This is a genomic window from Candidatus Woesearchaeota archaeon, from assembly GCA_018302225.1.
Classification (GTDB): domain Archaea; phylum Nanobdellota; class Nanobdellia; order SCGC-AAA011-G17; family JAGVZY01; genus JAGVZY01.
Genome location: JAGVZY010000010.1, coordinates 1 through 54,024, shown reverse-complemented (window position 1 = coordinate 54,024; position 54,024 = coordinate 1). Strand labels below are relative to the sequence as shown.

At 29.0% G+C, this 54,024-nt stretch carries 75 protein-coding genes and 4 tRNA genes (1 of these 79 only partly in view); 30 read left to right on the top strand and 49 right to left on the bottom strand.

Going from position 1 to position 54,024, the window contains the following annotated elements; all coding sequences use genetic code 11:
* Positions 1-1,286 carry the 5' portion of a methionine--tRNA ligase gene (gene metG / locus J4403_02390; protein ID MBS3167032.1) on the bottom strand. It extends 706 nt beyond the left edge of the window, so the window shows 1,286 of its 1,992 coding nt (coding positions 1-1,286); the start codon lies at positions 1,284-1,286; the stop codon falls past the left edge of the window.
* A gap of 78 nt (positions 1,287-1,364) precedes the next feature.
* Between metG and J4403_02385 the strand changes: the two genes are divergently transcribed.
* Both J4403_02385 and J4403_02380 read left to right on the top strand, forming a co-directional pair.
* Positions 1,365-1,436 (top strand) — tRNA-Gly (locus tag J4403_02385).
* Between the two features lie 32 nt (positions 1,437-1,468).
* Entirely contained in the window at positions 1,469-2,266 is a 798-nt protein-coding gene (locus J4403_02380; GenBank protein ID MBS3167031.1) for a rhomboid family intramembrane serine protease, read from the top strand.
* Here the strand turns inward: J4403_02380 and J4403_02375 are convergent.
* Together J4403_02375 and J4403_02370 are read right to left on the bottom strand one after the other, a co-directional pair.
* Complete coding sequence (locus J4403_02375) at positions 2,255-2,947, bottom strand: hypothetical protein (GenBank protein MBS3167030.1); 693 nt, start codon at positions 2,945-2,947, stop codon at positions 2,255-2,257. The two genes, J4403_02380 and J4403_02375, sit on opposite strands and share 12 nt — an antisense overlap.
* The gene (locus J4403_02370; GenBank protein MBS3167029.1) at positions 2,944-3,999 is read right to left on the bottom strand and encodes a radical SAM protein; all 1,056 of its coding nucleotides are present in this window, start codon (positions 3,997-3,999) and stop codon (positions 2,944-2,946) included. Before J4403_02370 ends, J4403_02375 begins: the two co-directional genes overlap by 4 nt.
* A 90-nt stretch (positions 4,000-4,089) precedes the next feature.
* On the opposite strand from J4403_02370, the gene J4403_02365 reads away from it, so the two are divergent.
* Positions 4,090-5,295, top strand: a complete 1,206-nt coding sequence (locus J4403_02365; protein ID MBS3167028.1) for an MFS transporter — start codon at positions 4,090-4,092, stop codon at positions 5,293-5,295.
* On the opposite strand, the gene J4403_02360 is transcribed toward J4403_02365, so the two are convergent.
* Entirely contained in the window at positions 5,272-5,544 is a 273-nt protein-coding gene (locus J4403_02360) for a GIY-YIG nuclease family protein (GenBank protein MBS3167027.1), read from the bottom strand. The two genes, J4403_02365 and J4403_02360, sit on opposite strands and share 24 nt — an antisense overlap.
* Positions 5,545-5,722: 178 nt before the next feature.
* Between J4403_02360 and J4403_02355 the strand changes: the two genes are divergently transcribed.
* Entirely contained in the window at positions 5,723-5,884 is a 162-nt protein-coding gene (locus J4403_02355; protein MBS3167026.1) for a hypothetical protein, read from the top strand.
* Positions 5,885-5,997: 113 nt separating this feature from the next.
* Here J4403_02355 and J4403_02350 read toward each other — a convergent pair whose 3' ends face one another.
* The 3 genes from J4403_02350 to J4403_02340 are packed head-to-tail and all read right to left on the bottom strand — an operon-like array spanning position 5,998 to position 6,815.
* Positions 5,998-6,210, bottom strand: coding sequence for a hypothetical protein (locus J4403_02350; protein ID MBS3167025.1), 213 nt, complete (start codon positions 6,208-6,210; stop codon positions 5,998-6,000).
* A 34-nt stretch (positions 6,211-6,244) separates the two neighbouring features.
* On the bottom strand, positions 6,245-6,634 hold the full coding sequence (locus tag J4403_02345; GenBank protein MBS3167024.1) for a hypothetical protein: 390 nt from the start codon (positions 6,632-6,634) through the stop codon (positions 6,245-6,247).
* Between the two features lies 1 nt (position 6,635).
* Complete coding sequence (locus tag J4403_02340; GenBank protein ID MBS3167023.1) at positions 6,636-6,815, bottom strand: hypothetical protein; 180 nt, start codon at positions 6,813-6,815, stop codon at positions 6,636-6,638.
* Between the two features lie 205 nt (positions 6,816-7,020).
* Here J4403_02340 and J4403_02335 point away from each other — a divergent pair, with 205 nt between their 5' ends.
* Positions 7,021-7,713 (top strand): hypothetical protein, encoded by a 693-nt coding sequence (locus J4403_02335; GenBank protein MBS3167022.1) that lies wholly within the window; start codon positions 7,021-7,023, stop codon positions 7,711-7,713.
* Positions 7,714-8,028: 315 nt separating this feature from the next.
* Here the strand turns inward: J4403_02335 and J4403_02330 are convergent, their stop codons facing one another.
* Together J4403_02330 and J4403_02325 are read right to left on the bottom strand one after the other, a co-directional pair.
* The gene (locus J4403_02330) at positions 8,029-8,502 is read right to left on the bottom strand and encodes a HEPN domain-containing protein (protein ID MBS3167021.1); all 474 of its coding nucleotides are present in this window, start codon (positions 8,500-8,502) and stop codon (positions 8,029-8,031) included.
* The gene (locus tag J4403_02325; protein MBS3167020.1) at positions 8,486-9,106 is read right to left on the bottom strand and encodes a nucleotidyltransferase domain-containing protein; all 621 of its coding nucleotides are present in this window, start codon (positions 9,104-9,106) and stop codon (positions 8,486-8,488) included. Before J4403_02325 ends, J4403_02330 begins: the two co-directional genes overlap by 17 nt.
* 138 nt (positions 9,107-9,244) lie before the next feature.
* Here J4403_02325 and J4403_02320 point away from each other — a divergent pair, with 138 nt between their 5' ends.
* From J4403_02320 to J4403_02270, 11 genes are all read left to right on the top strand, one after another.
* A complete protein-coding gene (locus J4403_02320) occupies positions 9,245-9,826 on the top strand; it encodes a hypothetical protein (GenBank protein ID MBS3167019.1) in 582 nt (193 codons plus the stop codon).
* Between the two features lie 344 nt (positions 9,827-10,170).
* A complete protein-coding gene (gene tnpA / locus J4403_02315) occupies positions 10,171-10,650 on the top strand; it encodes an IS200/IS605 family transposase (GenBank protein MBS3167018.1) in 480 nt (159 codons plus the stop codon).
* Between the two features lie 196 nt (positions 10,651-10,846).
* On the top strand, positions 10,847-11,074 hold the full coding sequence (locus J4403_02310; protein MBS3167017.1) for a DUF2683 family protein: 228 nt from the start codon (positions 10,847-10,849) through the stop codon (positions 11,072-11,074).
* The gene (locus tag J4403_02305; GenBank protein MBS3167016.1) at positions 11,074-11,340 is read left to right on the top strand and encodes a hypothetical protein; all 267 of its coding nucleotides are present in this window, start codon (positions 11,074-11,076) and stop codon (positions 11,338-11,340) included. Before J4403_02310 ends, J4403_02305 begins: the two co-directional genes overlap by 1 nt.
* Before the next feature lie 162 nt (positions 11,341-11,502).
* Positions 11,503-12,108 (top strand): nucleotidyltransferase domain-containing protein, encoded by a 606-nt coding sequence (locus tag J4403_02300; protein MBS3167015.1) that lies wholly within the window; start codon positions 11,503-11,505, stop codon positions 12,106-12,108.
* Entirely contained in the window at positions 12,101-12,622 is a 522-nt protein-coding gene (locus J4403_02295; GenBank protein MBS3167014.1) for a hypothetical protein, read from the top strand. Before J4403_02300 ends, J4403_02295 begins: the two co-directional genes overlap by 8 nt.
* 119 nt (positions 12,623-12,741) lie before the next feature.
* On the top strand, positions 12,742-12,993 hold the full coding sequence (locus J4403_02290) for an AbrB/MazE/SpoVT family DNA-binding domain-containing protein (GenBank protein ID MBS3167013.1): 252 nt from the start codon (positions 12,742-12,744) through the stop codon (positions 12,991-12,993).
* A complete protein-coding gene (locus tag J4403_02285) occupies positions 12,978-13,310 on the top strand; it encodes a type II toxin-antitoxin system PemK/MazF family toxin (protein MBS3167012.1) in 333 nt (110 codons plus the stop codon). The genes J4403_02290 and J4403_02285 overlap by 16 nt, the downstream gene beginning before the upstream one ends.
* Before the next feature lie 123 nt (positions 13,311-13,433).
* Positions 13,434-14,300: a hypothetical protein gene (locus tag J4403_02280; GenBank protein ID MBS3167011.1), complete on the top strand. Its 867-nt coding sequence runs from the start codon at positions 13,434-13,436 to the stop codon at positions 14,298-14,300.
* Positions 14,301-14,496: 196 nt separating this feature from the next.
* A complete protein-coding gene (locus J4403_02275; protein ID MBS3167010.1) occupies positions 14,497-14,757 on the top strand; it encodes an AbrB/MazE/SpoVT family DNA-binding domain-containing protein in 261 nt (86 codons plus the stop codon).
* Complete coding sequence (locus J4403_02270; GenBank protein ID MBS3167009.1) at positions 14,754-15,155, top strand: putative toxin-antitoxin system toxin component, PIN family; 402 nt, start codon at positions 14,754-14,756, stop codon at positions 15,153-15,155. The genes J4403_02275 and J4403_02270 overlap by 4 nt, the downstream gene beginning before the upstream one ends.
* Positions 15,156-15,338: 183 nt before the next feature.
* On the opposite strand, the gene J4403_02265 is transcribed toward J4403_02270, so the two are convergent.
* Both J4403_02265 and J4403_02260 read right to left on the bottom strand, forming a co-directional pair.
* Positions 15,339-15,878 carry a hypothetical protein gene (locus J4403_02265; GenBank protein MBS3167008.1) on the bottom strand — a complete coding sequence of 180 codons (540 nt, stop codon included), beginning with the start codon at positions 15,876-15,878 and terminating at the stop codon, positions 15,339-15,341.
* 209 nt (positions 15,879-16,087) lie between these two features.
* Positions 16,088-16,161: transfer RNA gene (locus tag J4403_02260), tRNA-Gln, on the bottom strand.
* 62 nt (positions 16,162-16,223) lie between these two features.
* Here J4403_02260 and J4403_02255 point away from each other — a divergent pair.
* Genes J4403_02255 through J4403_02230 form a run of 6 tightly spaced genes read left to right on the top strand, consistent with a single transcriptional unit; the run spans position 16,224 to position 20,152 of the window.
* Positions 16,224-17,024: a DegT/DnrJ/EryC1/StrS family aminotransferase gene (locus tag J4403_02255; protein ID MBS3167007.1), complete on the top strand. Its 801-nt coding sequence runs from the start codon at positions 16,224-16,226 to the stop codon at positions 17,022-17,024.
* A gap of 35 nt (positions 17,025-17,059) precedes the next feature.
* Complete coding sequence (locus J4403_02250) at positions 17,060-17,278, top strand: hypothetical protein (protein ID MBS3167006.1); 219 nt, start codon at positions 17,060-17,062, stop codon at positions 17,276-17,278.
* Between the two features lies 1 nt (position 17,279).
* The gene (locus J4403_02245; protein ID MBS3167005.1) at positions 17,280-17,960 is read left to right on the top strand and encodes a hypothetical protein; all 681 of its coding nucleotides are present in this window, start codon (positions 17,280-17,282) and stop codon (positions 17,958-17,960) included.
* Complete coding sequence (locus tag J4403_02240; protein MBS3167004.1) at positions 17,957-18,658, top strand: methyltransferase domain-containing protein; 702 nt, start codon at positions 17,957-17,959, stop codon at positions 18,656-18,658. Before J4403_02245 ends, J4403_02240 begins: the two co-directional genes overlap by 4 nt.
* Positions 18,659-18,699: 41 nt before the next feature.
* Positions 18,700-19,701: an AmmeMemoRadiSam system radical SAM enzyme gene (amrS, locus tag J4403_02235; protein ID MBS3167003.1), complete on the top strand. Its 1,002-nt coding sequence runs from the start codon at positions 18,700-18,702 to the stop codon at positions 19,699-19,701.
* 40 nt (positions 19,702-19,741) lie between these two features.
* On the top strand, positions 19,742-20,152 hold the full coding sequence (locus tag J4403_02230; GenBank protein ID MBS3167002.1) for a hypothetical protein: 411 nt from the start codon (positions 19,742-19,744) through the stop codon (positions 20,150-20,152).
* On the opposite strand, the gene J4403_02225 is transcribed toward J4403_02230, so the two are convergent.
* Both J4403_02225 and J4403_02220 read right to left on the bottom strand, forming a co-directional pair.
* Complete coding sequence (locus tag J4403_02225) at positions 20,153-22,294, bottom strand: hypothetical protein (protein ID MBS3167001.1); 2,142 nt, start codon at positions 22,292-22,294, stop codon at positions 20,153-20,155. It lies immediately after the preceding gene.
* On the bottom strand, positions 22,291-23,970 hold the full coding sequence (locus tag J4403_02220; protein ID MBS3167000.1) for a hypothetical protein: 1,680 nt from the start codon (positions 23,968-23,970) through the stop codon (positions 22,291-22,293). The genes J4403_02225 and J4403_02220 overlap by 4 nt, the downstream gene beginning before the upstream one ends.
* Positions 23,971-24,065: 95 nt before the next feature.
* Between J4403_02220 and J4403_02215 the strand changes: the two genes are divergently transcribed.
* The 4 genes from J4403_02215 to J4403_02200 all read left to right on the top strand — a co-directional run bounded on the left by J4403_02215 (position 24,066) and on the right by J4403_02200 (position 29,477).
* Complete coding sequence (locus tag J4403_02215; GenBank protein ID MBS3166999.1) at positions 24,066-24,620, top strand: hypothetical protein; 555 nt, start codon at positions 24,066-24,068, stop codon at positions 24,618-24,620.
* A 174-nt stretch (positions 24,621-24,794) separates the two neighbouring features.
* Entirely contained in the window at positions 24,795-26,546 is a 1,752-nt protein-coding gene (locus J4403_02210) for an alanine--tRNA ligase (protein MBS3166998.1), read from the top strand.
* Entirely contained in the window at positions 26,543-27,565 is a 1,023-nt protein-coding gene (locus J4403_02205) for a hypothetical protein (GenBank protein ID MBS3166997.1), read from the top strand. Before J4403_02210 ends, J4403_02205 begins: the two co-directional genes overlap by 4 nt.
* A 67-nt stretch (positions 27,566-27,632) precedes the next feature.
* Positions 27,633-29,477, top strand: coding sequence for a hypothetical protein (locus tag J4403_02200; GenBank protein MBS3166996.1), 1,845 nt, complete (start codon positions 27,633-27,635; stop codon positions 29,475-29,477).
* A gap of 23 nt (positions 29,478-29,500) precedes the next feature.
* Here J4403_02200 and J4403_02195 read toward each other — a convergent pair whose 3' ends face one another.
* From J4403_02195 to leuS, 5 genes are read right to left on the bottom strand one after another with little or no spacing between them, the layout of a single operon-like run.
* The gene (locus J4403_02195) at positions 29,501-29,830 is read right to left on the bottom strand and encodes a VanZ family protein (protein MBS3166995.1); all 330 of its coding nucleotides are present in this window, start codon (positions 29,828-29,830) and stop codon (positions 29,501-29,503) included.
* Positions 29,831-29,853: 23 nt separating this feature from the next.
* Complete coding sequence (locus tag J4403_02190; GenBank protein MBS3166994.1) at positions 29,854-30,873, bottom strand: ATP-binding cassette domain-containing protein; 1,020 nt, start codon at positions 30,871-30,873, stop codon at positions 29,854-29,856.
* A gap of 1 nt (position 30,874) precedes the next feature.
* Positions 30,875-31,675: an ABC-2 family transporter protein gene (locus tag J4403_02185; protein MBS3166993.1), complete on the bottom strand. Its 801-nt coding sequence runs from the start codon at positions 31,673-31,675 to the stop codon at positions 30,875-30,877.
* Entirely contained in the window at positions 31,672-32,499 is an 828-nt protein-coding gene (locus J4403_02180; GenBank protein ID MBS3166992.1) for an ABC-2 family transporter protein, read from the bottom strand. The genes J4403_02185 and J4403_02180 overlap by 4 nt, the downstream gene beginning before the upstream one ends.
* 39 nt (positions 32,500-32,538) lie before the next feature.
* Complete coding sequence (gene leuS, locus J4403_02175; protein ID MBS3166991.1) at positions 32,539-34,968, bottom strand: leucine--tRNA ligase; 2,430 nt, start codon at positions 34,966-34,968, stop codon at positions 32,539-32,541.
* A gap of 162 nt (positions 34,969-35,130) precedes the next feature.
* Between leuS and J4403_02170 the strand changes: the two genes are divergently transcribed.
* The 4 genes from J4403_02170 to J4403_02155 all read left to right on the top strand — a co-directional run bounded on the left by J4403_02170 (position 35,131) and on the right by J4403_02155 (position 36,085).
* Positions 35,131-35,254 (top strand) — tRNA-Arg (locus J4403_02170).
* A gap of 1 nt (position 35,255) precedes the next feature.
* Positions 35,256-35,330: transfer RNA gene (locus tag J4403_02165), tRNA-Cys, on the top strand.
* A 9-nt stretch (positions 35,331-35,339) separates the two neighbouring features.
* Entirely contained in the window at positions 35,340-35,744 is a 405-nt protein-coding gene (locus tag J4403_02160; GenBank protein ID MBS3166990.1) for an N-acetylmuramoyl-L-alanine amidase, read from the top strand.
* A 35-nt stretch (positions 35,745-35,779) separates the two neighbouring features.
* Positions 35,780-36,085, top strand: coding sequence for a hypothetical protein (locus J4403_02155; GenBank protein ID MBS3166989.1), 306 nt, complete (start codon positions 35,780-35,782; stop codon positions 36,083-36,085).
* Here the strand turns inward: J4403_02155 and J4403_02150 are convergent, their stop codons facing one another.
* The 31 genes from J4403_02150 to rplC all read right to left on the bottom strand — a co-directional run bounded on the left by J4403_02150 (position 36,086) and on the right by rplC (position 53,446).
* Complete coding sequence (locus tag J4403_02150) at positions 36,086-37,420, bottom strand: hypothetical protein (GenBank protein MBS3166988.1); 1,335 nt, start codon at positions 37,418-37,420, stop codon at positions 36,086-36,088.
* Positions 37,395-37,817, bottom strand: coding sequence for a prefoldin subunit alpha (pfdA, locus tag J4403_02145; protein ID MBS3166987.1), 423 nt, complete (start codon positions 37,815-37,817; stop codon positions 37,395-37,397). The genes J4403_02150 and pfdA overlap by 26 nt, the downstream gene beginning before the upstream one ends.
* A gap of 9 nt (positions 37,818-37,826) precedes the next feature.
* Positions 37,827-38,504, bottom strand: coding sequence for a translation initiation factor IF-6 (locus J4403_02140; GenBank protein MBS3166986.1), 678 nt, complete (start codon positions 38,502-38,504; stop codon positions 37,827-37,829).
* Positions 38,467-38,754: a 50S ribosomal protein L14e gene (locus J4403_02135; protein ID MBS3166985.1), complete on the bottom strand. Its 288-nt coding sequence runs from the start codon at positions 38,752-38,754 to the stop codon at positions 38,467-38,469. Before J4403_02135 ends, J4403_02140 begins: the two co-directional genes overlap by 38 nt.
* Positions 38,755-38,898: 144 nt before the next feature.
* Positions 38,899-39,144, bottom strand: a complete 246-nt coding sequence (locus J4403_02130) for a 50S ribosomal protein L34e (protein MBS3166984.1) — start codon at positions 39,142-39,144, stop codon at positions 38,899-38,901.
* Positions 39,145-39,246: 102 nt separating this feature from the next.
* Positions 39,247-39,687 carry a DUF106 domain-containing protein gene (locus J4403_02125; protein MBS3166983.1) on the bottom strand — a complete coding sequence of 147 codons (441 nt, stop codon included), beginning with the start codon at positions 39,685-39,687 and terminating at the stop codon, positions 39,247-39,249.
* A 51-nt stretch (positions 39,688-39,738) separates the two neighbouring features.
* Positions 39,739-41,196 carry a preprotein translocase subunit SecY gene (gene secY / locus J4403_02120; protein MBS3166982.1) on the bottom strand — a complete coding sequence of 486 codons (1,458 nt, stop codon included), beginning with the start codon at positions 41,194-41,196 and terminating at the stop codon, positions 39,739-39,741.
* On the bottom strand, positions 41,183-41,623 hold the full coding sequence (locus J4403_02115) for an uL15 family ribosomal protein (protein MBS3166981.1): 441 nt from the start codon (positions 41,621-41,623) through the stop codon (positions 41,183-41,185). Before J4403_02115 ends, secY begins: the two co-directional genes overlap by 14 nt.
* 10 nt (positions 41,624-41,633) lie before the next feature.
* Positions 41,634-42,107: a 50S ribosomal protein L30 gene (locus J4403_02110; GenBank protein ID MBS3166980.1), complete on the bottom strand. Its 474-nt coding sequence runs from the start codon at positions 42,105-42,107 to the stop codon at positions 41,634-41,636.
* Complete coding sequence (locus J4403_02105) at positions 42,108-42,821, bottom strand: 30S ribosomal protein S5 (GenBank protein ID MBS3166979.1); 714 nt, start codon at positions 42,819-42,821, stop codon at positions 42,108-42,110.
* A 50-nt stretch (positions 42,822-42,871) separates the two neighbouring features.
* Complete coding sequence (locus tag J4403_02100; GenBank protein MBS3166978.1) at positions 42,872-43,396, bottom strand: 50S ribosomal protein L18; 525 nt, start codon at positions 43,394-43,396, stop codon at positions 42,872-42,874.
* Positions 43,397-43,440: 44 nt separating this feature from the next.
* Positions 43,441-43,983: a 50S ribosomal protein L19e gene (locus J4403_02095; protein ID MBS3166977.1), complete on the bottom strand. Its 543-nt coding sequence runs from the start codon at positions 43,981-43,983 to the stop codon at positions 43,441-43,443.
* Positions 43,984-44,078: 95 nt separating this feature from the next.
* On the bottom strand, positions 44,079-44,681 hold the full coding sequence (locus J4403_02090) for a hypothetical protein (GenBank protein ID MBS3166976.1): 603 nt from the start codon (positions 44,679-44,681) through the stop codon (positions 44,079-44,081).
* Positions 44,678-45,226: a 50S ribosomal protein L6 gene (locus tag J4403_02085; GenBank protein ID MBS3166975.1), complete on the bottom strand. Its 549-nt coding sequence runs from the start codon at positions 45,224-45,226 to the stop codon at positions 44,678-44,680. Before J4403_02085 ends, J4403_02090 begins: the two co-directional genes overlap by 4 nt.
* A gap of 1 nt (position 45,227) precedes the next feature.
* Positions 45,228-45,620: a 30S ribosomal protein S8 gene (locus J4403_02080; GenBank protein MBS3166974.1), complete on the bottom strand. Its 393-nt coding sequence runs from the start codon at positions 45,618-45,620 to the stop codon at positions 45,228-45,230.
* A 16-nt stretch (positions 45,621-45,636) separates the two neighbouring features.
* Complete coding sequence (locus J4403_02075; GenBank protein MBS3166973.1) at positions 45,637-45,810, bottom strand: 30S ribosomal protein S14; 174 nt, start codon at positions 45,808-45,810, stop codon at positions 45,637-45,639.
* Between the two features lie 69 nt (positions 45,811-45,879).
* Positions 45,880-46,383 carry a 50S ribosomal protein L5 gene (locus J4403_02070; protein MBS3166972.1) on the bottom strand — a complete coding sequence of 168 codons (504 nt, stop codon included), beginning with the start codon at positions 46,381-46,383 and terminating at the stop codon, positions 45,880-45,882.
* A complete protein-coding gene (locus J4403_02065; GenBank protein ID MBS3166971.1) occupies positions 46,380-47,156 on the bottom strand; it encodes a 30S ribosomal protein S4e in 777 nt (258 codons plus the stop codon). The genes J4403_02070 and J4403_02065 overlap by 4 nt, the downstream gene beginning before the upstream one ends.
* A gap of 12 nt (positions 47,157-47,168) precedes the next feature.
* A complete protein-coding gene (gene rplX, locus J4403_02060) occupies positions 47,169-47,564 on the bottom strand; it encodes a 50S ribosomal protein L24 (protein MBS3166970.1) in 396 nt (131 codons plus the stop codon).
* A gap of 1 nt (position 47,565) precedes the next feature.
* Positions 47,566-47,967, bottom strand: coding sequence for a 50S ribosomal protein L14 (locus J4403_02055; protein MBS3166969.1), 402 nt, complete (start codon positions 47,965-47,967; stop codon positions 47,566-47,568).
* On the bottom strand, positions 47,964-48,296 hold the full coding sequence (locus tag J4403_02050; protein ID MBS3166968.1) for a 30S ribosomal protein S17: 333 nt from the start codon (positions 48,294-48,296) through the stop codon (positions 47,964-47,966). Before J4403_02050 ends, J4403_02055 begins: the two co-directional genes overlap by 4 nt.
* Complete coding sequence (locus J4403_02045; GenBank protein MBS3166967.1) at positions 48,293-48,547, bottom strand: ribonuclease P protein subunit; 255 nt, start codon at positions 48,545-48,547, stop codon at positions 48,293-48,295. The genes J4403_02050 and J4403_02045 overlap by 4 nt, the downstream gene beginning before the upstream one ends.
* Entirely contained in the window at positions 48,544-48,855 is a 312-nt protein-coding gene (locus J4403_02040; GenBank protein MBS3166966.1) for a translation initiation factor, read from the bottom strand. Before J4403_02040 ends, J4403_02045 begins: the two co-directional genes overlap by 4 nt.
* Positions 48,852-49,067, bottom strand: a complete 216-nt coding sequence (gene rpmC / locus J4403_02035) for a 50S ribosomal protein L29 (GenBank protein MBS3166965.1) — start codon at positions 49,065-49,067, stop codon at positions 48,852-48,854. The genes J4403_02040 and rpmC overlap by 4 nt, the downstream gene beginning before the upstream one ends.
* A complete protein-coding gene (locus J4403_02030) occupies positions 49,064-49,852 on the bottom strand; it encodes a 30S ribosomal protein S3 (GenBank protein MBS3166964.1) in 789 nt (262 codons plus the stop codon). Before J4403_02030 ends, rpmC begins: the two co-directional genes overlap by 4 nt.
* The gene (gene rplV, locus J4403_02025) at positions 49,849-50,289 is read right to left on the bottom strand and encodes a 50S ribosomal protein L22 (GenBank protein MBS3166963.1); all 441 of its coding nucleotides are present in this window, start codon (positions 50,287-50,289) and stop codon (positions 49,849-49,851) included. The genes J4403_02030 and rplV overlap by 4 nt, the downstream gene beginning before the upstream one ends.
* Positions 50,290-50,291: 2 nt before the next feature.
* Positions 50,292-50,693, bottom strand: a complete 402-nt coding sequence (locus J4403_02020) for a 30S ribosomal protein S19 (GenBank protein ID MBS3166962.1) — start codon at positions 50,691-50,693, stop codon at positions 50,292-50,294.
* Positions 50,694-50,695: 2 nt separating this feature from the next.
* Positions 50,696-51,412 carry a 50S ribosomal protein L2 gene (locus J4403_02015; protein ID MBS3166961.1) on the bottom strand — a complete coding sequence of 239 codons (717 nt, stop codon included), beginning with the start codon at positions 51,410-51,412 and terminating at the stop codon, positions 50,696-50,698.
* 1 nt (position 51,413) lies between these two features.
* Entirely contained in the window at positions 51,414-51,698 is a 285-nt protein-coding gene (locus tag J4403_02010) for a 50S ribosomal protein L23 (protein ID MBS3166960.1), read from the bottom strand.
* Between the two features lies 1 nt (position 51,699).
* A complete protein-coding gene (rpl4p, locus tag J4403_02005; protein MBS3166959.1) occupies positions 51,700-52,509 on the bottom strand; it encodes a 50S ribosomal protein L4 in 810 nt (269 codons plus the stop codon).
* 1 nt (position 52,510) lies between these two features.
* Positions 52,511-53,446 carry a 50S ribosomal protein L3 gene (gene rplC, locus J4403_02000; protein ID MBS3166958.1) on the bottom strand — a complete coding sequence of 312 codons (936 nt, stop codon included), beginning with the start codon at positions 53,444-53,446 and terminating at the stop codon, positions 52,511-52,513.
* Between the last annotated feature and the right edge of the window lie 578 nt (positions 53,447-54,024).

The window sequence follows — 54,024 nt, the reverse complement described above, 5'->3', positions numbered from 1 at the left end:
TCATAAAGTGAGATAATTTTATCAACTTGTTCTGAAACTTGTTTGTGAAATTTTTCATCTACTTTTCCTTTTATTTCGGAACCATAAGTTTTGTAAGTAAAACTTAAAGTTCTGTTTATATAATTTGAGAAGTTGCTAATTAAATCATTATTTATCCAATCTCTAAAATCATTCCAAATAAAATCTGTATCTCCAGTTTCTGGAATTACTAATGAATCATAGAATCTCCAGTAATCTGATGAAAGGCCAGTATTTTTTAAATTTTCACAGAATACTCCGTGAGATTTGCTTTTTGAGAATTTTGAACCTTCATAATTAAGATATTGTAAACCTACAACATTGTAAGGTAAATTGAATGAGCCTTCTGCAATTAATTCTCCTGGGAAAAGTAAGGTGTGGAAAGGAATATTATCTTTTCCTATAAAATGGTAGATTTTTGAATCCTTGTTTTTCCAGTATAATTCCCAATCTTTTGTGCATTCTTTCGTTGAGCTGATATAGCCTATTGCTGCTTCTGCCCAAACGTAGATTTTTAATGCTTCATACCCTTTTATAGGTACCGAGATGCCCCAGTTTAATTCTCTTGTTACATCTCTTGATTTTAATCCTTCTTTTATCCAAGAGAGGGCAATACTTGAGACTTGTTTTCTCCAGTGTGTTTGTTTTTTAATCCAGGATTCTAATTTAGGTGATAATTTTTCTAAGTCTAGGAAAAGATGTTTTACTTCTTTGAAAATTATTGTGTTTTGATTACAAACTGCACATTTTGGATTTATTAGTGAAGTTGGTTCTAGTAATGAACTACATTTTTCACATTGATCTCCACGTGCTGATTCATATCCGCAATTAGGACATTTTCCAACAATATATCTATCTGCTAGTGATCTTAAACAATGTTGACAAAAAGGAACTTTTATCGTTTTTTCTATTAAATATTTATTTTTATACATTTCTTTGAAAAATTCTTGAACTGTGTTGTGATGAACTTTTTTACTCGTTCTTGAAAAATTATCATAAGAAATATTAAACCAGTCGTAAATTTCTTTGTGAATCTTATAGAAAAAATCACATAGCTCTTGACAAGATACACCTAATTGTTGAGCTGCGATTTCTGAGGCAGTTCCGTGTTCATCTGTTCCACCAATTAGCAAAGTTTCATAACCTTGAAGCCTGCAATATCTAGCAAAAATGTCTGCTGGTAAGTGAGAGCCCACTATATTTCCTATATGTGGAACATTGTTTGTATATGGCAGAGCTGCAGTGATTAATCTTCTTTCTTTTGTCATAATTATAACTTATAAAGACAGATTTTTAAAGTTTTGGTTGGAAAGTTAAATAAATATAGCTTTTTTTAGAGATATTGTGCGGTTTTAGTCTAATGGTTATGATTCAGGCTTCCCAAGCCTGCTGTACGGGTTCAAATCCCGTAAACCGCATAGTTATTAAATAAGTTTGTTTTAATTGAATTATGCCTGAGATAAAATCAGAATCAAAATTATTATTAGATTTAGTATTGCATATTTTATTAACACCTATAGTTTTTTTTCAGATTATTTTTGGTAAAAAACAATTTAAAGATTTATTTAGACCCTTTCATGATATATATCTGTTTCTATTTGATGCTAAGTTTACAAGTTTTATTGTTATTTTAACTATTTTAATAAGTGTATTTGCTTGGTTGTTTTTGCCTGAGGAAATATTTAGTTTGCTTTTGAATTATCCTCAAGATTTGTTAGATTATACAAGATGGTTTTCTTTGATTTCTAGTGGTTTTATTCACGCAAATTTGATCCATTTGTTTGGAAATATGCTTGCACTTTTTATTTTTGGTAAGGTTTTAGAAAGAAGAATAGGGACTAAAAAGACAATTTGGATTTATTTGGGAGCAATGTTGATTAGTAGTATTGGAGATTCTTTAATTGGATTGTCTTTAAGTTCTACAGGTGGTAGTTCGGGTGCATCTGGTGCAATAATGGGTTTAGTTGCTGCCGCAATTTTATTTGAACCGTTATATATTACTTATCAGTTGTTGATACCTTTACCTATAATGGTTGTGGGCTGGCTGTCTATTTATGCTGATTTTTCAGGAATATTAAATCCGAGTGGAGATGGAGTAGCACGTTTTGCACATGCTTTTGGTTATTTATCAATTTTAATGATTATGTTTTTCTTTAGTGGAGAAGAAAAATCTAAATTAAAAAAAGGATTTTATATAAATTTAATTTCATTGGGTATTTTTGGTTTGATTTATTTTTTATTTTTGTAAGATAATTGTTCTAGAAAAACCGATTACTTGTAACCATTCTTCAAAGTTAAGTTCAAAACACTTTTTATTTAAGAATTTTAAATTAGGCATTTTTTCTTTTGCTTGTTTTTGAGTATATCCTTTTTTAGTTAGTGCATATTCAATTGCATTTTTTAACTTTTTAGTATTTTGTAGGTATATTAAACCAAATGCAGTTGGTTCTTTTGGAGTTATTTTGATCAAAACACTTTCTGTTTTTGGAAGGGGTAAAAAGTCCTCTTTGTTAATTTCTTTTAGAATTTCTATATTAAAGAAATCTTTGATTACATAATTTAGAACACCTTTTTCTATAAAATTTCTTGGAATCATAAAAATTCCTTGTTTAAATTTAGTCTTAATTAGTTTGTTAAATAAAGATTCGCAAATGTAATAAGGAAGATTTCCTAGGATTATATCAAAATTATTTAAATTATATTTTAGTGCATTTGTATTAATAAAATTAACATTTTTAATCTTAGCTTTTAAAAGTTTGAATAAATCTTGATCTATTTCTAAAGAAGTAATTTTTCCATTTAAGAATTGAGTAAGTTCTCCATGTCCTGCACCAATTTCTAAAACTTTATCTTTCTTTTTAGTTAGGTTTCCAATATATTTTAAAACTTCTTTGTTAATCATAAAATGTTGGTCATATTGTACTGTCATAGGTATGTAACCTCTATTTCTGTTTTTTCTGCTGTTGGATATTGTTCTATAATTGCAAGTTTATATTGTTTTAGTTTATCTTTTAATTCTAAAACAATCCAATCTCCAGTTAATATTCTTTTGTTTTTATTATCCATTTCTAGAAGTTTTTTAGGTACTTTAAATTTTTTAATAAGTAGATTATAGGTTGTTTTAGGGTTTTTAGTGTAAATTGCACCATGTTTAAGCATACCTTCTTTTGTTATTAAATCATAAGGTTTTGCAGTGCTTTGAGCGTATTTGATTATTCTATTTGTGAATTGAATTTTATCTTTTAATTTTGCAGTACATAGATGGATATTATAATGTTTATTTTTACAATACTTTAAAATTTTTAATCCCAATTTTTCACTTCCTTTTACTGCAAATGAATCTTTTGATTTTATTTTAAAGCCCATTTTAATCAAAGCATCAGAATTTGTATCTGAAACTTCAAGTTCATTTAAATTTAGAAAATCGACTTTATCATCTATAAAATCACATAATTGTTTGATTTCTTTTTCTTTATTTGGTAAAAGAGGAATTTCTACACCTATACCCCATTTGAATTTATTTGCTAAGGAAATTTTATTCCATAATCTATTTGAATCTAGAGATGGATGAAATCTAATTTCATCTAAGCCCACTTGATTTAGTTGTTTTAAATTGCTTTCATTTACTAATTCTAAAGGTGTGTATAAATGAATATGGAATTTATTTTTGAATGTTTTTTTTAAGAATTTTATTAATTTTGTCGTTCTTTTAATTTTCATTAAAGGATCCCCACCAGTAATACCACAACCTAAAGAATTTCCTTTTTTTGTTTCTTCTAAGATTTTTTTTAGATTATTAGTTTTAAGCTCATTGATGTAAAAAACATCTTTGTTAAATTTCTTTTCTGAGATTGGACAAAAATAACAATGTTTGTGGCATAAGCCTGTTATGAACAAAACCATTTTTTGACCTTTTATGCATAATTGACAGCCTTTGGCTAAATTCCCTTTTTTCCAGGAGTAATATTTAGTTTTTTGCATATTTAGTTTAAATTAAGAGAGATATATAAAGGTTTATAAATAAAAATGTTTTTAAAGACTGTATCTTTAATTTAATTAAAAGAGGTTGAAATGAGAGTACTAAAACATTATTATGCAAATTTCTATAAATATTTTAAGTCAGATTTGTCTAAATTAGAGTTTTCTATCTGGTTGTATACTATTGGAGTAAGTTTAGTAAGCATATTTATTCCGATTTTATTATTAAGTGCGGGATTTCCATTAAAGCAAGTCATTTTGTTTCTGATTATTTTTAATGCAACTGATGTTGCACTTAATTTTTTAGCAAGAAAATTTGTTATTTGGTATGGTGCAAAGAAAACAATTATTATCGCAATTATTGCGCATATAGGAAGTTTTTTGTTATTATATCCCACTAACTATGACTGGCCCTTGTTGGTTGCATTGGCAATTTGTCTAGCTATAGCAGATTCATTTTATTGGGTTGCACACTGGTTTGTATTTAATGAATGTGTTCATCCAAGGGCTGGAGTCGGAAAACAAGTTGGATTTTTAATGGTTGTAAGGCAGACAGGAGGTTTAGTTGCTCCTTTAGTGGGTGCTGGTTTTTTAATATTTTTAAATAAACAATATTTAGTTATTTTAAGTAGTTTAATGTTATTGACTTCTTTAATTCCTTTATCTAGAATAAAAATGGATCATTTGAAGCCTAAGGTGGTTGATGGGGTTTTTGATTTTTTAAAACAAACTAAAAATAGAATAAATTTGTTGACAATTTTCTTTTTAGGTATAGATTATACTGTTGAATATACGATTATTCCTATATTTGTTTTTATAACTTTTTTAAGTTTTGAAAGTGTAGGTATAATGCCTACAATAATTGCGATTGTAGCTATGTCTACGACTATTGTTATAGGTAAGTTAGCCGATAAATGGGGCAAATCTAAATTTATTATTTTAGGTGCATTTTGGATTGCAATAATTTGGTTATTAAGAATACAAAATATTTCAGAATTGACAAGAATCTTTTTGTATGTGACACTAGTCTTTGCTGAATTAGGTGTATTATTTATTATGGTGCCTTTGGATGCTAGGTTAGTTAAAGATAGACATCAAAAATCTCTTTTAGATACTTCAACTTATAGGAATTTTGGTTATATGTTTGCACATGCGGTTACTTTGACTGTTTTGTATTTTGCCGCAAATGTTTTCGAAATGGCTTTTGTTTTGGCTTTATTAGCTATAACTAGTTTAGGAATATTAAACTGGATATTTATAGATTATAATAACAAATCAAATAATGGGATTAAGACTTAGATTTTTTAAAAATTTTAATTTTTCATGTTTTGGAAGTTGTTTAATTAAATATTCTTTTTTGCATGCATCTGATTTGTCTTTGCATTTGGAGGAGGTGATTAAATGGTTAAATCCTTTTCTTTTTACATATTTACTTCCTTTTCCAGATTGATGGGTTTTCATTCTTTTTTCTAGGTTGTTTGTGACACCAGTGTAATAAGAACCATCAAGACATTCTAGAATGTAAATATACCAAGTTGTTTTAGTCATTTCAATTCAAAAGAAAAGGTTTTTAATAAACTTATCTTTTAATAATTTATGATTAAAATAGTTTTCATTAGAAGAGTTTCTGCTGTTGGAAAACTACTATTATTAAAGAAGCTGGTTCGATAGTTTAAAAGCTAATACTTATAAACTTGATTAATAATTTAATTTTTGGTGGTAAAATATGGCGGCAAGTCTTAAAGCACAGAAAAAAATGCAATTGGATTATAATGTAGATAGAGCAATTTATAATGGTTTTGTTAAAGTATGCGCACAGAAAGGATTTGCTCCTGCTGTGGTAGTTGAAAGATTGATTAAAAAATATACTGAAACTGGACAGATTTAATTTTTTCTTTTTATAAAATTCGTTTCGTCAGACAGTGAGCCTGTTGTGTGATGTAGGAGAGACCCCCGGATGCGTGACATTCGAGGGAAGGTTTTTTTCGATATCTGAATTAACTAAATTCCAATTGTTGGGAGCTCTTTCCAAATGTAGAGATAGGTAATTGTGCCCATAATAACAAAGTCTAGAACTAAAATAAAAATTATATTTTTGGTAGTTGGGGCGTTGGACATTGAAAAGATTAGACCCAAACCAATTATTAATCCTATTAAATAAAATAAGGTAAATACCCATAAGGTCTTTTTTAATTTTCTTTTATTTTGAATCATATTATTTACTTCTTTTTTTATTCAAATAACTTCACTATTTCTTCTGTAGAGTATATTTTATAATCTTTTTTTGCAATTTAAGCTTTTTATCTTGACTCCAAATGGGGCATTTAATTTTCAATGCCAAGGCAAAATAATCAATATCATCTGGATCTGGGCTTATTTTTTTAGCGGCCATAATAAATCTTTCAGTTTCTTCATTACTAATAGTATTTATTCTCTTTTTCAATATATTCGTCAAATTATTAAAATCTTCAGAATTTCTTTGTGTTTTTTCTATAATTTCTGATTTATGTTTTTCAAATTCTTCAAAAATATATTCTGGAGTAAAAAGATGAAATTCATTTTTAAAAATAAGTTCTTCGGTCTTTCCTTGTTTAATTAAAATAGAAAAAAGAATATTAGCATCTACGATTAAGTCCATTTTAGACGGAGTACCTTCTTTTTGCCAAACTTTTATTTAACTTTTTACCCCATTCTAAAGTATCTCTTTCTGTAACTATACTTTTTGCTTTAAACTTTTTGATGAATTCTAAATCGTTTATTTTTTCGTCAAATGCTTGCCTTGCAACAGCACTCCAATTAATTTCATTGAATAAATCCATCTTTTGTTTTAATTCTACGGGAATAGCTAATGTTACATTTACCATATTTATCGCCTTGTGTATTATGTGTTAATACGTGTATGTATGTGTAGATATTTAAAGGTTTCGGTTGGGTTGGTTGTTAGAGATACCTCGGAGTTCTATTCAAATCTCACGGATAGGGTTTTTAGATTAGTTTTATAAAGCTTGAATCATTTTTTAAATTATGAACTTACCCCTTACAGATTCAGAAGTGAATAATGCCTTGAATTTAAGAGGCTTTGAAGAACATCCAGTTATAACTCTTTTGAATAACTATCAAATAAAGATAATTGATATTGCTAAAAATTTAAAGGAAAAGAATAATTCTGAAGCTCAGGATTATATTTGTGCTAACTTAGGGGATTTTGCGGACGAAGTGGAAAGAATTAATGATTTTAACTTTGAATCTTTAGAAATTATTGCGATTTGGTCTAAGTTAGATAAAATTAATTTAAATTCGAGATATATTAATTATAATATAGCTAAAATTTTAAGTTCTTCTTATGGTATTGTTACCTTAGGATCTGAATGGAAAGGAACGCCGAGAAGTTTATTACAAAAAGGAGATTATCCTGTTGGGGCATTAAAATCTGAAAAGCAAGTTCAATTATATACTCAAAGATTAAGTAGGATAGATAGATCTTTAGAAGAAATAGATTTTTATAGAACTGGAAGCAAATTGAGCTTTGAAGAACTGTCTCAAAGAATTAAGAACAATGATCCATTAATAGAAGATGAGATTAATAAAATCTCGGCAAGAGAGAAGTTGCCACAAATGAAGGTTTTAGGTTATATTCATGAAAACTTTGGAAATGGTTATATTCCTCTTTATGTAATTCTTAATAGACAACTTGCAGAAATTAAATTAACTAAATAAAATTTATAAGCTTAATATCTACATTTAATTTCTCTTTTATTTTCAACTTTCTCCTGCCACGTTTTGAATGTGTGCGTAGATTCTAAAATTTAGGTAATAATTTACTTGCACTAAAAAAAGATGCGACACGTTGGCCTTGTGGCGGAATTCTCAGCTCAAAATCCACTTTTTGAGGTATTTTTTTATTTCGGCTTTCATATTTAGAATTTAAGGAGTTGTGAGGAAATGGTTCCTCGAATGTCACGCGAGTGTTTATAGTCCCGTCAGCTTATTTAGAAGAAATATGACTTGGGAGACTGTGGCAAAATAAGGCTATTATTTCTCACATAATCTAAATATATTCTTAAAAAATATTTGTGCATTTTTTATACTTTCTTGCGCAGGTTCTTGATTTGCTTGAGGTATTCTTCTATAAGTGAACTTTCCTCTTTTTCCTTTTTCTAGTTCAAATATATTTAGAAGCGTATCTGCTTTGATAAGCATACTTTGATAGATTCTGAGTAATTCTACATCAATTATACCTTTGTTTACGAGCTTTGAGAATTCTTCAAAGGTTTTTCTATGTTCTTCAGGCGCCAGAGTCTTTATATTCTTTAATAAAAGATAAGCTTTTGCAGCATAAAATATTGAATAGTAAGCATGAGAAATAGCTGCGCTATAATAAGTATCTTCTTTCATTTCAAACACTTCAATTTGTAGTTTCTTATTATCACTTATTTTTTGAACTATCATTGAAAGGTTTAATTCGTTCTGAGCTCGTGCAAGATAAATTTTATATCCTAAATCCATGATCCCTCCCTTCTTTGATTATTTCATAAAATATCCTATTATTATAATAAGCTAAATGTTTTCGTGCTATTTGTTTTCCTAAGTTTTCTTCTTTATTTGTAAGCATTTCAATCATCTCTGATTTTGGGATAATATGTGCATCTATTTCAATTGTACTTTTTAATTTTGCACTATTCACTAAAGCTTCTATTTGCTTTTTATTGTTTTCCTTTTCAATAAAAATTGCAATATCTAAATCCGAGTTATCCTTTTGTTGATTTATAGCATAAGAACCAAAGATAACTAAGGAATAAAATGGGGTGTTTTCAGTAATTTCTTTTTTTAAGGTTTCCAGAGAAAGTTTAGCTAAATGGGGAAGTTTGGATAAACTCCATAATTCGAGATAAGAAAAGGTTAAATCTTTGTTTAAATTAAGGGTTAGAAGACCAGATTTTCCAACTTTTTTTTCAATTAGGACTTCTTCTTTTTTTAATAGGTTGATAGTTAAAGCTAGAGCATTATTAGACTTTTCTTTTAGTTCTTTTTTTATTTCGTTTCGGGTATGTTCTACAAAAGGTTTACTTGCGAATATCCCAAATATTTTGAATTGTTTTTGAGTTATCATATTAACCACTTTATTGGGTTATATAAACCAAGATATTGGTTATTTATATATCTTTCGGTTTTAGTTGGTCAGAGATACCTTGGAGTGTTATTTATATATCTAGATTAGTTTTATAAGTTTAAATATTAATAATTAGATATGCAAGAGTTTGTATTTTTATATCCTATTCCAGAGATAATAAACTTTGAATTGGGGTGTAAGCGCTGGATGAATGTAAAAGAACCTGATTTGTTTAAACAAAAATATAAACTTCTTTTAAACCAATGTATAGATTTGAGATATAGGCAAAAAGGTTTTAATATAAATTATGCCCTTTTTAATGATACTACCCTTTCAGATATGATTGAACTTCATGAATCGGATAAGATTCTAAACGTAGGGATGGATTTTAAAACTCATACTACAAAAAAATCTGATGGAACTTATTCCTATCCTAATCAAGATTATATAATTAATCAATTAGGTATAGTTAAAGTAATTAGAATCGCTGGATTTCATATGTGGGATTGTGTTGAAAAATTAGCCAAAAGATCTTATGAACGGGGGTTAAATGTTTTAGTTGATGAAGACTTAACAGAATTTTTTACCTTTTTGATTAATAAACCGAATTTTGATGTAAATAAATTTCCTAATTATCTTCCTGATAAGAAAGACAAACTTAGCTTTGAATTATTTATGGAGGTAAGAAAAGAGAGACCTTGGTTGTGGCAGGACTATTAATTTTCTTGAAGATCTAGATTCAATAAATTCTTCTTTTATCTTAAAATTTATTCCGCCACGTTTTTAATGTGTGCGTAGATTCTAAAATTTAGGTAATAATTTACTTGCACTAAAAAAAGATGCGACACGTTGGCCTTGTGGCGGAACTTTTTGAGGTATTTTTTATTTCGGCTTTTATACCTTTTAGCACAAGAACACTCATACCTTTAGGTCTGAGATGAATTGCGTAAAGTATTTCTTCTAAAACATACTAAAATGTAACGTAGCGTTGACGCTACGCTACTTGAAAGAAACCAATTAGTGTAAGCTGTCTTTCTATAAAAACTTTGCGTCGGGAGAAAAAAATGAAAAACGAATTAGTTAAAACGGGCTCAACTGTAGGAGAAAGTAATCTACACTTGCAGATTACTCCTGCATACAGGAGAGACGTATTTGCGAATAAGAAGGTTTTTGAATTAACAAAGAAATATCTCCTTGAAAAATCAGAAAAGCTTGGTCTTGTAATTCCTGCTATAGACTTTGGACCAGACCATGGACATATTTTTATTAGTAATTGGAAGAAGCATAGTATAGAAAAAATAGTCAGAGAGCTAAAAGGTTTCTCATCTTATATGATAAGAAAATATCATAAAGATTTACTTAAAAATAAGTTATGGGGTAAAAAATTCTGGAGTGCGGGATATTTTTATAGAACTGTTGATGCAGTTACAAAAGATTCCGTAAGATTCTATGTTGAACATAGCCAAAAGAAACATTGGAAAGCAGTTGATTATCAGTATTATAAATATGGAAAAGAACAATTAAGATTAGCTCAATTTAACTAATGACGCTCAGCACTTTAGTGCTGAGTAGTTCACATTTAGAATTTAAGGGGCTGTGGACAAATGGTCCCTAGAATGTCACGCGAGTGTTTATAGCCCTGTCAGGTTATCTATGGGAAACATGACTTGAGAGGGACTGTGGCAAAAATTACAGAAAGATTTATATATAAGACATATATACTTATATACGTGATGTAATATGGTACAAGCTGTGATAAATATAGACGAAAATACTAACAGGGTGTTAAACATAGTAAAAGCAAAATTTGGTTTAAGAGATAAGTCTCAGGCAATAAACATAGTCGTAACTGAATATGAACAACTTTCTTTAGAACCTGAATTAAGGCCTGAATATAAAATCAAATTAGCTAAAATTATAAAAGGAAAGCATTTTTCTCGTGAGGAATTAGAAAAAGAGGTATCTTAATGTACAAAGATTGCTATAGTGAAGAGATTGTAAAAAAGTTAGCTAAGCTCAAAAAGAAAGATAATACGCATTATTTTCAAGTTAGAAAAAAGATTGATTCTATTTTAGAAAATCCTAATCATAGTTATAAATTTTTAACTTATGATATGAAAAGCTTGAATAGAGTCCACATAGGACATTTTGTTTTAGTTTTTAAAGTAGATCATCAAAATCAGACAATTTTTTTTGAAGATTACGATCATCACGATTTAATTTATAGGGATTAAATTTTTGTCCTCGATTTAATTAGGGTAAGGCTAATAAGTGTTTTTTTGGGTTGGTTCGTCAGGGGGTGAGCCTATGATGTGATGTAGGAGGGACCATCGAAATATACTCTAAAAAATAGAAAGATTTATATAGTACATTAAATGTACTAAGCTATACATAAAATGAACAATACATTATTCGGAAACGGAAAAGAAAAGATATTAGCCTGTTTTTATAGAAATTATACTAAAGAGCTTTATTTTAGTGAGATTTTAAGAGAAACAAAACTAACTCAGAATACTACTCTTAAACATCTGAAGAATCTTCAAACAAACAACCTTATAATTTGTACTAAAAAGATAGGAAATACTTTCTATAAGTTAAATCCTAAAAATAAACAACTTTATGCTATTCTAGCTTATTTTGATTATAAAAAGTTTAATGAACTTCCTTTAGATAGAAGAAGGGCAATAACCGACTTATTAGATAAACTTAAGATTAAACCTTTAATCACCCTCCTTTTCGGTTCGACTGCAAAAGGAACTTTTTCAAAAGAAAGTGATATAGACTTGCTTTTAGTTTATAATAAAAAAGAATCTGAAGATCAAAAACTTAAAAAAGATATAGAAGCAATAACAGGAGTTAAAATACAAACTTTTATAATTAATTTTGACTATTTTAAAGAACAGATATTAAGAGAAGAAGATAAAGTTATAACTCACGCAATAAAGACAGGATTTCCATTATCGGGAAATGATCAGTTTTACAAAGAGGTATTAAATGACTAAAGAGCTTTGGGAACTATGGCTGGAAAGTGAAGAAAGAAGAAATAGAGATTTCAATCAGTATCTTAAATCCAAGAAAATAACTAAAGAAACTGAAACTCCTGCTTTAGTTAAAGGTCACATAGAAAAAGCAGATCATAATCTTAAGTTTCTTCAAGCCACTCTAGGATTAAAGGAATTTAATGATTGGGCAATTGTTGTTTCTTATTATTCTATTTATCAGGCGTCTTTAGCATTGTGTGCGTTAAAAGGCTATTCAACAAAAAATCATTTAGCTACTTTATTAATATTAATTAAAGATTTTTACAAAATTAAACTAGATAGAGAAGATATAGCAATAGTTAGTAAGGTGGCTATAGAAAAGGAAGAAGTTTTAGATTATATTAAGAATAAAGCAAAGAGAAAAGAGGCAAATTATTCAACTAAAATCTTTTTTGATATAAAAGAAGCAGAGGGGTTACAGAGAAAAGCAATAAACTTCGTGAATAAGGTTAAAGAGATTATAGATACATATTAAACCTGTTTTTTAGGGTGGTTTGTCAGGGGGTGAGCCTGTTGTGTGATGTAGGAGAGACCATCGAAATATAATCTAAAAAATAGAAAGCTTTATAAGTAAGAATATTCTTACATTTGAATATGATGAAAACAATTAAAGTATCTGAAAAAGGACAAATTGCTCTTCCTCAAACTATGCGAGAAACTCTAGGAATAGAACAAGGAGATGAGTTAATAGTTATACAATTAGATAATAAGATTTTATTAGAAAAATCACAAAAAGTTGAACAATCTATGAAAGATGATTTTAGAGATATTCTTAAGTTTAGCGAAATGGTTTTAGCTAAAGATTGGAATAGCAAAGAGGATGAAAAAGCATGGAAGAATTTGTAAAAGGGGATGTAGTAGTATTACCTTTTCCATTTTCAGATTTGAGTAATTCAAAAAAGAGACCTGCTTTAGTAGTTGCTGAATTAGAAGGGGATGATATCATTCTCTGTCAAATAACTAGCGAAGCTAGAGTGGATAAATATTTTTTGATTCTAAACAATAAAGATTTTAAAAAGGGAAGTTTGCCTTTGACTAGTTCAATTAGACCTAATAGGTTATTTACAGCAGATAAGTCCATTATTCTTTATAAATCTGGTTCTCTTAAAGAATCTAAAATAAAAGAAGTTGAACAAGTAATAGTTAAGATGTTTACTAAGTAATTTGTTTTCTTTTTTTGGGTTGGTTTGTCAGAGATACCTCGGAGTTCTGTTTATATATTGTGGAGAGAAGAATGAGACGATTTTGAGATTAGTTTTATAAGTCTTAATTAGTTCTTTTAAACAATGGTTATACTAATAAATTTTAAGGAAGAATTGGAAAAGAAGCTTTCTGAACCAAAAGTAAAACGGATCCCTTCAATCAGTCTTAAAAAGAATGGAGTAATTGATAATTTTAGCTTTGATCAAAAGTTTATTTCAGAAATGGTTTCAATTTTAGGAGAACAATATTCTAAGGCTAATTCTATCGCCCAAGAGTTTCAAACTTTACTTTTTGAAAATCCCTTAAGGGCGGTTAAGAATTTAAGATCCTATATAGAAAGAATAAGAGATATCTCTTCTAATAGGGCATTTGGAGAATCTATGGCTGGTGGACCAAATCAAGATACTATTGTTCCAGTGTTTAATGTTTTAGGTTTCGTTTATCCTGCATTAGATAGAGAAGTAAGAAAAGAAGGATTAAGACAATGTTTGAATTATTTAGATGGATTAAGATATGATTATTCGCAAAATCATGTGGAATTAATTGATGAACCTTGGTTAGTTGGAGATATAGTTTCTAATCGCAGTCTTTATTGGTGCGGTTATCAACAACAAACAGACTTACTCAAAAAAAATCCTATTTGGAAAGATTTTATAAAAGTTATGACTAATACTCAAAGTGAGTTTTGGTTAGCAATAGCCGTTGCTCATCCCGAGTATTCTTCTTTAGAAATTAGGACCAATTTTTATAAACTATTTCCTCAATTGACGGATAGAACAACTGATGCTATGGCTGCAATCGTTTATAATTGGAGTTTAAATAGAAGTAAGGCGTACGGTATTCCTTTAGAACAGGAAATTCAAGAACAAATAAAAAAGATTGATAGATCTTTGTATTCTAAACTTATAAAGAAGATTGAAGAAAAAAAGTGGATAAGATTGGAAGATTAATGTTATCTCAAAATATGGGGCAATTTGGCTATCAGAATTCTAAGCATTCAGATCACACTCGATTGTCATGTCAACACGGATAGCCCCGTCAGGTTATCTATAGGAAACATGACTTGAGAGGGACTGTTAGTAAAATTACAGAAAGCTTTATAAATAAGATAATCTTACTGATAGTATAAATTTATTGGAGGTCAAAATGGAAAATTTAGAAATAACAAGTATGAGTTCAAGAGGACAAGTAGTTATACCTCAAAGTCTAAGAGATAAGCTTAGAATACATGAAGGAGAGAAGTTTGTTATTATTGGCGAAGATAATACTATTGTTTTAAAGAAATTAGAAATGCCTAATTTTAATGGAATAGATAAATTGCTTAAAAAAACTAGAGATTTTGCAAAACTTAAGAATTTAAAACAAGTAGATGTAACAGAAGCTATAAAAGAAGCTAGAAAAAAATGAGAGTCGTTTTAGACACAAATGTTTTTATTTCTGGAATATTTTGGGAAGGCAATTTTTGTTCTCAAATTATAAATAAATGGAAAGAAGGAAAATTTCAATTAATTAGTTCTGAAGAGATTATAGAAGAATTAGTAAAAACTCTTAAAACTTTTAAGATTTCTATGGACAAAGAGCTAATTGAGGAATGGAAGAATCTTATTTTAGAAAATTCAATCATGATTGATGTCCCTATATGTGCCAATATAGTTAAGGAAGATCCTGAAGATGATAAATTTATTTGGGCTGCAGTCTATGGACAAGTTGATTTCATAATTAGTCAGGATAAACATCTTTTGAAATTGAAAGAGTATGAGAATATTAAGATTTTAACGCCTGAAGAAGCAATAAGAGTTATTTAATTAGTTTAGTTACAGCAGATAAGTCCATTATTTTTTATAAATCTGGTTCTCTTAAAGAATCTAAAATCAAAGAAGTTGAACAAGTAATAGTTAAGATATTTACTAAGTGATTTGTTTTCTTTTTTTTAGGTTAGTTCGTCAGAAAGACCATTGGATGCGTGACATCGGAGGAACGGTTTTTTATCAATTAATCAAATTAGAACATTCGTTTGATAGTTTAATTGAGGGATTCATTTTTTTTAAATTTTTTATGAGCTCTATAATTTTAGTTTTATTAAATCGAATAAGTGTAAAACTTTTTTTACCTAAAACTTTAGAATTTATAGTTAATAAATTTCTTAAGGGGTCTTTTGCGGAACACATAACTACAGGTAAGTAATTATAATTATATCTTAGAAATGTAATATCCTGAATGGAGATTATAGGTTTCTTTTTTATAAAAGCAAAAATATTTAAATCTCCTATAAATCCATATTTTCCATCATACCTCGCTTGTCTTGGAAATATTATTTTGTCTTCTTGGATTATAATTTTATTATTTGTTAAAAGGAGAATAACTGCAGGTAGAAATAAAATAAAATTAAAACTTATTAATATTATTGCTCCGAATATTTTTTTATTTATTATTAAGTTAATTATAAGGCCTGTAATTATGATAAGAAGAAGAGAATAAACAATAAGGTGTAAGATACCTATAGTGCCCATAGAAAATCTTTTTTCCATAAATTGTAGTCCATTTGAGTTTATTTAAATCTTTCTGCAAATTATCTTCCCCTTATTTTTTTAACACAGCTAACGTGTCGCATCTTTTTTCAGTAAAGGTAATGTTTAGCCATTAAAATGGAATCTTCGCACACGTTCAAAATGTGGGGCAATTTTGCTATCAGAATTCTAAGCATTCAGATCACACTCGATTGTCATGTCAACACGGATAGCCCCGTCAGGATTTGAACCTGAGTCGCAAGGTCCAGAGCCTCGCATCCTTGGCCGGCTAGACTACAGGGCTGTTTAAATAGTATTTAAAGGAAACCAATAAACTTTATAAAATATACTTTTCTTGACTGAATAATGCATGATAAGGTGTTTGGAAGGTTAAGAGAATTCTTGAGATTAAATCATATTAAAGTTGTAGAAAGAGGAAATCTTGCTTTGTTGATGGCACTTGAAATGGTTTCAAAAGTTAATCCTACTAAAAATGTTATTCTCATTCCAGATCAAGGTGGATGGATTTCTTTTAAGAATTATCCTTTATTATTCAATTTTGAAATAAGGGAAGTTAAAACTGATTATGGAATAATAGATTTAGAATCTCTTTCAAAAAATGCAAAAGATGCTTCTGCATTATTAATTACTTCTTTAGCAGGATATTTTGCTGAACAACCCTTAAAAGAGATTTCAAAAATATGTAAAGAAAATAAATGTTTGTTAGTTGAAGATGCTACGGGTGCAATTGGAGATAATATTTTATGTAATGGTAATTTTTCAGATATAATTATAGGCTCTTTTGGCGTAAAAGATATAGTAAATTTAGGTTATGGGGGTTTTATTGCATTTAGAGAGTATGATTGGGTAAATTATATCAAAATTTCAAGTTCTTTATCTAAGGTTCATGAAAGAATTTATTTTGATATTTTAGTTAAGTTAAATCGAAATAGGTTAAATCAATTATTTGAAAAAGCTGAAAAAGTAAAAAATGAATTAGAAGATTTTGAAGTTATACATAGAAATAAACGGGGGTTGAATGTAGTGGTTAAATTCACTTCAGAAATTATAAAATATTGTGATAGAAATAATTATCCCTACATTTTATGCCCTGAATACACAAGAGTTAATGAAAGTGCTATTTCCATTGAGTTGAAGAATTTATAGAAAACTTTAATAAGTATTGAATTAAGTGAAATTATATGAAAAAAATAATTAGTTTTTTAGTTTTAACCTTATTGGTTGTTTCAGTATTTATTATAGTAAAAAAGGATCTTAATTTAAAAGAAAGTAGTGATAGAAAAGCTTTTTTAGGATCTTTAACCGGCTGGGCCGTAAAATCTACTAAAAATGTAGCAGATACTGCGACTTATGCTGTAAAAAAAGACTGGAAGCCAGAGAATGCAACAAGAGGTGCTTAAAATGAGTTTTATAAAAAATCTATTTGAAGGAAAAAATAGCCCAGAAATACATAGCCAATTTGTAAGATTCGGTAAGGGAGATTATGAAGATAGAATGGTTTATGTAGTAACTCTTGGGCCAAAATTAAAAATTGTTTCTGGCTTTGAATTGGCAAATGATTTTGTTAATTTTATAATTAATAATTCTAAAGAAAATGATAAAATTAATGTTAAGGGGACTATTTTTGCAAAGAAAGATTTAGGTTTAGATTATTCTAGTGAAACTAAAAAAGGTTTTACAATTTATACTCTTGATGAAGAAATGACTGTAGGGAGTCTAAAAAAAATTTACGAGGTTGCGAAATTAGAGTATATTTTATTAAGTATTTCTAATAGTAAATTTGAATTGAACTGTTCTGCAAAACCACATAATCCTAAGGGAAAATATAAAATTAATTTTTGTAGTTTTATAGTTAATAAAGATTTTGAGAAAAAATTAATGGATACTTTTGTACCTGATTGTCAATTTAAGAAAAAAATTGAAATTAAGCACAGAATTGTTGTAGAAGGCATAGAAATTCCTGATAAGTATAAAAATGATGCTTTACAGGCAAGGCTTAATGGTTTAAGATACGGAACTATAGAAAGAAAGATTATAATTGATGGGCAAGAAACTATTAAGAAAATTAACTTTAAAGCATGACTCTTGTTGAAAAAATAAAGGAAAAAAGAGAACTTTCTGATTTACCTAACGAGTTTGTGGAAAAGATACTTAGTGAAGTTGATCCAAAACTTAATGATCGGGCAAGATTAAAAAAAACAAGAGAGAAACTAAGAAAGATTTATGGTATGTTTAAAATTGGTGAAAATTTAGAGAAAAATATTTCTGCTAAAACTAGAGATTATAAAGATTTATATAAAAAAATATTTTCTTTAACTGGAAAACCTAAAAAAATAATCGAATTGGGCTGTGGATTAAATGGGTTGTCAATAAAAGATTTTGGTTTTAAGACAGGGTATTATGGTTATGATTTGTCTGGAAAGTACTGCGAACTTTCTAATAATTATTTTAAAACTAATAAATTGGATGCTGAGTGTATTCAGATGGATTTGAGTGAAATTAATAATTTTAAAAAGATTCCAATTTGTGATGTAGTTTTGTGCTTTAAGGTTTTAGAGTCATTAGAAGCTGTTAAAAGAGATATTTCTAAGGATATTTTAAAGGTTTTAAAATGTAAGTATTTTGTTGTTTCTTTTTCAACTAAAGGTTTGGGTGGCGGGGTTAATATTAAAAAGAAGCAGCGGGTTTGGTTTATAAGATTTTTAGAAGAGCTTAATCTCAAGTTTGAGAGGTTTGAAACAAGGGATGAACTATTTTATATAGTTAAAATCAACGGCTAGGTTTTGAAAAGAAATATAAATCTTTAGAATAAGTAGATATTATGAAAGAAGCAAGTTTTTATGATAAATTAGATAAGAAAAAAGTAAGATGTATTTTATGTCCTAATTATTGTATACTTTCTGATGATTCGGTTGGTTTGTGTGGTGTAAGAAAGAATGTAAAAGGGAAACTTTATTCTTTAGTTTATAATAGACCTTGTGCAATTCAGTTGGATCCTATAGAGAAAAAACCTTTGTTTCATTTTAAACCAGGTTCTAAAGTGCTGTCCATTGGTACTTTGGGATGCAATTTAAAATGTTTAAATTGCCAAAATTTTCAGATTTCACAGATAAAAGCAGAGGAATTAGATATACATGAAGTTAAATCTGAGAAGATAGTTGAAATGGCTAAACTGAATAAGGCTGGAATTGCATTTACATATACAGAGCCGACTATTTTTTATGAATATATGTATGATTGTGCAAAACTTGCAAAGAGAGAGGGAATATTTACGGTAATAATTAGTAATGGTTATATTAATGAAGCACCTTTAAAAAAATTATTAAAATATATAGATGCAGCAAATATAGATTTAAAATCATTTGAAGATATTTTTTATAAATCAAATTGTTCTGGAAGAATTGCTCCTGTGCTAAAAACTTTACAAATAATTAAAGAGAGTAATATTTGGTTAGAAATAACAAATTTATTAATACCTGGAAAAAATGATTCTATTACTGAAATAGAAAAAATGTGTTCTTGGATAAAAGAAAATTTGGGGGAAAATATTCCTTTGCATTTTTCAGCATTTCATCCGGATTATAAATTAATTACTCTAAGACCTACGCCTTTAAGGACTCTTGAGAGTGTAAAGAAAATTGCAGAAAAATATTTAAAATATGTTTATTTGGGAAATCTCTCTTTGAAAGGTGCAGAAGATACAATTTGTCCTAATTGCAAAGAAGTTCTTGTTGAAAGAGAAGGTTTTAATGTTAAGAAAAATAATATAAAAGAACTAAAGTGCGTTAAATGTGGTTTTAAGCTCGATGGCGTCTTTGTTTAAAATCACAAGCTTTAAATAGCTTTAGTTCAGCTTTTTGAATATGTCAGAAACCAAGATAATTGCAAGAATTATAGTAGAAATTATGGGTGCTCCTCAAGAGCATGTAGTGGATACTATGAATAAAGTAATAATTAAATTAAAGGAGTCTGATACTTTAGTTGTTAAAACTGTAGAAACTGCAGATTGTGTAAAAGTCGATGAAAAATTCTTTTCAACATTTTCAGAGATAGAAATTGAAGTTAAAAAATTAGAAACTTTGATGAGTTTAGGTTTTGATTTTATGCCTAGTTCAATTGAAATTTTAGAACCGCAGAGTTTGGAATTAAAATCTCAAGAATTAACTGATTTTCTTAATGACTTAATTACAAGATTGCATAATTATAATGTTATTGTTAATAATCTTCAAGCAGAAAACATTTTGATGAAACAACAGTTAGAAAAGAAAAAATAATTAATTTTGTTCTTTGGGTTTTTTATTTGAAAATTTGTACAAAATTAATCCTACTAATGCTACAAATATTAAAACTATAAAAAATAATAAAAATGCGGGCGTATTATTCGTTTTATTTTCTTTGTTTAATCCGGTGGTGGGAGTGTTATTTACAGAATTTTGATTTGTAGGGATTTTAACTGTTTGATTTATTTCTTCTTTTAAATCTTCTTCATCCTCTTCTTTAGGTGCTTCTATTATTTCTTTTTCTATCTCTTCTTTTATATTTTCTTTTAAGATTGTTATAGGTATATTTGTTATTTTGTTTCCTATAATAAGTAATGTTCCATCCTTCATTTCTTCTAGAGAATTAACTTTTATTGTTAAATCTAAAGATTCCCCTGATTTTAATTCATCTATATTCGGCGGAGATAATTCTATACTTTTACTAAGCTCTTCATTTAGTTTTAATGTTAAATTTTTTGCATCTCCCCCCGTGTTCTGTATTTTTAATTCTTTTATGTAGGATTCACCAATATCACTTAATTTTATAGAACTTATTTCAGAAGAGTCTTCTAAAATAATTAGTTTGGGCTCTATTATAGATATTTGTTCTTCTTTAGTTTCAACTACATTTTCAACCCAAATAGGGACTGTATAAGATTTGCTATCATAATTAACAATTATAGAACTATCTTGTTTTAGGTTATTTATATTAATATAAAATGAGTTTTTGCTTACTGTTTCTAAGTCTATTTTGTTAAAACCAATAGAAGGATTATTAGATTCTAAGCTTATTTTTAAGGGTTTTATTCCTTTGTTGTATAAGTTAATTTTGTATTGTATTTGTTCTTGTGTATATTGAATTATGGAAGGTGTTAGATATAATGAACTTGAAACTTTTTCGTTTGAATAAAGTGAATATAGCGCTAGGGCAGTATTTTTATAACTTTCAATCATTCCGTCGTCTGATTGTAGAGTTTTAATCTTTTTGTTTATAGCTTCATAATAAGTTTTATCATTTAAGAATAAATATGCAAAACTTGTAGCATAAATATTTGGAGTATTGTCTTGATATAAGGTGCTGGTAGACCAATATCCATTGTTATAATTTGAAATTAACCAATTTTTACTTGTTTCATCTCCTGAAATTTTGAAATTAAATGAATTGTCTAGTGTTGATTTTTTGTTATAATTGTTTTTAATATATTCATTTGAACTTTTTCCTAATGCCCAGAAAGCAAAAGCAGTTGATTCAAAATCACATTGTGTTTTGTAATTTTTTCCAAAACATTGATCATTATTTAGCGCAAAGTTTGCAGTCTTTGAACTTATTTCAGATAAATAAACTTTGTTTGAAATATAACCGTGTATTAATTTTATATTTGGTGTGTCTTGGAGTTGGGAGCAGTCTATAATTAAATTATTTTTTGGAGTAATATCAAAAGTATTATTTCCTATTAAAATTGATTTGCTTTGACCATCAATTATACAATTTCCTTGGTTTTTAGATTCTATCTCAATAATAAAATCTCCAACTGAAAAAGAATTAATGGCTCCTTCTAACCAAGTTTTAACATCGTTTTGAATGATTCCCGTAGTTTTATGAGCAAGATGAGCTAAGGAAGTTTCTTTGATATTACAATTACCTCTTGGAAAACAGCCTTTTTCATCTTTGAAAGAGTTTAGTTTTTGTAATTTGTTTGTTAGGTCATATTTTTTATTTAAAGCAAGAATTGCTAAAGAACATTCTTCTACATTTGTACAGTCATTGCTATTAATATAATCAAAACCCTTATTCATAGAATAAATTGTGAAATTCTTTTCTAAATTTAGAGAGTTAAAAGAGTTTTCTTGGTTTGTAATTAAATTAGAGATTTTTAGTGTATATTCTCCATTTTCTAGTGAAGTAGGTAATGGGGTGTGAAAATAAATTTCATTATTTCTTATATAGGTACTATAAGAAGTATAAATTCTTGTGCCTGAATAGTATATTTTAGGTAGAGGTGTGGAGATAATTTCAGAATCTGTTTTTATATTTATTTGTAATGTTTCTCCTGGAGAATATTCTGAATTAGCAATATTTAAGGTATTTGTAGCTTTTGCAATAAAAGAGAATAGTAAAATAAATACAAAGCAAAGTAATACCTTTAAAATTTTCATTTTCTTCCAGCAATTTTTCCAGCTTCTTTTACTGATTTTTCGAGTTCTTCTTCTAATTTTTTGAGTTCAGCAGATTTTTGAACTGGTCTTCTTTGCACTGGCTGTTGTATACTTTGTCTGCTTAAAGGGGCATAGTCATTTCTTTCAATTGGTTGTCTTAAATAATCTCCAAAGGGGTTTTCATCAGAAGATTTTTTCTTTATTTTTAAGAAACCTTTTTTGTAAGAGTAATATACTGCTCCACTTGCAGCAAGTAAAACTATTATTATTGTAAGGATTATTATCCATGAATTAGACTCATTATCAAAGGGTATATCTGGTTCATCAGGTTCATCTGGAGAATCGAAGTCCTCATCATCTTCAGATGTAGAATAACCATCCTTTTTTGTTGTTTTATCTTCAGATGAGCTTAATACACACTCATATAATTCTTTATCACATTTATAATTCTTTCCGAATTTTTTTGTACATTCTGAGTCTAAAATACACTCATAATTTACTTCTTCATCTTTTTGAATACTTTTTTTACTTCCATTTATTTCATTAGCACTTTCTACATAAGCTGGATTTATTTTTTGAGTTATTGCTCCAGAATATAGTGCCAATAAAGTGTCTTGAACATTGCAATTTCCTTTTGGCCAACAATAATTTGATTTGTCATATTGATTATTAATTGCGTCCAAAGTTAGATTAAGATTAATTATATAAGCATCTTTGTAAGTGCCATAGATTATTGCATCAGAATACATACTTCCAAATGTGCCCGCATTATCTTGTAAATTAAGTAATTGAGAATTATATTTTTCGTCTGTAGTTAAACTGTATAATACGGCTGATGAAAGGGGGGTTTGTGATTGTTGAGTTAGCCAGGCTAACATCGATTGATCTTTTAAAAATTTAGTTTGACTTAAGAGTATAAGTGCAATTGCAGTACTATCTACATCACAATTGGCATAGCCATATGCTTCTGGAAGACATTCACTACCTAATTTAATATCATAAGATTTAGTTGTTTCTTGTTTTATTAAATAATAAACATTATTTCCAGAATCAAGGATTGTAGAGATGATTGGTGTGGATTTTAATTCTGAGCAATCTGCTTTTAATTTTAATTGGTTTTGAGTAGTATATTCTTGAAGGTTTGTCCAAGGATCTTTTCCATCAGGAAATATTGGAATTGTTTTTTGTTTCTGAGAATCTAATAAAATATAACAATTTTTGTTATAATCATTTTGATTTAATTCTGATAGTTGAAGATTCCAATTGCCTGCGCTATAATCTGTGAGAACATTTGTTTTTAACCAATCAGCAGCTTTTTTGGTTTCGGTTCCTGAGGGATCAACACGTCTTAAAGCTTGCATTGCAAAAGCCGTGTCTTTTATTAAACATTGTCCTTTGGGCCAACATCCTGCTTCATCAATATTCTTTTTTAATAAGTTTGTTGTGATTTGAATTTTTGTAGGATTATGATTTAAACCAGTTAGAACTATGATTGCTAATGAATTATCAAAGTCATTTCCCCAGTCCATATCTGCTTTTTGTTTTGAAATAAGCCAGTCTATAATTTTATTTGAGTCTACTGCTTCATGTGTTATTAAGGGTATTTTTAATTCTGGGGTTTCAAGATCTTCATCTAAAGCACTAGCAAAATATATATTTAAAAACAGAAAAAACATAATTATTACTGGAAATTTTTTTAGCAAGCTTTAAACCACCTCTAAATATTAAAACTGGATACTATATTTATAAATATTTCCCTCTTTTTAGGTTTATGAAACTTTTAGCAAGGGGAAAAAGAGGTTTAATCTATTTAGATGGGAAAACTTTGATTAAAAAAACTAACCCTAAGACTTTTGCAATTAATACTATTAATACTGAGATTTTTTGGTTAAAGAGATTAAACAAATTTAATATTGGCCCCAATTTGTTAGAATCTGGTGATAATTGGTTTAGGATGGAATATATTAAAGGTATATTGTTAAAAGATTTTTTGAAAAATTATGATAAAAAAGAACTTAAAAAAGTTATTTTAGAGATTTTAAAACCGTGTAGAATTTTAGATAAATTAAAAGTGAATAAATTTGAAATGCATTCTCCTTTGAAACATGCGATTATTAAGTGGAAGTTATTTGGATATAAAGTAACTTTACTAGATTTTGAGAGATGTAGAGCAACTGAAAATCCTAAGAATGTTTCACAATTTTATCATTTTATACAAATACATTTGAATTGTGGTGGAAAAGTGTTGAATGCTTTGAAAGAATATCAAAAGAAACAGAATGATGAGAATTTTAAAGAGTTTTATAGTATTATTAAGCGGTTATAGGCTTTCTGGGCAACAAATTTATAAATAAAATAAGATTTTTATAGTTTAATGAAATTAGCAAAAGAGAGAGTTAAAGAAAAATCTAAGAAAACTAAAATTAAATTTAGAGATGCAGTTTTAGAAGATATAGAAACCTTTAAAAAATTATTACCTATAAGATTTAATATGCGTGAGATGCCTGCAAAAGAGCTTAAAAAAGAATATATAGAATTCTTTAATTCTAAGGCTCATAAAACTATAAGTTCTGCACCTATAATTCCTCAGAATGATCCTACTGTATTGTTTACAACTGCAGGTATGCATCCTTTAGTACCTTATTTATTAGGACAAGAACATCCGATGGGCAAAAGATTAGTTGATGTTCAAAAGTGTATAAGAACAGGGGATATAGATTTGGTTGGTGATAATTCTCACTTAACTTTCTTTGAGATGCTTGGAAATTGGTCTTTGAATGACTATTTTAAGAAAGAAGCAATAAAATATAGTTTTGAATTTTTAACAAAAGTTTTGGGATTTAGTAGAGATAAAATTTTTGTTACTGTGTTTGAAGGAGATTCAGATGCTCCAAGAGATGTAGAGACTGCTAAGGTTTGGGAAGAATTAGGAATTAAAAAAGAGAATATTTATTTCTTGTCTAAAGAAGATAATTGGTGGGGTCCTGCAGGTGAAACTGGTCCATGTGGTCCATGCACTGAAATGTTCATAGATACTGGAAAAGAAAAATGTTCTTCTGATTGTAAACCTGGATGTAGATGTGGAAAATACTTTGAAATCTGGAATGATGTATTTATGGAGTTTAATAAACAAAAAGCGGGTTCTTATAAAAAGATGAAAATTCATAATGTTGATACTGGGATGGGTGTTGAGAGAACTATTGCTATGTTGCAAGGTAAAAATTCAGTGTATGAAACTGAGGTATTTGTTCCAATAATTTTAAAATTAAAAGAACTTTCAAAATTAAAAGAAATTACAAAAGAAATGAGAATAATTGCAGATCATTTAAAAGCTGCGACTTTTATATTAGGTGATGAAATTGGGGCAGTACCTTCAAATGTTGGACAAGGTTACGTTGTTAGAAGATTAATAAGAAGAGCTATTGTAAATGCAAGAGAAATTAATGTGAAAAAGTTTACACCTTTGATTTCTGAGATTATAATTAAAATCTATAAAGATGATTATCCTTTGTTAAATACTAAAAGAGAACATATATTAAAAGAATTAAGATTAGAAGAAGAAAGGTTTAATTTAACTTTAGAGCAAGGTTTAAAGGAGTTTGAGAAAATAATTTCTAAGAAGAAAGATAATGTAATAACTGGAGAAGAAGCATTTTTATTATTCCAATCTTATGGTTTCCCAATTGAATTAACTTTAGATTTGGCTAAAGAGAAAAATTTAATTGTTAATAAACAAGAATATGAAGTTAAATTTAAAGAGCATCAAGAATTATCAAGACAGCATATTGGAACTTTTAAATCTGGTTTGGCAGATAATTCTGAAACAACAACTAAACTTCATACAGCAACACATATATTGGCGCAAGCTTTGCGTGAGATTTTAGATAAGAATATTCAACAGAAAGGTTCTAATATTACTCCTGAAAGATTAAGATTTGATTTTAATTTTGATAGGAAAATGACTAATAAAGAAATTAAGAAAGTTGAAGATAGAGTTAATGAAATAATCTCTGAGAATTTAGAAGTTAAACGTGAAGAAATGACTGTTGAGGATGCCAAAAAGAAGGGTGCACAAGATGTATTTGAGAATAAATATGGAGAAAAAGTTTCTGTTTATTTTGTTGGAGATTTTTCAAAAGAGATTTGTGCGGGGCCCCATGCTACTAATACTTCTGAGCTTGGAAAGTTTAAGATTCTAAAAGAAGAGTCTTCTTCAGCTGGAGTAAGAAGGATAAAAGCTGTGTTAGAATGAAAAATATAAAAAATCAAACATTTCTTATATGTATAATAATTATAGCTCTTTTTATTGGCGGATGTATTAGTAAACCTATTGAAAAACTTAATGTTAATGACTTAGGAACAAAAGGAGAAATTAAAGAAAATGTAACAAATAAAAATGGTATAATAAATGAAACTAATAATACCTCGCAAGTTAAAAATAAGTTCATAAATTGGACAAAAGAAAAAAAAGTAATTACTCAGGGAGTTAGTTCTTCTATAATAATTAAAGATAATAAATATTTAATGTATTATACTGGAAATGGAATTGAATTAGCCGTTTCTGAAGATGGTTTAAATTTTATAAAAAAAGGAAGAATAATTGAGAATGGACCTGTTGATTCTGAGCAGGAAATGGTTACAAATCCTACAGTTTTTCAGTTGTTAGATAAGAGCTATAGAATGATTTATGAAGGTAGTCTGTGGGCTGAGGACGAAAGGGACCATAGATATCAAATGGATAGAAAACTTTATAGCGCAATTTCATTTGATGGTGAGAAATGGTTTAAAGAGGAAGGAGTAAGATTTTGGGATTATGGGGATGGAAAGCCGGGGGAAGTATTTACTTCTGTTCCTGATATAATAAGGCTTCCAGATAATAGACTGAGAATGTATTATACAAGAGGAGCAACTTCTGCAATTGCTTTATCTAATGATGAAGGATTAACTTGGACAAAAGAAGTAGATTTGAAACTTAGAAAGGTTGCAATAGATTTAGATATTTTGCTATTAGACGACAATATGTATAAATTATTTTTTACAACTTTTGAAGATGAGTTTGGATTTGGCGAGCAATGGATGATGAGTGCAGATTCAATTGATGGAATTAATTTTGTAATTAATGAAAATAAAATAATTGAGTCAAGCACACTTGGTGGATTGATTACTGATCCCGATGTTATAAAAACAGATAAAGGATATAGAATGTATTATGGTGAATTTAAGAATGGTAAATTTGAGTCAGATATAATGAGTGCTTTTGCTTCTGAATAAAGGTAATTTTAGACAATCAAGATAAGTTTATAAGCTGCCAAATATTTTATCAAAAAAAGAGAATTATATGCTAAAAAACAAACTTTTTCTAATTATTGGAATATGCCTAGTTTTATCTAATTTCAGTTTTGCACAAGAAGAAACTCAACAACCAGTATTAGAAGAAGTAAAAGAGAGTGTCACTTGTATTTTTACAAATACAGATCTAGCACAAGCATGTTATCCTAATATTGGAACTCCTTGTAAGGGAACTAATAGTTGTACAACAACAATTTCGGGAGCAAGAGGAACACAAATAACTTGGAAAAGTTCCTGTGGTAGTTATGCTTCTACAACTTTAGATGGAAATAATGAAGAAATCAAATTCGAATGTCCTACACTTAACCCAATACTTATACAACAACCTCCCACTTTAACACAACCAACACCTATTCCACCATTAGAACCTTCAGAAACAAAAGCTGAAATTGTAAGATGTGTATTCACAAATTCAAATTTACCTCAAAAATGTTACTCTAGTCTTGGAAATAGTTGCGAAGGAATTGGAAGTTGTAAATTAGAAATTTCAGGAGCACAAGGTATGCAGGTGGCATGGAAAAGTTCTTGTAATGGCTATTCAACTACCCTAATTGATGGCGCATTTAAAGAAATAAAATTTGATTGTTTATTGCAGTCAACACCTGTGCCAATACAATCTTATTTAAAAGAACAAATTACTTGTATATTTAGCAATTCTAATTCATTACAAAAATGTTATACAACATCTGGACCTTTTTTTAGTTGTTATGGAATAAATAGTTGTACAATGGATATTTCAGGTACTCAAGAAGCACCAATAAGTTGGCAAAGTAGTTGTGGTGGTTATACAAAAACGGTTATTACTGGTTCAAATAAAGAAATCAAATTTGACTGTTCTACGCAACAAGCCCAACCTATTCAAGGTATACCTCAGCTTGCACAACCACCTTCTCAAACTTATCCTAGCCAACCTATTCAATCACCCCAAAAATTAATAACTGAACAAGTAAAATGCGGTTTTATAAATTCTAATGTGCTTATAAATCCCCATACTTCAACAGAATCTTGTTATACTACTGATGACAAAAAATATGCGTGTCAATGGACTGGAAATGTTATGTCCAAACAAATAAATGGAGAAACAGTAAAGCAAGGATATTGTATTGCGTTGATTACTGGAGAAAGGGGAACAAAACTTAATTGGAAAAGTAGTTGTGGTAATTACGCGTCTACAATAATAGATGGCAATAACGAAGATATAGATTTTATGTGTATTCCTTCTTCTGAAGTAACTGAAGATCAAATTAAAGGAAAAGGATTTAAATATGCTTCTTGGAAATGTTATGATAATACTGAAAGCTCAGCAGCTATTTCTGAGGCAGGAACAATTTTATCATGTAAAACTTCTGAAGAATGGCAAAAAATTGCGTCAGTAAGTTGCAATGCTCATTGTTATACAGATGAAAATTCTCAAATAACTAAATGTGGCGTAAATTCATTTAGTGTTTCAAAAGAATGTTACTTAGATGAAAATTCGAACATTTATGAAAACAATCCACAACCCCCACAACCAACTATACAACCTATTCAAACAATGCCTTTTCAAGAACCCCAATATGAAACACCAATAGAAGAAAAAATGCCTCTTCAGCAACCAGAAAATATCTTGATGTGTAAAGATAGTTGTCCTTTAGATGAAAAATGTTATCCTTTTGGTTATAGGAAAAATGAAAAGTTTTGTTCTGATGAAGGAAATTTCAAAGAGCAAAAAGTAGAAGAGATTACATGTGAAAATAATTTTGAATGTAAAACAAATGTTTGTGTAGATGAGAAATGTATTGGTTCAAGTTTGATTAAACAGATGATAAATTTTTTCAAAAAATTGTTTGGATAGCTTAAAAATAAATAATCCAGTACTTATTTAAAATAGAAAATAATTAAACCTGAAAAACTATCAATTGCTAAATCTATTATTTGAAATGTTCTTCCAGGTGTGAATAATTGGTGCGTTTCATCAAATAAGGCATAACCTATTAATAATATTAAAGCCAGGAAATACTCTCTTTTAACCTGGGCTTCTTTTAAACTTAAGTAATACAATACCCCCAATATTCCGAATAAATAGAAATGTGCAATATAACCAAATAAAGAATCTCCTTGTCCAATTGAGCTTGCTGGAGCAGTTTTGGATGATAAATAAAATATAAATCCGGTCCAAATTAAGGCTAAGAGCCAGTATTTTTTCATATTTAAAAAAAGAATAAAAAGGTTTAAGTTTGTTTCCTTATTTTATCTTGGTGCTTATAGATTTCACGCATTACTGCTTCTAATTTAGGTTCTGTAATATTTAAATCAATAACTTCACAAGAGTCCATGATTTGTTTAACAATTTTTGGAACATCAAATTTGGTTAGATCTATTTTTAATTTGTAATAATTTCCTGTTTTTTCAATAATTTCAAATTGTTTTATTAATTTATCAAATTCCTGTTTCTTTTTAAGTTTTGTAAACTCAAATTTTATTTCTTTAGATTTTACATATTTTGCTTTTAGTTTATCTAAATCGCCATCATAAACTATTTTTCCTTCATCAATTAAAATTACTCTTTTACATAATTCTTCTATATCGCCCATATCATGGGTTGTTAAAATAATGGTTGTTTTTTCTTTTTTATTTATTGTTCTTAAGAAATTCCTAATTTCTTCTTTGGCAACAACGTCTAAGCCGATAGTTGGTTCATCTAGGAATACAATTTTTGGATTATGTAATAAAGATGCCGCAATTTCACATCTCATTCTTTCACCCAAACTTAGCTTTCTAACTGGAATATGAAGATATTTATCTAATTTTAATTTATCAATAAAGAAATTTAATCTTTCATTAAATTCTTTTTCATTAAGTTCGTAAACATCTTTGTATAATTTAAAAGATTCTATAACTGGTATATCATACCATAATAATGATTTGTGCCCAAAAACTGCACCAATATTAAAAGTGTATTTATACCTTTGTTTAGAAGGGTTAAATCCTAAAATATCTATTTTTCCAGAATCTGGAATTAAAATACCTGTCATTATTTTAATTGTAGTTGATTTTCCTGCACCATTTGGTCCAAGATAACCTATAAATTCACCTCGATTAACTTCAAAATTTATTCCATGTAATATTTCTTTAGTTTCATATTTTTTATAAAATATTTCAATTATTTTATGGATAAAATTAGATTTGGTCTTAATCGGTACTTTAAATTTTTTCTTAAGATTTTTCACGCTTATTACTCTTTTGTCCATGTCAACCACCTTGAGAATCGTATCTTTTTAAACCTTTGTTCCAAATTATACTTAAGATTAAAAATAGGATTATAATCCAAATAAACTGTAATCCTACTTGTTGCAAACTCTCTAATATTGGATATTTGTTTAAATAAATATAAATCGGTGTAGCAATCATATATTTGAAAGGCAGATAATTGTTAATTGTAGCAAACCAGAGTGGAAGCATACTTAATGGAACTAATTCACCACCACAAAATCTTAATATTCCGCCAAATAACCATGTAAATGGATTGTCTGATTTAAACCAGAATGTTAAAATACTCATAATCTCTGCAAATACATAACTTAGTAAAAACATAAGCATAATACTAATTAAAAATAATATTAAACTAAATATATTTGTTTGTACTTTCCAACCAAATATTAAACTAATTATAAAAAAGAAAAATAAGGCCGCCGCAAATTGAACTAAACTTTTTACAAATTCACGTAAGCAAGATTTTATAAAATAATAAGTGGGTCTTATTAGTTCATAGTCTAATCTTCCACGTATAATAACCCTGGAGGTTTTTGTTTTTCCTATTCTTATGTAAATTAAGGCTCTTACTAATCCAAAATAAATTAAGGTTTCAGTTAGAGTTAAACCACCAATTAAATTATCCCCTCTTAAAGTATAAACTATATTCCAAAGCATTGCAAATAAACCTAACATGATTGGATACCATAATAGTGAAGCTAAGAGCTGAATTTTATAGGCTGTAGTTTCATTAAAGTAACATCTTGCATGGCTTAAATATTTTTTAAATGTTCTTTTCATCCAGATCCACCCTCATATCTTTTAAGTCCTTTATTCCATACTTTATATGCTATAAATCCCCAGATTATAAATAATATAATTATTATTCCTAAATAACTACTTAGTTGAGTAAAACTTAATTTCCCTAATAGAACTTTTGTAGGTATTACAGACACAAATATTAAAGGATAAATAAATGTGAATAATATTTTTATTACATTCGGGAATAAATCTAGAGGCTTGTTTATATAGTTCTCAAAAGCACTATGAATACTATAAATAAATTCATTTCTACCTAACCAGAAGGCACTCATAAAAAATATGCTTAATATTAAAATTACTAAAATCGAAGAGATAGTTAAGAAAAATATAAATCCTAAAATATTTAACCAATTCAGATTTAGTTTAAAATAAATGGATATAAAAATTAACATAGGTATTTCTGCAAGAAACATTCTTAATAACAAAAACATGTTTATTCCTTTTAAAATGATGTGATAAAAAGAATTTATGGGTCTAACTAAGATTAAATCAAGTATTCCTTCTAAAATGTATTCTTCAAGATATAAAAAACCCAATAAACATTCTACAATAGATATATAGATTCCCGTTGCAAATGAAAGTATAAGCAGTTCTGGGAGAGTCCACCCTAAAAAATTTGTTTGATTTCCAAGCATAACTTTCCAAGTTAAAAAATTTGTTAGAGTACCAATGATTACAAAAAACATTGCTGAGAAAAAAGTGAACTTGTATTCAGTAATGTCTTTAAATGAGAGTATGGAGTATCTTAAAAGCAATTTTAGATTTCTCTGAATAGAATGAATCACCTCTTTAAAACTTAACATTAGACTTAAAATAATTAAGAAGTATAAAAATTTATGCTCTTACTCTAAGTAAATAGCAGGTTTGCCTAATTTGGCTTTATTTGCTTTGTTTTGAGGGTCATATTTATTTTTATCATTAACCGCAAAGAATTTGACTTCTAGGTTTAAACTTCTTTCAATTTGTTCTTTATGAGCTTCAAAAACTTCTTTTTCTTTTGGAATTAAATAGAAATAAACTTTTTTTGGTTGTATTTTAACTATTTTTAAGATATTTCTAACATCTTCTATTGTTTTTTCAATAATTTGTTCTTGTTGTTCAATATTATTATCTATTTTTTTAGCATCATATTTTGGCCAATCAGAGATTGAAATAAATCCTTTGTTACCTAATTTTTCCCAATATTCTTCAGTCAGGTGTGGACAAAATATACTTAATAATTTTAAATAATTATTTAGTTCTTGTTTTCCTATTTCTTTTTCAGATTCTAAAACCTCAAATAATTCTCTTAATTTGATTACTGCGAGGTTATATTTGAATTCTTCAATATCGGCAGTTATTTCTTTTATTGTTTTGTTTACTTTACTTTCAATCTTTTTACTAGATTTTCCAACTTTGATATTATCATAATATTCACAAACTTTGTTTAAAAATTTATATACGCTTTCTATGCCTGTTGTACTCCACGCAAAGTCTTTGTTAGGCATCGCAACTGAAACTAAGAATAATCTTAGCGAATCTGTTCCATATTTGGCGATAGTTATTGAAGGATCCACACCATTACCTGCAGATTTGCTCATAACAGAACCATCTTCTCCATGCAACATTCCTTGATTGAATAGTCTTGTAAAGGGCTCATCAAATTTAACATAACCCATATCTCTAAGTGCTTTTGTGAAAAATCTTGCATAGATTAAGTGCATACAAGCATGTTCTGCTCCACCTATATACTGATCAACAGTCATCCAGTAATTTACTTTGTTTTTATTAAAAGGTTCTTTTGTATTTAAAGTATCACAGAATCTTAAGAAATACCATGAAGAGTCAAAGAAAGTATCCATTGTGTCTGTTTCTCTTTTTGCAGAACCTTTACATTTAGGACATTTAGTATTAACAAAATCTTTGTTTGTTGCTAGAGGATTACCTTCGCCGAATTTAACTTTTTCAGGAAGTTTAATTGGAAGTTCATTGTATGGAATAGGGACTATCCCGCATTTTTTACAATATGTAACTGGAATTGGTGTTCCCCAGTATCTTTGTCTAGAAATTAACCAATCTCTAAATTTGTATTGTAAATCTTTTTTTCCTAATTTTTTGTTTTCTAAGTATTTAGTAATTTCTTGTTTAGCTTTTTCGTTATCTAAACCTGAGAATTTTTCAGAGTTGATTAAAATACCTTTTTCAGTATAAACTTGTTTTTTAATGTTTCCACCTTTGATTACTTCTTTAATTGGAATTTTATATTTTTTGGCAAAATCATAGTCTCTTGCATCATGTGCAGGAACAGCCATTACCATTCCAGAACCATAGTCTGCAATTACAAAGTTTCCTGCCCAAACTGGAACTTTTTCATTAGTTAAGGGATTAATAGCATAACTTCCAGTGAATGCCCCTTCTTTTTCTAATTCTTCTTCATTTAGAGTTTTTATTTTTTTTAAGAATGATTCAACTTCTTTTTTTTGTTTTTCAATAACTAATTCATTTAATCTAGGATGTTGTGCTGAAACAACCATAAAAGTTACACCGTAAATAGTGTCTGGACGTGTTGTAAAAATTGGCCAAGATTTATCATTTATTTTAAAATTTATTTCAGTACCATAGCTTTTTCCAATCCAATTCTTTTGCATTATTTTAATTCTATCTGGCCAGGCTAAGGAATCTACTTTATCTAATAATTCATCAGAATACTTTGTGGTTTTAATGAACCATTGTTCTAGATGTTTTTCTTGAACTAAAGTTTTTTGATGTCTCCAGCATTTTCCATCTTTAACTTGCTCGTTTGCTAGAACAGTATTACATTCAGGACACCAATTAACAGGAGCATTTTTTCTATAAACTAAACCTTTTTCCATAAATTTTAAGAAAAAATATTGATTCCACTTATAATAATCTTCATCACAAGTTTTTAACATTCTATCCCAATCATAACTTAATCCAAGTTCTTTTTGTTGTTTTGTGAAAGTATTTATTGAATCTTCAGTGAATTTTCTTGGATGTATTCCAACTTTAATTGCTGCATTTTCTGCAGGCAATCCAAATGCATCATAACCCATTGGATAAAGAACATTAAAATTGTTCATTCTTTTAAATCTAGAATAAATATCCCCAATAATATAATTAAATGCATGGCCCACGTGAAGACCACTGGCACTTGGATAAGGGAACATTTCTAAACAATAATATTTTTGTTTTTTAGAATCTTCTTTAATTTTGAAGATTTTAGATTCTTCCCATTTCTTTTGCCATTTTTTGTGAATTTTAATAATATCCATAGAATCTAAAAATAAGGTGAATTTATATAAATATATTGTTTTTTAATAAAAAACAATCTTAAATCAAGATTTAAGTATCGTTTAATCAAAGATTAAACGTATGTTTGCTGTGCAAACATTTCGGAAAACCTTATAAACTTATAACTTTAAAAACTAACTTATGGGCCTGTAGCGCAGCCTGGATAGCGCAACTGCCTTCTAAATAAACCTTTAGAAAAGGTTTATCATCCCAAATAAATGGGAGGAAGTAAGCAGTAGGTCGCAGGTTCAAATCCTGCCAGGCCCGTGGGCAGATAGCCGAATCCGGTTAAGGCATTCGCCTGCAGAGCGAAAGATTGGGGGTTCAAATCCCTCTCTGCCCTTTTTCTTATATGAGACAAATAAATAAGCTAATTATTCATCATTCTGGACATAAAGAATATACATTAGAAACTATAAGGCAACTTCATGTTCAAGAGTATAAATGGGAGGATATAGGTTATCATTATTTAATTGATCAAAAAGGAACTGTTTTTAGGGGTAGAGATGTTAAAAGTGTTGGTGCACATGCTTTGGGTTATAATCAAGATTCTATAGGTATTTGTCTGATTGCAAATTTGGATAAAGATAAATTGACTAAAGAGCAAGAAGATGCTCTAATTAAATTGTGTAAAGAGCTTGTCGAGAAGTATGATTTTGATAGTGAGAGTATTTTAACACATTCACAAATTTCTGAGAAATATTGTCCAGGAAAGAATTTTGACTTAGAAAGAATTAAAAGTTTAATTTTTAATTAAGAAAATTTATAAATTACCCTTAATTTAATAGATATATGATTGGAATAAGTGGTGCAGAAGTAGCAACAAATGCAACTGAATTGTTACAACAAGCTAACTTAGGCGATGCTGCAACAATTCTTGTACCCATAGCAGATAAATTACAAATGATTACAGACATCTTACAATTATTTTTGGGGGGTGTTTTTGGTGCTTATTTGTTATTTTTAATTTTGAAATGGCTTTCAGGAAAAAAACTAAACAAAAATATTAAAAATATTAAATTAGATATTGAAGAAATAAAAAAGGATCTTGAAATTATAAAGAAAAATACTCAGAAATCAAATAAAAAGAAAAAATAACTATTTTTTATTTTTTGCTTTTTTTTCAGTTTTCTTTTCTGGTTTGTTTTTGAAAGTTCTTAATTTTCTTGTAACATTACTCATTGGGTTTTTTATATTTTTACAGAAATTATTGGGAATGCATAATCCTAGATCTTTGTAAATAGAATTTGTACAATTTGGTGGAAGTATATTTTTCTTTTGATGCTTGTGCCAATTTATTTGTCCGAGTAAGTAAGTTTCTCTTAGGGGTTCTGGATTTTTTGTATTCCATTCTTTTAATTCTTTTTCTATATCTTCATAGTTCCAACCTGCGCTTCTTATAAAATTAAGCAAAATGAATAAAAACCTCTTTTTACCGTCTTTTAAACCCCTTTCTAAGGGTATTTTTATACAATTGGGGAATAGCTCTTTTGGAATTGCTCTTTCAAATTTCTCAAAAGTTAATTCCTTAGTTTTTTCAGAAATATTTAGTAAGGGTAAAGTATGTTTGCTGTGCCAATCATAAGCTGTAATAATAAATGCTTTAGCTTCATTTTTAATTGTGTCTTTGTCATCTAAAAAAGGAATTATTTCTTTTATATTTTCGGGTTTGGCATCACTTAATTTAAAATCTTTTAAACAACCTTTTTTTATTGGAATACTAACTAAACCCGATTTTTCATTAAAAGAATAAACTCCTCTAAACAAATGCCTTGAAGAAATTAAAACAGTATCTAATTCTATAATTGAGAATGGATTAAATTCACCTTTTTCATCAAGAAGCTGTTTTATTTCAATGTTTAAAGATTTTGCAATTTCTTCTTTTGTACTCATTTTTAGAATTTCCTTACTTAGATAAGGTTTTATTAAATGTTTTAAATATGCTGCAATTACCCTTGGTCCATCAGGAAATAATAATTTTGTATTTAGGCCATTAACTTCATTTGGAAATGCTTTGTAAGGTACAGCGAGATGAAAACCTTTGTTTCCAGAGAATTTAACAGAATAATTTTCTATTCCATAAGATTCAAATGCTTGGACTATTAATTCTGCAGTTTTTCGAGCATATTCAATGAATTTAGTATCTATATCAATTAGTAAATCCCAACCTAGTCTGTTTTTATCTAGCTCATTTTTAGTCATTCCTGCTTTTAATTGTTCAGGATCATTCCAATGTTCTTCAGAAAAATGAAAAGAAGTTGCACCTTTTTTTGCTAGTTGAAGAACATCTCCTTTAAATTGGATTGTATCTGGTCTTTTTCCAGGTTGATCATTAAACCAAACTTGAATTTCTCTATCTTTAGCTAATCTTGTAATCTCCTCTTGTATATCTTTTCTAGAGTAAAATTCAAGAATCTTTTTTTGATTTAGCACTATGAGAGATTATATAATTTTCGAGTTCTGTAAATCTTTTTATTTTTTCAAGGAAAGTATTGTTTAGTTGTTTTTTTATTAGTTCCAATTCAGATTTTTGTTCTTGAAGCATTTTTCTGACTTCAAGGGTAGACATTTCTTTTGTGATATTTGAACCAATATTAACTATAAATTTTTCTGAGTCTTTTAAATTTGCTTTGATAAAGATTCCTCCTGCTAGAGGAACTAATATTTCTTCATTTTTTGAATTTTTAATTTCATTTAAACTATTAAGAATTGTTTCTATTTCAAGGCCTTGTTCATTAAAGAAAGCAATTTGTTGCTGTAGTTGCTGAACTTCTTGAGTTAGGACTTGATATTCATAATACATTTCTTGTTCATTCGATTTATTTTCCATTTTATTTCTTTAGTTGTTTTCAAAACCCAGAGCACTCGTTAAACGCATTATTTCATAACCTGTAGTGTGGGTTCCAACAACTGCCCCATTTGAATTTACTAATGTTCCTGAGCGTACATAAGGACTACCGAAATTAATACTTCCTATTTCTACTTTTAGATTGAAGAAGCTTGAGATTTTTTTAAGATCTTTTTCATCAGCATTATTATATAATAAGATTCCATGTTTGTTTATTGCTGCACATGAACCTATAGACAAATGTTCGTTGAATTTTGTTTCTTCTATTTTAAAACCACATTTTTTTATTTCATCTGCAATATCTTTCATGAGTGGACTGTATAAACATTTTTTTCCATAAATAATTAAATTATTTCCTAATGCGTTGTATTTTGTCTTTAAAATAATTACTTGGACATTAAGCTTTTTCATTTGAGTTTTAAGAAATTCTATTTCTGTTTTTCTTGCAACTTCTGGGATGAATAATACTTCTTCATTACCATTACAAAAAACTCCGATGAGAGAAGAATTGTATATATCTGCTTGAACAATAGGTACATTAAGAGTCTTTTGAATTTCATCTATTTCTTTCTTATTAAAATCCTTGCCTAACAGACAGTACTTATCTGTTGCGAACCCATACAATCCAATATTAGGATTTCTTTCCAGACTTAGTTTTGCTATTTGCATTTTTTATTATTTTTTGTTTTTTAATTTTTATTAATTCTTGTTTTTCTAAAAGTTTTAGAATTTCTTCTTTAGAAGTATTCTTATCTGCTTTAATTTTTACATTTATCGGTTCTAGATGTTTTATATTACATTTTTTTCTTCTTGTTTCGCCATCTATAGTTACATAATTTTTGTCTATAACTTCAAGAATTACACAACAACCACCAGCATCTCTACCAGCTATTTTATAACAAACTTGTCCTGTCTCCATTTTATTTCCTCCTATTTGTAAAATCCCCTTGCTTGTCACCAAGCAAGATTCAGCTTTGTATATAAAGTGACATAATCTATTAGATGTCCCCTTATAACTAGTAAACAATTTTATTAAATCATTTACTATAACAGTAAGAGATTACTATTTATTCATTATTTTTTCTTTTAATGCATTTCTACTGCATTCTGAACATAACATTCCACCAAAGATTCTTTGAGGTCTTTTTTTAGTTTTTGAAGTAGTTTTCAACATTCTTGAGAATGTATGTGGGACTCCAATTAATACTTTTCCACAAGATGCACAATGTGGTTTATTTGGTTTTTTGTTTAATTTGTGTATTTTTGTATATTTTGCAGCTTTTTTTGTAATTTTTCTTATGCCTTTCATTTTTTCTCCAAAAAATGAATGTTAAACAAGTTTAACCCTTCATTTTAACCTATTTATTAACATAAACCTAAGGTTTATAAATTAAACCTTTGTTTTTTAATATTAATAAATTTTAAGTATTTTTCTAAATGCTGTGCTTGCTACGAATGAAATAATAATGTAAACCCAAATCCAATTGTCTATAAAACCTAAAAAGTTTAAGGGTGTGCCGGTATAATAATTTCTAAGCCAGCCATAAACAATTAACATAGGAATTAATGTTATTAAACTGCCTTTGAAAGAATGACCCATATACTTTAAATTTATTTCAGTCATTTTGGCTTGGACTTCCATCATCTTTTTTGGATTTCCTTTAAGCTCTTTCATTTCTTTTTGTAATGATTTTATTTCATCTTTCAAATCTTTCAACAATTTTTGTTTAGTTGTGTATTTGTAGATTATTGTAACCACAAATGTTAAGATTATTGAAAGAACAATTAAACCATAAAGTTTTCCAATTAACATAAATGGATAAAATATTGTATTAAAAAAATTATCTAGCATATTTACATACCTCTTTTTTTGAATTGTTTTTTTAACTAATTTATTTTTAATTTACTTACCCATCATTTTTCTTAATGCTGGATACATATCCATCATATGTTCTTTTGCAATGGATTCATATAAATTGTAAATAATCATAACTGTAAGTAAAATACCTGTACCTCTACTTAATGCACCCATTAAATCTGCGGCTGATGCTAAAAATCCTACAGTCAATGCACCCATAATTGTTAAAGGCAGAATATATCTTGAAAGTAAATGTTCTACAACTCTTTCATCTCTTCTAAATCCAGGAATTTGTAAACCTGATGAAAGAATGTTTGATGCTTGTGATTGTGCATCCATTCCAGATGTTTGAACCCAGAATAATGAGAAAACTACTGCACCTATCATCATAAATAATGTAAATATTATAACTTGTAAAATCATATTTCCAGTAATTCCACCTTGTTGAATTATTGCTCTTAATATATCTGGAGCACTTAACCAATAAACCAATCCTGATTGTGGTGTGCTTCCTGAGAATTGTCCTAAGACATGTTTAGATAAGAAAACTAAAAATCCTGTGCTTGCAGTTAGAGATTTTTGAAGCAAGTTTGCCATTAATTGAACATTTGCCATTAATGCTGCAGTAAGTATAACTGGGATGTTTGAAGTGTACATAAATCTTAGGGGCCATCTTACACCATGACCACGTACTCTTCCGAATGATAAAGGAATTTCAACTTTCATTGCCTGGGCATATACAGACATTAAGAATACTATAATTGTTGCGACAATCGCTGATAATGCTAAGATTGCTTCTTTTGAGTTTGGATTTATCAAAGAGCCTATTAAGACCCAAACTTTTCCTGTTGGTGCTAAACCACTTGAACTAAATATAGAACCAAATGTCGCTCCTGTTGCTCCAACTGCAAAAGGTGAGAATGCTCCTATAAATATTTGTGCAGAAACATTTGCTGCAATAAATAATGAGATACCACTTCCGAATCCCCACTTACTAATGATTTGATCTAGATAAAGTACAACTATACCACCAATTATTAATTGTAATACTAATAAGAATTGATAAAATCTATATTGGCCTATACTCAAAGTTGAAGCTGGTGCAAGTCCGCCCATTAATATGTAGATTAATGCTTCAAAGACTATAAAGAATAATGATAATAATTTTTGTAAACCTTCATATTTTTGTCTTCCTTCGGGTGTGTGAGTATCTAATTTTAATATTCCTGCACCTTTTAATAATTGTAAGACAATAGAACCTGTAACAATAGGTCCAATACCTAATGAAAGAACACTACCAAAACTTGCACCAAGTAAAAGGGATAACATCTCGAAATGTTCAAGATTGTTTTTTCCCATTCCGTAAAGTGGAAGTACTGATAAAATAAAGAATGCAACAAGAACTATTAGAGTCCATTTAAGTTTCTCATTAAACGGAAGTCTTTTCTGTGCAGGACCTTTGATTTCTGGTAAATTTTTGTTTACTATTTCAAGAAGCGACAACTTCTCCACCTATCTTTTTTATTTTTTCTAATGCGCTGTTTGAAGTTTCTTTTACTACTATTTTAAGTTTTGTTTTTAGTTCTCCCTTTGATAGCAATTTTCCATAACCTAGTTCTGTTAAATTAAGAGTATTATCTTTTATTTTATCTTCTTTGGTCCATTTTTCAAGGTGATTTTGTATTTGTGCTAAATTAATAACTTCAGGTTTTTTAATTCCGCCTCTTCTTCTAAAACCGTGCTTTCCAAAATAATTATTTAATCCCACTTCGACTATGATACTTTGTTTTTTATGGTCTGCTCTTTTTCCAGTTCCAGCCATTCCTCTTCCACCTCTATGGCCTGCTCCTCTATGCTTCTTTTTTGAGCCCCAACCATGAGAGTTTCTTCCACGTTGTCTTACGTTTTTCTTTCTTTTGTTGATTGTCATTTTTTTACCTTTATAACATTCTTTTTAGTAAATCATTAACTTTATTTGTTCTATAACCTAAAACTCCGCCTTGAGCAAATGGTTTTTTGATTCCGCCTTTTTCAAAACCTTTTACTGGTGGTTTTAGTCTGAAAAATAATCTCATTCCAGGTAAGTCTGATAATTTTGCTTTGTTTTCAAATATTTTGTCTGAAAATTCTTTAAGAGAAATTTTTAATTTTTCTTTAACATAAGAATCTGTAACTTGCTTGTTGCCTGGAAGTCTTGCTCTTTTTTCTAATAATAAATGAAGAGCTTCTTTGTCTAATTCTCCCCAAGTAATGTAATCTTTTGCATTGATAAGCATGTTAACAATACTAGGTGTTGAATCTAGAATTACTGCATAGTTTTTGTTATACAATCTTAGCATTTTCATAGTATCTACTACTGGTTTTCTTACACCAAGATCTCCTCTTATCCTTATAACGACTAATTTTGTATGCATTTATATTTCCTTTTCTTCAATTCCAAGTTTTGTTTTTTGTCCTGCTCTAAGTTTCATTTTTGAAAGATTTTTCAAAGCATCAAAGCAAGCATAAATAAAATTTATTTTTGTTGTTGTTTGTCCAAATGTTTGTGAATATATATCTTTAATTCCTGCATGAGTAAGTATTTTTTTAAGTTCTTTTTCAATACATAAACCAGTTCCTTTTGGAGCAGGTATTAATGCAACTTCAACTGAACCACATTTTCCTTCGACTCTATAAGGTACTGAGTGAGGTAGTTTACAACCACACTCCCATGAACCACAACCTTTGACTACTTTAATTAAATTTACTTTAGCATTTCTGATTGCTTTTTCTCTTGCAGGAACAGTTTCTTTTGCTTTTCCAAATCCTAAACCTATATGGCCCTCTTTATCTCCTACTAAAGCCATTGCAGCAAAACTAGGACGGTTTCCTTCTTTTGTTTTTTTCTGAGTTTGTCTCCAAATACTTCTTTTTCCACCACCGAATTTACCTTTGGATTGTCCAAATAATAATAAATCATGTTCTAAGTTTGGTAAAAGAGCGTCAACAATTTCAGCTTCCATAATATTGAGGCCATTGTTTAAAATATAATCAATATCTTTTATTTCTTTAGCTTTAACTTGTTTTCCCAAGGCAGTCTTAGGTTTCCAATTATCAAAATCAAATGGTTTTTTTGTTTCTATACCCATTCTGATATCTGTATCTTGCTTTTTCCTATACTTTTTGTCTCTTCCTACCATTAATAACCACCCTTTATTTTCTCTATTGAATTAGGCATATCGATTTTTCCGTGTTTTTTGTAATTTGAAAACATCTTTTCTGAAGCGAGGCTTGAATAGTGTTCTATTGTTTTTCCAAATAATTTGTTTTTATCTTCAAATGCAATTTCTACACCTTGAACTTTTACACCTGCGTCAATTACACCTTGTAGGGCTGCATAGATTTTTGAAAGTTTAGTTGGTTTTCTTAAACCTGCATCTAATATTACTTCTTTTCCTTTGTAATTTTTACCACATAAATATCCTGCAAGATATGCAGCAGGTATATTTTTAGTATTATAATTCCAGCCAAGTTTTTTCAATTTAATTGATGAGAAACTTGTTTTGATTAAATCTCCTTTTGGAGAGTATTCTACAATTTGTATAATTATATTGTTTAGAGTTTTTCTTACAACTAACCTAGGTTTTCCAGATTTTAAAAGAGCTAGTCTTTGTTTGTAATCTGTTTTTCCTTGCCTTTTCCTTCTAAAATATATTGTCTTCATTTAAATCTCCGATTTAAATAACCCTAAATTTGTAAATTTTGGTTTCATTTTTCAGTTTTTTTCTTTTTTTGAGTATTAGTTTTGTTGTCTTTTTTAGTTTCTAAATCTGGTTTTTTTAACATTTCTTCTGGAATGTCTTTTTTTCCTACTAAATTATGTTCTTCTAGGAAGACTTTTATGTGTCTTTTACTTCTAAAGAACCCACCTTTTGCTTTTTGTCTTAGCATGTGGTAAACTTTTGAGCTGATTAGTTCTTTTTCTTTTAGTTCATTAAGGAATTTTCTTTGAAGTCTTATTCTAAACATCCAAGTAAGTTTTCTAGGTGTTCTTGCAAACTTCTTTCCTTTTCTTGAACCATGGCCTTTTTGTCTTCCTTTTGATTTTTGAATTGCGCTTTTTCTTGCTCTTGCTCTAGATTGCATGTTTTGGTGTTTTTCTGAGATTGCACCTTGTTTTGCAAGTTTTCTTATGTCTCCTCTAGTAATTGCTTCTTTAATCTCTGATAGAGCAGACTCGTCAAACTTAACTCTTGACTTTCCTTTATTCAAGATTTTTGCAGCAATCCTTTTTTGTGTTGATAGTTTCATTTTTTTTTGAAAAATGATCATAAACCCACGGTTTATGTTTCATTCAAATTCTCCGAATTTTAATGATTGTCAAACAAGTTTGACATTTCATAGTATTATGCTTTTTGAGGTCCAGTTACAGTTCTGTGTTGCGGACTTTTTTGTTTTTCTGGTACACCTACTTCTTTTGGATGAATCTTTTCTTTTTGTTCGGTCATCTTTTTTGTTTCTTCAAGTTCTTCTTTTTTAATTTCCTCTTTAGTTTCTTTTTTTTCTTCTTTTTCTTCTTTTTCTTCAAGCTCTTTTTTAGTCTTTTCTTTTTCTTCTTTCTTCTTCTCAGTTTCTTGTTTTCTTTTCTCGAATTTTTCTCTCTTTTCAATTAAATACTTTTGAATATCATTTATTCCTACTATTTTGAATTGTTTTGCTTTTTCTAAGATTTGTAGTCTCTTTTTTGTTCCTACTGTTGATGCAATTTCAATAATATTCTTTTTTGAATCAAGTTTTTCTAAGTCAGAGATATTAAATACTCTTACTTTTATTAAACCCTTAATTTTTCCAAAGTTTTCTGAACTTGAACCAAAACCTGGTGAAGGCCATTTTGCATGTCCTTTTCTGTGTAATCTTCTCTTGTTGTGAAGTCCTCTAGGTCTTCTCCAACCTAAGTGAAGTCTCTTTAATTTGTTTGCTTCGTCCCTTTTAAAATTGCCTGAGGTCATTCTAGTTTTTTACCTGCTTTTTCATAAATATAAATTCCATCTTGGAATACTCTTCTATCTTTATCTCTTATTTGTGCAGCTAATTCAATATTGGATGCAGTTTGTCCAACTAATTCAATATCATTGCCTTCTAAAGTAATTATATTAGCTTCAACCTTTGCTTTTACACCTTCTAAGATTCTTGCTTTTCTTGGATGTCTTTCACCAAGATAATTTTTGATTATAATATCATTTCCTTGAACTACTACGGACATAGGGAAATGACTTGAACATATTTTTAATCTGTAAGTATAACCATTTTTAACACCTTCAATCATATTTCTTATGTGTGCACATAAGGTTCCTAATTGCATTTTTTCAGTTCTTTTTGCGTTTTTTAATATAAATTTTAATTGATTTTGTGATCTTTCTGAAGTGATTTCTTTGCTTAGCAATCTTTTTTTCATTTCTCCTTTTGGACCTTTTACAGTTACAAAGGGTGTTTGAACTATTAATTCTATCCCTTGTGGAATTTCAATTTTTCTTTCAACTTTTTCTATTCTCATTTTAGTAAATATAAGCGATTAATCTTCCTCCAAGTTTTTTCTCTTTTGCAGTTTCATGTAACATTAATCCTTTAGGTGTTGAAACTATTAAATATCCAAAATTATTTGAAGGTAAGAATCTTTTTTCGTATTTTTCGTATTCATCTTTTTTAACAGAGAATCTTGGTTTTATGACTCCACACTTGTTTATTTTTCCAATTAAATTGATTTTTAAAGATTCTCCTTTTGTGCTCTTAATTACTTCAAAAGTTCCGATATAACCTTTTTCATTTATTAAAGTTAATATTTCTTTTAGTAAATTTGAAGATACTCTTAGGTAGCATTCTGACTTTCCTATTCTCTCGTAATTTAAAATCATAGAGAGTGCATTTGCGATTGGATCGTTTAGTGTCATTTTTTAAAATCTCAATTTAGTTATATTTTCTAAACCCTAATGATTGAGCTACCCCCCTGAAACATTGTCTGCATAATCTTATTCCATATTTACTTATGTGGGCTGCAGTCCTTCCACATCTCCTACATTTTTTTGAAGATCTTCCTTGCCCTCTATTTAGCGGAGTATTATGTTTAATATATTTCTTCATAATTGTAGGTTTACTTTTGAGTTGAGTAAACATTTTTTTGTAATTGGATGTTGTCATTTTTGTATCACCTTATTCGACTGTAACTCCGAATTTATTTTTCATATAATTGATAGCATCTTCTGAAGTTATTTTATGTGTTTTTCCTACTCTTGTAGTTCTTATTGCCCTTTTTTTAACTCTGTAACCTCTTCTTTCAAGAGTTACTGAACATTCTAGACCAATAATACCTACATCTACATCATATTTTGCACCAGGTATATCAATATATTCTGGAATACCGAATGAAATAGTTTCGTTTGTGAATTTTTGGAGCGCTATTCTTTTATCAATAGCAACTAATAATCTTGATAACATTTCTTCTGCTTTTTTTCCTCTAAGTGTAACCTTACATCCAATAGGTAGACCTATTCTTAATCCCCAACCCGGTATTCTTTTCTTTGATTTTGTTTGGACTACTTTAGCGTCTGCAAGATTTTGAAGTAGTTTTGCAGCTTTTTCTAACTTCTCTCCCGCTTGTCCAACACCTATGTTAAGGGTTATTTTCTCTATCCTTATTTCTTTCATTGGATTCATTTCTTAGTTTCTTTTTTAGGTTTTTTTTCTATAATTTTTTCAGTTTCTTTTGGAACTGTTTCTAATTCCTCTGAAACTTTTTCAACTATTTTTTCAGTTGAACTCATAGAATCTTCTACAACAAAAGCATATTTTTTAAGAGTTTGATATTTTTCTTTTCCATAACTAAATAATATTCTTGGTTCTTCTGAACCCACAGTTTCAATTTCTTGTTCAAGTTTTCCGAACATTCCTACATGTTTTCCTGCCGTCAAGAAAATTGTTGCACCTTTTTCGAATTTTATGTGTTTGATTATTTTTTTGTCTTTTACAAAAATACTATCCCCTGTTTTGTAATTATCTTTGTCTATGATTAGATTTGTTCCATCATAAAGATTTAGTTGTAATTTTTTTCCTTTGATCCATGATTTGTTTACAATCTTGGAAGGTTTTAGATCCAATTTTGTAGGAACTGCAACTATTCTCCCTTTGTGATTAAATAAAATTATAAATTTTGAATGGGCAATTTCAATTATATCCATAAAACCTACTGGGAATTTTAATTCTTGGATTAATTTTCCATTTACTTTGATTTTTGAATCTGTGCTAATATTTTTTGATTCTTTAGTTGTTTGTGTAAGTCTTAAAACCTCTTTTAATAATGAATTTAAAGAGATTGAAGTTTGAAGATTATGGGGGCCTGAATTAGGTCTAGTAATCCATTTACCTATACTTTTTCTTTGAATTGCCCATGTTTTTGGAGCATACATTCTTTTAAGATGTTTTCTTACCATTTTTTGTGCCTCTTATTTTTTCTCCTTAGATGTGAATTTTTTCATTCTTCTTTTGTCGTCTAAATTTAATTCTATAATCATTAAGTTTGAAGGTTGTAAACCTACTTGTGCTTTTGCACCTGCTCTTTTTATTAAGTCAATATTTTCAGCATAGACTTTTCTTCTTTTGTAATTTACTCTTGAAACTCTTCCCTCTTTTTTTGCGAATTCTCCTCTCATAACTTTTATTTTGTCGCCTTTTCTTACAAGGATATTTCTTGTTGAATATTTTTTTCTCAAATCTTTTGATAGATGCACTGACATGAATTTTTTAACAACATGTTTAGGTGCATTCTTTGAATATCTTCTTTGTTTAACTGGACGTTTACTCGCTTTCCAATGTCCAGACCATTTTTTTGTTTTTAACATTTTATATTACCGCACTTGCAACTTTTGCTATTGGCGGCCATCTTTCAGCAACTTCTTTTGCAATTGCTCCTTTGAATATTGTTCCTTTAGGTGTTCCCATATCATCTTTTACTATAACTGCAGCATTGTCTTCAAATACAATTCTTACACCATCTGGTCTTTTGTATTCTTTTCTTTGTCTTACAATAATTGCTTGAACTATTTGCTTTCTCATTGCAGGTAATCCTTTTTTAACTGTAGCAGTAACAAAATCACCAACGCCTGCTAGAGCTCTTCTTCTCTTAACAGATCTATATCCTTTGACTGAGATTATCTGAATAATTTTAGCACCTGAGTTATCACAAGTTTCTACATTTGCTCCAACTGGTAGAGATTTCGTGATATTTGCCTTCATTCCTTTCATTTTTTAAATACCTCAATGATTATGAAATTCTTTGTTTTACTTATTGGACGTGATTCCATAAGTTTTACTTTATCTCCTTCTTTTACTATAAGGCAATCAGGAACATGGGCAGAGATTTTGGTTCTTGTTCTTTCGAATCTTTCATATTTTTTTACTTTGATCCAGTCATCCCATTGTACAACTGCAGTTTTGTGAGCTTTTGCAGATTTAACTGTACCTTCGAATATTCTTCCGTGTAGAGTTATTTCTCCGTGAAATGGGCAATGTTTATCATTGCATTCTTTTTCTGGTTGTTTAACTTCAACACCAATGTTTCTTGTCTTTGTCATTTTGATACCTTCTTGACTTTTTTGAGTCTATCTTCAGGCCTTAGGGTTATTTGATTTCCTTCAATTGTTTCGCCTGAGTTTGTGAGTATGAATGTGATTTGTTCTTTTATGAGTTTTTTATTGTCGATTGTAAGTATATTTTTTGTTTCGTCTGTAATTTTGCCTTCTATGCCTATGAGTTTCTTGTTTTTTGCATCAATCACCTTTGCATTTTTGCCAATTAGTTCGTGCATCAAAAGCTTTTTGTTCATTGCTTCACCTCTATACTTTCTGGTGAAAACCCAAGCTTTATCAACTCTTGCTTAACGATCTTGACATGGTTTCCTTGTAGTTCGATTTTACCATCTTTCATGGTACCGCCACAAGCTAACATTGTCTTAAGCTTCTTTGTGAGTTCTTTTAAGTCAATTTCTTTGCTATCAATGCCTTCAACCATAGTCGAAATTTTACCGAATCTTTTCTTTTCGATTTTGACTATTATTTTCTGGCCTTCTTTCGCAATTGACTCACAGACGCAAAGATCTTTTGGCAATCCGCAGGTCGAGCATATTTCGCTCATGCCTTTTTATTCCTAACCTCCTTTTCCTCTTTTTTAGTATGAATTAACATTTTTAGCCTTGCAATTTCTTTTCTAACTTTTCTAACATTACCTGGATTTTCAATGGGCGCATTAACTGCTCTAGCCATATTGATTTTCATCATTTCTTTTTTTAACTCTTCAAGTTTTGATTTTAAATCTTCAGGTTTTAAATTTTTAATATCCCTCTTCATTCTTTAACCTCTTCAGTTGTTTCAGCAGGTTTTTCTTCTACTTTTACTTCTGGTTTAATTTCGTGAGGTTTTTGAGTATGTTTTTTTTCTGATTTTTTTCTTTGTGGTTTTTTCTTTTCTTCTTTTTCTTTGGCAGCTTCTATTCTTGCAGCTTCAGATTTGTTTTCTGCATTTTGAGCATCAGCTGCTTCTCTGATATACATCTTATCAGGAAGTATAATATCTGGTGTCATGATAACAACTTTGATACCAATAGTTCCACTTCTTAGATTAACTGTTGTTAATCCTTTTGAAACTTGATTTTGTGAAATGTCTCCACTTTTTTTCAAGTATCCATCCATGAATTTCCAACTTTTTGCTCTTGAGCTTGGAAGTCCTCTCCCTGAAATTGTAATTTCTGCACCTAAAGCATCAGCATCTATAATTTGTTGTAATATTTTATAGCCAACAGATTTGAAACGCATAGCACCATATCTCTCTAATGTAAATGCAATTCTTTCAGCAACTAATTGGGCATCGAATAAAGGATTTGTTACCTCACCGATTTCTATTTGAGGATTATCCATATTGAATTTCCTTTTTAATATATCAGTTAATTTTTTTATATTTGCACCTTTTCTTCCAACAACTAAACCAGGTCTTGAAGTATAGACTATAACTTTATCTCCTAATGGAGTTCTTTGAATTTCTGTTCTAGTATAACCTGTTGTGGTTAATTCTCTTGAAATAAACTCTTGAACTTCAAAATCTCTTATTTTTTGTGCAAGTATTTTTCTTTCTTTCATTTTTTATTTGCCTCTTTTTTTGGCTTTTCTTTCATTTCTGAAACTTCTATGAATAGATGTGTTTTTTTCATAAGTCTACTTCTTTTTCTTCCGTAGTGCCATGCTTTTCCAGCGTTGTTAGGAATTACAGTTATAATTTTTAATTCTCCAACTAAACCTTTGTTTCTTGCATTGGCTTCAACACTTTCAATTAATTCCATGAAATGTTCTATTGCTTTTAGAGGATATCTTCCTCCAGCCATTTTTCCTGGTTTATGTGAAAGGTCGTGATTATATCTTTTGTAAGGTATGGCCTCTTTTTGTGCAAGGACATTTGCAAGTCTTTTTTTTGCTTTTTCTGTAGACTTTCCTTTTATGAAGTTTGCAATTTCAACTGAATGCTTTAGCGAAATAGGTAGGCTAGTTCCTCTTGCAGTTGCAGTTTTATTTTCAGTCATTTTTATTTCCTTGTAGCTGAAGCTGTACTAGATTTTGTAGCACCTACACCTGGAGCTGAGTGATGTATTTCTCTTCTTGTTTGGATAAATTCACCAAGATAATGTCCAAGCATTTCTAAAGTTATAATAACTGGTTCGTAGGTTTTACCATTGTGAACATTAATTGTCATACCAATCATTTCTGGAATAATTACTAAATCTCTGTTTTGAGTTTTTAGAGGTTTTTTATATTTTCCATCTTTTGCTTTTTTCATTTTTATTAAGAAGAGTTTTTGTTGTTCAGTGAATCCTCTTTTTAATGTTCTTCTTATTCTTGATGGCGCTATTTCAGCAAATTCCTTTAGACTCATTTTTTTAAGTTCATCTAGTGTTTTTCCATAAAATGTAAATTCTTTTTGTGCCATTGTTACTTGCCTCTTCCTGTTTTTCTTGGTCTTAATAATCCAACCTTTCTACCTGGTGGAGCAAATTTAGGTGCTATGGATGATGCTCTGCCACCAAATTTAGGACCATGTCTTCCTGAACCAAATGGATGGTCTGTTGCATTCATTGCACCAGCTCTTACTCTTGGATATAATTTATTTCTTGCTTTCTTTGCATAGAATGCATGTCCAGCAGTTAAGATTGGTTTTTCTTTTCTTCCACCACCAGCTAAAATTCCAATGGTTGCTTTGCATTCTGGATGAAATATTTTTTGTTTTTTTGAAGGAAGTTTTACAAGAATTCCTTTTTCGAGTTTATTCAATAATTTTGCAGATGTTCCTGCTGCTCTTACTAATCTTCCACCATCACCAGGGTCACATTCAATATTGAAAATATCGGTTCCTTCTGGAATATTTTTTAATGAAATAACATTACCTGGTTTGATTTCTTTATTATTATAATATACATCTTGCCCAACATAAATTCCTAATGGTGCAAAAATATATCCTTCTTTGTTGTTCTCATATTTTACTTTCGCTATAGGTGATGAGTGTGCAGCACAATGTGTTAAATCAACAATTCTACCTTTTAATTCTAGGTTTGAATTAATATATTTAACATCACTAGTATAATGATGACCAGGAGATCTATATCTAGGACCACCTTTTCCTCTTGCCTGTTGTATAATTCTTTTACCCATTTTACATCATACCTAGTTTAGTAGCAATATCAATAGCTGGATTTTCAGGAGCTAATCTTATATAAGCTCTTTTAGTTCCTTTTGGTGTTATCATTGTTGTAACTTTTGCAACTTTAACATTAAACATTTGTTCAAATGCTGATTTAATTTGTGCTTTGTTTGCTTTGAAATAAACATTGAATACCATTTTATTTTCTGAAGTAATTAATCTTACAGATTTTTCAGTCTGTAATGGACTAATTAAAATACTGTATGGATCAAATTTTGGATTTTTTTCTTTAGTCATTTTACAAGTATAATTTTGATTTTGCAATTTCTTCTATTGCTGCTTTTGTGAATAAAGTTGCTCTACCTGCGTGTGAACCTGGTGCAAGTAATTGCGCATTTAATGCATTTGCTTTACAAACATCAATTCCTGGAAGATTTTCAGCTGCTTTTCTTATTTTAGTATCATTGCTTACAACAATAAGTAAACCTTTTCTTTTTTTGTAAGGTCTTCCTCTTGCTTTTCCTCTTCCCGCTCTGATAGTTTTTATTTTAGCTCTTTCAAATTCTTTTTCAAATCCTAATTTAACTAAAACATTTTCAACTTCTTTAGTTTTGTTTAAGTTTTCAAAAGAATTATCAATTACGAATGGATATTTTTCAGGAATATTATGTCCTCTTGCTTGTACAACATCTTTTAATAATACTGCACTTAATGCTGATCTTAATGCTTTCTTTTTTTCTTTTTTATTTATTTTTAATTCCCAGTTTTTTTCTGCTTTTGGTGGGTGTGCTCTTCTACCACCAACAATACCTGGTGAGAATGCTGCTTGCCATCCAAATTGAGTACCTCTTCTCCAGAATACTTTTCTTTGTACTCTTGAAAGACTGTGACCATAAGAACCTCTATAATTACTTCTTCTCTTTGAAAGTTTAGAAGAAGGTCTTTTACCTGCTTCAGGGAATGCACCATATTTTTGTCTTAATCTAGAAACTAATTCGTAGAATGCTCTCTTAATTAAATTAGGTCTATAATCTTCTTCAAATTGAATAGGCATTTCTATACTTGAACTTTCATTTCCTTGTAGATCTAAAACTTTTAATTTTGTCATTTTAATTTAAAATCTTTTTAACCTCTGGTGTTTGTATCATTTTTTTAGTTGGTCTGATAGCGTGTAATAATGTGATTACTCTTTTTGATGCACCTGCTATTGAACCTTTGACAATTAAATAATCTGATTTGACATTTCCGTAGTGTTTGAATCCTGCTTTTGGATTTACTTCAGTTGGTTTGTTTCCAATTTTTAATATTAATTTATTGTATTCTGTTCTTTGATGATAACCCATTGTACCTGCGTAAGGAACAGTCCACATTTGTCTTGTGTGCCAAGCACCAAGTGATGCAACTCCTCTTTTTGTTTTTTCTGCTTTGTGTGATCTTATAGATACACCGAATCTTTTTACAGCACCTTGGAAACCTTTTCCTTTAGTAACTGCGTGAATATCAACTAATTGTCCTTCTTTGAAAACATCTGATAATTTAATTTCTTTTAGTTTCTTTGCTTCTTCAACAAAGTCTTTTGCGATTTTTATTTCAAAAATTTCTGGTTTCTTTTTGAATGGTGGCTGAGTATAAACTTGTAACATTGCATAATCGTAATCTGCTATTTTATTTTCTTTTGATTTCTTTTTTTGAATGTCAATTTTTCTAGAAAGTTCTTTGTGTGGGTTGTCTAATCTTTCTTCACCAATTACTCTTGCTGCTTGGGAGAAAGGGTCAGAATCACGTTGGTAATAACGAATAGAAATAGGTTTTAAATGAGGGCATTCAATCACAGTTGCAGGATAAACAATTTGCATGCCTTTTGTTATATGATTAGAATTGTCTTTTGCTAATAATCTTATCATTCCGACCTTATAACCTGCGAAACCGAAGATTTTGAATGCGTTGGATTTGTTCCAAGATCTTATGAAAGCATATGAACGTTTAGCCCTCTTTCTAGGCCAAACTTGCATTGTTCCTCTTCTTGGTCTTACCCTTTTACCCATTTTATGTCCTGATTTTTGAACGTGAAATTTGTATTAAAAATACTAAAATTTCACCTTTTTTTGTGAAATTTGGTGTGTTCAAGAACAAAGTTCTTGACACACGTTTAAATGTGTTTTAGGTGATTTCTAGCCAATTTTGACTAATTTTATGATTTCCAGACTTTTGACCACTAAAACTTCACTTTTTGTGAATTTTGGTGCATCAAAAACTAAGAGTTTTCAATGTAGTCTGAAAAGCTTCAAATGTGTTAAATTACCTTATTAAGGCTTATATTAAGCTTATAACCAAAACCATATCCTTTTCAGGATTTATGGTTCCCAATTGCAACATTCCCGTTGCTACCTTCCTTTTCTATGTTTTTTGTGCTATTTTTAGACATTAAGAAGGTCCAAATACCCAAAAATCACATTTTCGGGCTAAGTTTTCAATTATTAACATCTTTTGAGAACTCAGCTAATTTATAAATGTTACGAAAAGGGGCTTTGGTGCAACCCTCTTGATAAGAACAAAAAATAATATTGCATTCTGTCAATATTATGGGCAATTAACTTGCTTATAAGTTCGACTTTCTGAGTTG

Bases quoted from the DNA above. Each gene is read 5' to 3' on its own strand.
- J4403_02380 (MBS3167031.1), top strand. From the start codon at position 1,469: ATGCCTGAGATAAAATCAGAATCAAAATTATTATTAGATTTAGTATTG.
- J4403_02375 (MBS3167030.1), bottom strand. From the start codon at position 2,947: ATGACAGTACAATATGACCAACATTTTATGATTAACAAAGAAGTTTTA.
- J4403_02370 (MBS3167029.1), bottom strand. From the start codon at position 3,999: ATGCAAAAAACTAAATATTACTCCTGGAAAAAAGGGAATTTAGCCAAA.
- J4403_02365 (MBS3167028.1), top strand. From the start codon at position 4,090: ATGAGAGTACTAAAACATTATTATGCAAATTTCTATAAATATTTTAAG.
- J4403_02360 (MBS3167027.1), bottom strand. From the start codon at position 5,544: ATGACTAAAACAACTTGGTATATTTACATTCTAGAATGTCTTGATGGT.
- J4403_02355 (MBS3167026.1), top strand. From the start codon at position 5,723: ATGGCGGCAAGTCTTAAAGCACAGAAAAAAATGCAATTGGATTATAAT.
- J4403_02350 (MBS3167025.1), bottom strand. From the start codon at position 6,210: ATGATTCAAAATAAAAGAAAATTAAAAAAGACCTTATGGGTATTTACC.
- J4403_02345 (MBS3167024.1), bottom strand. From the start codon at position 6,634: ATGGACTTAATCGTAGATGCTAATATTCTTTTTTCTATTTTAATTAAA.
- J4403_02340 (MBS3167023.1), bottom strand. From the start codon at position 6,815: ATGGATTTATTCAATGAAATTAATTGGAGTGCTGTTGCAAGGCAAGCA.
- J4403_02335 (MBS3167022.1), top strand. From the start codon at position 7,021: ATGAACTTACCCCTTACAGATTCAGAAGTGAATAATGCCTTGAATTTA.
- J4403_02330 (MBS3167021.1), bottom strand. From the start codon at position 8,502: ATGGATTTAGGATATAAAATTTATCTTGCACGAGCTCAGAACGAATTA.
- J4403_02325 (MBS3167020.1), bottom strand. From the start codon at position 9,106: ATGATAACTCAAAAACAATTCAAAATATTTGGGATATTCGCAAGTAAA.
- J4403_02320 (MBS3167019.1), top strand. From the start codon at position 9,245: ATGCAAGAGTTTGTATTTTTATATCCTATTCCAGAGATAATAAACTTT.
- tnpA (MBS3167018.1), top strand. From the start codon at position 10,171: ATGAAAAACGAATTAGTTAAAACGGGCTCAACTGTAGGAGAAAGTAAT.
- J4403_02310 (MBS3167017.1), top strand. From the start codon at position 10,847: ATGGTACAAGCTGTGATAAATATAGACGAAAATACTAACAGGGTGTTA.
- J4403_02305 (MBS3167016.1), top strand. From the start codon at position 11,074: ATGTACAAAGATTGCTATAGTGAAGAGATTGTAAAAAAGTTAGCTAAG.
- J4403_02300 (MBS3167015.1), top strand. From the start codon at position 11,503: ATGAACAATACATTATTCGGAAACGGAAAAGAAAAGATATTAGCCTGT.
- J4403_02295 (MBS3167014.1), top strand. From the start codon at position 12,101: ATGACTAAAGAGCTTTGGGAACTATGGCTGGAAAGTGAAGAAAGAAGA.
- J4403_02290 (MBS3167013.1), top strand. From the start codon at position 12,742: ATGATGAAAACAATTAAAGTATCTGAAAAAGGACAAATTGCTCTTCCT.
- J4403_02285 (MBS3167012.1), top strand. From the start codon at position 12,978: ATGGAAGAATTTGTAAAAGGGGATGTAGTAGTATTACCTTTTCCATTT.
- J4403_02280 (MBS3167011.1), top strand. From the start codon at position 13,434: ATGGTTATACTAATAAATTTTAAGGAAGAATTGGAAAAGAAGCTTTCT.
- J4403_02275 (MBS3167010.1), top strand. From the start codon at position 14,497: ATGGAAAATTTAGAAATAACAAGTATGAGTTCAAGAGGACAAGTAGTT.
- J4403_02270 (MBS3167009.1), top strand. From the start codon at position 14,754: ATGAGAGTCGTTTTAGACACAAATGTTTTTATTTCTGGAATATTTTGG.
- J4403_02265 (MBS3167008.1), bottom strand. From the start codon at position 15,878: ATGGAAAAAAGATTTTCTATGGGCACTATAGGTATCTTACACCTTATT.
- J4403_02255 (MBS3167007.1), top strand. From the start codon at position 16,224: ATGCATGATAAGGTGTTTGGAAGGTTAAGAGAATTCTTGAGATTAAAT.
- J4403_02250 (MBS3167006.1), top strand. From the start codon at position 17,060: ATGAAAAAAATAATTAGTTTTTTAGTTTTAACCTTATTGGTTGTTTCA.
- J4403_02245 (MBS3167005.1), top strand. From the start codon at position 17,280: ATGAGTTTTATAAAAAATCTATTTGAAGGAAAAAATAGCCCAGAAATA.
- J4403_02240 (MBS3167004.1), top strand. From the start codon at position 17,957: ATGACTCTTGTTGAAAAAATAAAGGAAAAAAGAGAACTTTCTGATTTA.
- amrS (MBS3167003.1), top strand. From the start codon at position 18,700: ATGAAAGAAGCAAGTTTTTATGATAAATTAGATAAGAAAAAAGTAAGA.
- J4403_02230 (MBS3167002.1), top strand. From the start codon at position 19,742: ATGTCAGAAACCAAGATAATTGCAAGAATTATAGTAGAAATTATGGGT.
- J4403_02225 (MBS3167001.1), bottom strand. From the start codon at position 22,294: ATGAAAATTTTAAAGGTATTACTTTGCTTTGTATTTATTTTACTATTC.
- J4403_02220 (MBS3167000.1), bottom strand. From the start codon at position 23,970: ATGTTTTTTCTGTTTTTAAATATATATTTTGCTAGTGCTTTAGATGAA.
- J4403_02215 (MBS3166999.1), top strand. From the start codon at position 24,066: ATGAAACTTTTAGCAAGGGGAAAAAGAGGTTTAATCTATTTAGATGGG.
- J4403_02210 (MBS3166998.1), top strand. From the start codon at position 24,795: ATGCCTGCAAAAGAGCTTAAAAAAGAATATATAGAATTCTTTAATTCT.
- J4403_02205 (MBS3166997.1), top strand. From the start codon at position 26,543: ATGAAAAATATAAAAAATCAAACATTTCTTATATGTATAATAATTATA.
- J4403_02200 (MBS3166996.1), top strand. From the start codon at position 27,633: ATGCTAAAAAACAAACTTTTTCTAATTATTGGAATATGCCTAGTTTTA.
- J4403_02195 (MBS3166995.1), bottom strand. From the start codon at position 29,830: ATGAAAAAATACTGGCTCTTAGCCTTAATTTGGACCGGATTTATATTT.
- J4403_02190 (MBS3166994.1), bottom strand. From the start codon at position 30,873: ATGGACAAAAGAGTAATAAGCGTGAAAAATCTTAAGAAAAAATTTAAA.
- J4403_02185 (MBS3166993.1), bottom strand. From the start codon at position 31,675: ATGAAAAGAACATTTAAAAAATATTTAAGCCATGCAAGATGTTACTTT.
- J4403_02180 (MBS3166992.1), bottom strand. From the start codon at position 32,499: ATGTTAAGTTTTAAAGAGGTGATTCATTCTATTCAGAGAAATCTAAAA.
- leuS (MBS3166991.1), bottom strand. From the start codon at position 34,968: ATGGATATTATTAAAATTCACAAAAAATGGCAAAAGAAATGGGAAGAA.
- J4403_02160 (MBS3166990.1), top strand. From the start codon at position 35,340: ATGAGACAAATAAATAAGCTAATTATTCATCATTCTGGACATAAAGAA.
- J4403_02155 (MBS3166989.1), top strand. From the start codon at position 35,780: ATGATTGGAATAAGTGGTGCAGAAGTAGCAACAAATGCAACTGAATTG.
- pfdA (MBS3166987.1), bottom strand. From the start codon at position 37,817: ATGGAAAATAAATCGAATGAACAAGAAATGTATTATGAATATCAAGTC.
- J4403_02140 (MBS3166986.1), bottom strand. From the start codon at position 38,504: ATGCAAATAGCAAAACTAAGTCTGGAAAGAAATCCTAATATTGGATTG.
- J4403_02135 (MBS3166985.1), bottom strand. From the start codon at position 38,754: ATGGAGACAGGACAAGTTTGTTATAAAATAGCTGGTAGAGATGCTGGT.
- J4403_02130 (MBS3166984.1), bottom strand. From the start codon at position 39,144: ATGAAAGGCATAAGAAAAATTACAAAAAAAGCTGCAAAATATACAAAA.
- J4403_02125 (MBS3166983.1), bottom strand. From the start codon at position 39,687: ATGCTAGATAATTTTTTTAATACAATATTTTATCCATTTATGTTAATT.
- J4403_02115 (MBS3166981.1), bottom strand. From the start codon at position 41,623: ATGACAATCAACAAAAGAAAGAAAAACGTAAGACAACGTGGAAGAAAC.
- J4403_02110 (MBS3166980.1), bottom strand. From the start codon at position 42,107: ATGCATACAAAATTAGTCGTTATAAGGATAAGAGGAGATCTTGGTGTA.
- J4403_02105 (MBS3166979.1), bottom strand. From the start codon at position 42,821: ATGGGTATAGAAACAAAAAAACCATTTGATTTTGATAATTGGAAACCT.
- J4403_02100 (MBS3166978.1), bottom strand. From the start codon at position 43,396: ATGAAGACAATATATTTTAGAAGGAAAAGGCAAGGAAAAACAGATTAC.
- J4403_02095 (MBS3166977.1), bottom strand. From the start codon at position 43,983: ATGAAACTATCAACACAAAAAAGGATTGCTGCAAAAATCTTGAATAAA.
- J4403_02090 (MBS3166976.1), bottom strand. From the start codon at position 44,681: ATGACCTCAGGCAATTTTAAAAGGGACGAAGCAAACAAATTAAAGAGA.
- J4403_02085 (MBS3166975.1), bottom strand. From the start codon at position 45,226: ATGAGAATAGAAAAAGTTGAAAGAAAAATTGAAATTCCACAAGGGATA.
- J4403_02080 (MBS3166974.1), bottom strand. From the start codon at position 45,620: ATGACACTAAACGATCCAATCGCAAATGCACTCTCTATGATTTTAAAT.
- J4403_02075 (MBS3166973.1), bottom strand. From the start codon at position 45,810: ATGAAGAAATATATTAAACATAATACTCCGCTAAATAGAGGGCAAGGA.
- J4403_02070 (MBS3166972.1), bottom strand. From the start codon at position 46,383: ATGAATCCAATGAAAGAAATAAGGATAGAGAAAATAACCCTTAACATA.
- J4403_02065 (MBS3166971.1), bottom strand. From the start codon at position 47,156: ATGGTAAGAAAACATCTTAAAAGAATGTATGCTCCAAAAACATGGGCA.
- rplX (MBS3166970.1), bottom strand. From the start codon at position 47,564: ATGTTAAAAACAAAAAAATGGTCTGGACATTGGAAAGCGAGTAAACGT.
- J4403_02055 (MBS3166969.1), bottom strand. From the start codon at position 47,967: ATGAAAGGAATGAAGGCAAATATCACGAAATCTCTACCAGTTGGAGCA.
- J4403_02050 (MBS3166968.1), bottom strand. From the start codon at position 48,296: ATGACAAAGACAAGAAACATTGGTGTTGAAGTTAAACAACCAGAAAAA.
- J4403_02045 (MBS3166967.1), bottom strand. From the start codon at position 48,547: ATGAACAAAAAGCTTTTGATGCACGAACTAATTGGCAAAAATGCAAAG.
- J4403_02040 (MBS3166966.1), bottom strand. From the start codon at position 48,855: ATGAGCGAAATATGCTCGACCTGCGGATTGCCAAAAGATCTTTGCGTC.
- rpmC (MBS3166965.1), bottom strand. From the start codon at position 49,067: ATGAAGAGGGATATTAAAAATTTAAAACCTGAAGATTTAAAATCAAAA.
- J4403_02030 (MBS3166964.1), bottom strand. From the start codon at position 49,852: ATGAAAGAAAGAAAAATACTTGCACAAAAAATAAGAGATTTTGAAGTT.
- rplV (MBS3166963.1), bottom strand. From the start codon at position 50,289: ATGACTGAAAATAAAACTGCAACTGCAAGAGGAACTAGCCTACCTATT.
- J4403_02020 (MBS3166962.1), bottom strand. From the start codon at position 50,693: ATGGCACAAAAAGAATTTACATTTTATGGAAAAACACTAGATGAACTT.
- J4403_02015 (MBS3166961.1), bottom strand. From the start codon at position 51,412: ATGGGTAAAAGAATTATACAACAGGCAAGAGGAAAAGGTGGTCCTAGA.
- J4403_02010 (MBS3166960.1), bottom strand. From the start codon at position 51,698: ATGACTAAAGAAAAAAATCCAAAATTTGATCCATACAGTATTTTAATT.
- rpl4p (MBS3166959.1), bottom strand. From the start codon at position 52,509: ATGACAAAATTAAAAGTTTTAGATCTACAAGGAAATGAAAGTTCAAGT.
- rplC (MBS3166958.1), bottom strand. From the start codon at position 53,446: ATGGGTAAAAGGGTAAGACCAAGAAGAGGAACAATGCAAGTTTGGCCT.